General features: G+C 44.6%; 59 protein-coding genes (1 of these 59 running past the window's edge). 14 read left to right on the top strand and 45 right to left on the bottom strand.

All coding sequences use genetic code 11. From position 1 onward, the window contains the following. Positions 1 to 523: 523 nt before the first annotated feature. The 17 genes from der to G511_RS0112340 all read right to left on the bottom strand — a co-directional run bounded on the left by der (position 524) and on the right by G511_RS0112340 (position 15,059). The gene (gene der / locus G511_RS0112420) at positions 524 to 1,930 is read right to left on the bottom strand and encodes a ribosome biogenesis GTPase Der (RefSeq protein WP_028469917.1); all 1,407 of its coding nucleotides are present in this window, start codon (positions 1,928 to 1,930) and stop codon (positions 524 to 526) included. Positions 1,931 to 2,001: 71 nt separating this feature from the next. Further along, complete coding sequence (gene bamB, locus G511_RS0112415; RefSeq protein ID WP_028469916.1) at positions 2,002 to 3,141, bottom strand: outer membrane protein assembly factor BamB; 1,140 nt, start codon at positions 3,139 to 3,141, stop codon at positions 2,002 to 2,004. A 3-nt stretch (positions 3,142 to 3,144) separates the two neighbouring features. Then, a complete protein-coding gene (locus G511_RS0112410) occupies positions 3,145 to 3,795 on the bottom strand; it encodes a YfgM family protein (protein ID WP_036551984.1) in 651 nt (216 codons plus the stop codon). Between the two features lie 37 nt (positions 3,796 to 3,832). Next, positions 3,833 to 5,083 carry a histidine--tRNA ligase gene (hisS, locus tag G511_RS0112405; protein WP_036551982.1) on the bottom strand — a complete coding sequence of 417 codons (1,251 nt, stop codon included), beginning with the start codon at positions 5,081 to 5,083 and terminating at the stop codon, positions 3,833 to 3,835. A 52-nt stretch (positions 5,084 to 5,135) separates the two neighbouring features. After that, positions 5,136 to 6,104 carry a RodZ domain-containing protein gene (locus tag G511_RS0112400; RefSeq protein WP_051221994.1) on the bottom strand — a complete coding sequence of 323 codons (969 nt, stop codon included), beginning with the start codon at positions 6,102 to 6,104 and terminating at the stop codon, positions 5,136 to 5,138. Next, entirely contained in the window at positions 6,101 to 6,886 is a 786-nt protein-coding gene (gene pilW / locus G511_RS0112395) for a type IV pilus biogenesis/stability protein PilW (protein ID WP_036551970.1), read from the bottom strand. Before pilW ends, G511_RS0112400 begins: the two co-directional genes overlap by 4 nt. Before the next feature lie 34 nt (positions 6,887 to 6,920). Beyond that, positions 6,921 to 8,036: a dual-specificity RNA methyltransferase RlmN gene (gene rlmN, locus G511_RS0112390; protein WP_028469911.1), complete on the bottom strand. Its 1,116-nt coding sequence runs from the start codon at positions 8,034 to 8,036 to the stop codon at positions 6,921 to 6,923. A gap of 61 nt (positions 8,037 to 8,097) precedes the next feature. Then, positions 8,098 to 8,505: a nucleoside-diphosphate kinase gene (ndk, locus tag G511_RS0112385; RefSeq protein ID WP_028469910.1), complete on the bottom strand. Its 408-nt coding sequence runs from the start codon at positions 8,503 to 8,505 to the stop codon at positions 8,098 to 8,100. A gap of 114 nt (positions 8,506 to 8,619) precedes the next feature. Then, a complete protein-coding gene (iscX, locus tag G511_RS0112380) occupies positions 8,620 to 8,820 on the bottom strand; it encodes a Fe-S cluster assembly protein IscX (RefSeq protein WP_028469909.1) in 201 nt (66 codons plus the stop codon). A 12-nt stretch (positions 8,821 to 8,832) separates the two neighbouring features. Then, positions 8,833 to 9,171: an ISC system 2Fe-2S type ferredoxin gene (gene fdx, locus G511_RS0112375; RefSeq protein ID WP_028469908.1), complete on the bottom strand. Its 339-nt coding sequence runs from the start codon at positions 9,169 to 9,171 to the stop codon at positions 8,833 to 8,835. Then, the gene (gene hscA, locus G511_RS0112370; protein ID WP_028469907.1) at positions 9,172 to 11,052 is read right to left on the bottom strand and encodes a Fe-S protein assembly chaperone HscA; all 1,881 of its coding nucleotides are present in this window, start codon (positions 11,050 to 11,052) and stop codon (positions 9,172 to 9,174) included. 17 nt (positions 11,053 to 11,069) lie between these two features. After that, a complete protein-coding gene (gene hscB / locus G511_RS0112365; RefSeq protein WP_028469906.1) occupies positions 11,070 to 11,603 on the bottom strand; it encodes a Fe-S protein assembly co-chaperone HscB in 534 nt (177 codons plus the stop codon). Positions 11,604 to 11,623: 20 nt separating this feature from the next. After that, positions 11,624 to 11,950, bottom strand: a complete 327-nt coding sequence (gene iscA / locus G511_RS0112360; protein ID WP_028469905.1) for an iron-sulfur cluster assembly protein IscA — start codon at positions 11,948 to 11,950, stop codon at positions 11,624 to 11,626. Positions 11,951 to 12,001: 51 nt separating this feature from the next. Next, positions 12,002 to 12,385, bottom strand: a complete 384-nt coding sequence (gene iscU, locus G511_RS0112355; RefSeq protein WP_028469904.1) for a Fe-S cluster assembly scaffold IscU — start codon at positions 12,383 to 12,385, stop codon at positions 12,002 to 12,004. A 27-nt stretch (positions 12,386 to 12,412) separates the two neighbouring features. Continuing rightward, a complete protein-coding gene (locus G511_RS0112350) occupies positions 12,413 to 13,627 on the bottom strand; it encodes an IscS subfamily cysteine desulfurase (protein ID WP_028469903.1) in 1,215 nt (404 codons plus the stop codon). 19 nt (positions 13,628 to 13,646) lie between these two features. Further along, complete coding sequence (gene iscR, locus G511_RS0112345) at positions 13,647 to 14,144, bottom strand: Fe-S cluster assembly transcriptional regulator IscR (protein ID WP_028469902.1); 498 nt, start codon at positions 14,142 to 14,144, stop codon at positions 13,647 to 13,649. Between the two features lie 168 nt (positions 14,145 to 14,312). Next, the gene (locus tag G511_RS0112340; RefSeq protein WP_028469901.1) at positions 14,313 to 15,059 is read right to left on the bottom strand and encodes an RNA methyltransferase; all 747 of its coding nucleotides are present in this window, start codon (positions 15,057 to 15,059) and stop codon (positions 14,313 to 14,315) included. A 116-nt stretch (positions 15,060 to 15,175) separates the two neighbouring features. Between G511_RS0112340 and G511_RS0112335 the strand changes: the two genes are divergently transcribed. Beyond that, the gene (locus G511_RS0112335; protein WP_028469900.1) at positions 15,176 to 15,979 is read left to right on the top strand and encodes an inositol monophosphatase family protein; all 804 of its coding nucleotides are present in this window, start codon (positions 15,176 to 15,178) and stop codon (positions 15,977 to 15,979) included. Positions 15,980 to 16,037: 58 nt separating this feature from the next. On the opposite strand, the gene G511_RS0112330 is transcribed toward G511_RS0112335, so the two are convergent. The 12 genes from G511_RS0112330 to G511_RS0112275 all read right to left on the bottom strand — a co-directional run bounded on the left by G511_RS0112330 (position 16,038) and on the right by G511_RS0112275 (position 28,864). Further along, the gene (locus tag G511_RS0112330; RefSeq protein WP_028469899.1) at positions 16,038 to 17,333 is read right to left on the bottom strand and encodes an adenylosuccinate synthase; all 1,296 of its coding nucleotides are present in this window, start codon (positions 17,331 to 17,333) and stop codon (positions 16,038 to 16,040) included. Positions 17,334 to 17,369: 36 nt separating this feature from the next. Beyond that, the gene (locus G511_RS0112325; RefSeq protein WP_028469898.1) at positions 17,370 to 18,554 is read right to left on the bottom strand and encodes an ATP phosphoribosyltransferase regulatory subunit; all 1,185 of its coding nucleotides are present in this window, start codon (positions 18,552 to 18,554) and stop codon (positions 17,370 to 17,372) included. A gap of 21 nt (positions 18,555 to 18,575) precedes the next feature. After that, entirely contained in the window at positions 18,576 to 18,773 is a 198-nt protein-coding gene (locus G511_RS0112320) for a DUF2065 domain-containing protein (protein WP_028469897.1), read from the bottom strand. A 115-nt stretch (positions 18,774 to 18,888) separates the two neighbouring features. Then, entirely contained in the window at positions 18,889 to 19,767 is an 879-nt protein-coding gene (gene hflC / locus G511_RS0112315; protein WP_028469896.1) for a protease modulator HflC, read from the bottom strand. Then, positions 19,764 to 20,969 carry an FtsH protease activity modulator HflK gene (gene hflK, locus G511_RS0112310; RefSeq protein ID WP_028469895.1) on the bottom strand — a complete coding sequence of 402 codons (1,206 nt, stop codon included), beginning with the start codon at positions 20,967 to 20,969 and terminating at the stop codon, positions 19,764 to 19,766. Before hflK ends, hflC begins: the two co-directional genes overlap by 4 nt. A gap of 49 nt (positions 20,970 to 21,018) precedes the next feature. After that, positions 21,019 to 22,317, bottom strand: a complete 1,299-nt coding sequence (gene hflX, locus G511_RS0112305) for a ribosome rescue GTPase HflX (RefSeq protein ID WP_028469894.1) — start codon at positions 22,315 to 22,317, stop codon at positions 21,019 to 21,021. Between the two features lie 12 nt (positions 22,318 to 22,329). After that, positions 22,330 to 22,569 (bottom strand): RNA chaperone Hfq, encoded by a 240-nt coding sequence (gene hfq / locus G511_RS0112300; RefSeq protein ID WP_028469893.1) that lies wholly within the window; start codon positions 22,567 to 22,569, stop codon positions 22,330 to 22,332. Between the two features lie 107 nt (positions 22,570 to 22,676). Continuing rightward, positions 22,677 to 23,618: a tRNA (adenosine(37)-N6)-dimethylallyltransferase MiaA gene (gene miaA / locus G511_RS0112295; RefSeq protein WP_036551968.1), complete on the bottom strand. Its 942-nt coding sequence runs from the start codon at positions 23,616 to 23,618 to the stop codon at positions 22,677 to 22,679. Then, complete coding sequence (gene mutL / locus G511_RS0112290) at positions 23,618 to 25,447, bottom strand: DNA mismatch repair endonuclease MutL (protein WP_028469891.1); 1,830 nt, start codon at positions 25,445 to 25,447, stop codon at positions 23,618 to 23,620. Before mutL ends, miaA begins: the two co-directional genes overlap by 1 nt. A gap of 38 nt (positions 25,448 to 25,485) precedes the next feature. Further along, a complete protein-coding gene (locus G511_RS0112285) occupies positions 25,486 to 26,829 on the bottom strand; it encodes an N-acetylmuramoyl-L-alanine amidase (protein ID WP_169565769.1) in 1,344 nt (447 codons plus the stop codon). 41 nt (positions 26,830 to 26,870) lie between these two features. Then, positions 26,871 to 27,353: a tRNA (adenosine(37)-N6)-threonylcarbamoyltransferase complex ATPase subunit type 1 TsaE gene (tsaE, locus tag G511_RS0112280; RefSeq protein WP_028469889.1), complete on the bottom strand. Its 483-nt coding sequence runs from the start codon at positions 27,351 to 27,353 to the stop codon at positions 26,871 to 26,873. A 5-nt stretch (positions 27,354 to 27,358) separates the two neighbouring features. Next, positions 27,359 to 28,864, bottom strand: coding sequence for a bifunctional ADP-dependent NAD(P)H-hydrate dehydratase/NAD(P)H-hydrate epimerase (locus G511_RS0112275; protein ID WP_028469888.1), 1,506 nt, complete (start codon positions 28,862 to 28,864; stop codon positions 27,359 to 27,361). 75 nt (positions 28,865 to 28,939) lie between these two features. Between G511_RS0112275 and queG the strand changes: the two genes are divergently transcribed. Continuing rightward, complete coding sequence (gene queG / locus G511_RS0112270) at positions 28,940 to 30,085, top strand: tRNA epoxyqueuosine(34) reductase QueG (RefSeq protein ID WP_051221991.1); 1,146 nt, start codon at positions 28,940 to 28,942, stop codon at positions 30,083 to 30,085. 30 nt (positions 30,086 to 30,115) lie between these two features. Here queG and G511_RS0112265 read toward each other — a convergent pair whose 3' ends face one another. The 5 genes from G511_RS0112265 to G511_RS0112245 all read right to left on the bottom strand — a co-directional run bounded on the left by G511_RS0112265 (position 30,116) and on the right by G511_RS0112245 (position 35,933). Next, positions 30,116 to 31,957 (bottom strand): nitric oxide reductase activation protein NorD, encoded by a 1,842-nt coding sequence (locus G511_RS0112265; RefSeq protein WP_028469886.1) that lies wholly within the window; start codon positions 31,955 to 31,957, stop codon positions 30,116 to 30,118. A gap of 87 nt (positions 31,958 to 32,044) precedes the next feature. Beyond that, positions 32,045 to 32,863, bottom strand: coding sequence for a CbbQ/NirQ/NorQ/GpvN family protein (locus G511_RS0112260; protein ID WP_051221989.1), 819 nt, complete (start codon positions 32,861 to 32,863; stop codon positions 32,045 to 32,047). A gap of 67 nt (positions 32,864 to 32,930) precedes the next feature. Continuing rightward, the gene (locus G511_RS22755; protein WP_084629098.1) at positions 32,931 to 34,379 is read right to left on the bottom strand and encodes a cbb3-type cytochrome c oxidase subunit I; all 1,449 of its coding nucleotides are present in this window, start codon (positions 34,377 to 34,379) and stop codon (positions 32,931 to 32,933) included. A gap of 17 nt (positions 34,380 to 34,396) precedes the next feature. After that, positions 34,397 to 34,831 carry a c-type cytochrome gene (locus G511_RS0112250; RefSeq protein ID WP_028469884.1) on the bottom strand — a complete coding sequence of 145 codons (435 nt, stop codon included), beginning with the start codon at positions 34,829 to 34,831 and terminating at the stop codon, positions 34,397 to 34,399. A 184-nt stretch (positions 34,832 to 35,015) separates the two neighbouring features. Further along, positions 35,016 to 35,933, bottom strand: a complete 918-nt coding sequence (locus tag G511_RS0112245; protein ID WP_028469883.1) for a LysR family transcriptional regulator — start codon at positions 35,931 to 35,933, stop codon at positions 35,016 to 35,018. Between the two features lie 74 nt (positions 35,934 to 36,007). Here G511_RS0112245 and G511_RS0112240 point away from each other — a divergent pair, with 74 nt between their 5' ends. Continuing rightward, positions 36,008 to 36,919 carry a DMT family transporter gene (locus G511_RS0112240; protein ID WP_028469882.1) on the top strand — a complete coding sequence of 304 codons (912 nt, stop codon included), beginning with the start codon at positions 36,008 to 36,010 and terminating at the stop codon, positions 36,917 to 36,919. 35 nt (positions 36,920 to 36,954) lie between these two features. Here G511_RS0112240 and G511_RS0112235 read toward each other — a convergent pair whose 3' ends face one another. Genes G511_RS0112235 through orn form a run of 3 tightly spaced genes read right to left on the bottom strand, consistent with a single transcriptional unit; the run spans position 36,955 to position 38,347 of the window. Beyond that, positions 36,955 to 37,194 (bottom strand): cytochrome C oxidase subunit IV family protein, encoded by a 240-nt coding sequence (locus G511_RS0112235; RefSeq protein ID WP_028469881.1) that lies wholly within the window; start codon positions 37,192 to 37,194, stop codon positions 36,955 to 36,957. Further along, positions 37,194 to 37,805, bottom strand: a complete 612-nt coding sequence (locus tag G511_RS0112230; protein ID WP_211224902.1) for a cytochrome c oxidase subunit 3 family protein — start codon at positions 37,803 to 37,805, stop codon at positions 37,194 to 37,196. The genes G511_RS0112235 and G511_RS0112230 overlap by 1 nt, the downstream gene beginning before the upstream one ends. Continuing rightward, positions 37,805 to 38,347 carry an oligoribonuclease gene (gene orn, locus G511_RS0112225; protein ID WP_028469879.1) on the bottom strand — a complete coding sequence of 181 codons (543 nt, stop codon included), beginning with the start codon at positions 38,345 to 38,347 and terminating at the stop codon, positions 37,805 to 37,807. Before orn ends, G511_RS0112230 begins: the two co-directional genes overlap by 1 nt. 107 nt (positions 38,348 to 38,454) lie before the next feature. Between orn and rsgA the strand changes: the two genes are divergently transcribed. From rsgA to ygfZ, 5 genes are all read left to right on the top strand, one after another. Beyond that, entirely contained in the window at positions 38,455 to 39,480 is a 1,026-nt protein-coding gene (rsgA, locus tag G511_RS0112220) for a small ribosomal subunit biogenesis GTPase RsgA (protein ID WP_028469878.1), read from the top strand. Positions 39,481 to 39,547: 67 nt separating this feature from the next. Next, a complete protein-coding gene (locus G511_RS0112215) occupies positions 39,548 to 41,200 on the top strand; it encodes an HDOD domain-containing protein (RefSeq protein ID WP_051221987.1) in 1,653 nt (550 codons plus the stop codon). Positions 41,201 to 41,274: 74 nt separating this feature from the next. Next, entirely contained in the window at positions 41,275 to 42,087 is an 813-nt protein-coding gene (locus tag G511_RS0112210; RefSeq protein ID WP_028469876.1) for a sulfurtransferase, read from the top strand. A gap of 32 nt (positions 42,088 to 42,119) precedes the next feature. Beyond that, complete coding sequence (gene asd / locus G511_RS0112205; protein ID WP_028469875.1) at positions 42,120 to 42,977, top strand: archaetidylserine decarboxylase; 858 nt, start codon at positions 42,120 to 42,122, stop codon at positions 42,975 to 42,977. A 27-nt stretch (positions 42,978 to 43,004) separates the two neighbouring features. Next, a complete protein-coding gene (ygfZ, locus tag G511_RS0112200) occupies positions 43,005 to 44,036 on the top strand; it encodes a CAF17-like 4Fe-4S cluster assembly/insertion protein YgfZ (protein ID WP_051221985.1) in 1,032 nt (343 codons plus the stop codon). A 47-nt stretch (positions 44,037 to 44,083) separates the two neighbouring features. Here the strand turns inward: ygfZ and ung are convergent, their stop codons facing one another. The 4 genes from ung to prfB form a co-directional block, all read right to left on the bottom strand. Then, positions 44,084 to 44,806, bottom strand: coding sequence for a uracil-DNA glycosylase (gene ung, locus G511_RS0112195; protein WP_028469873.1), 723 nt, complete (start codon positions 44,804 to 44,806; stop codon positions 44,084 to 44,086). Positions 44,807 to 44,821: 15 nt separating this feature from the next. Next, positions 44,822 to 45,256, bottom strand: coding sequence for a hypothetical protein (locus G511_RS22750; protein ID WP_051221983.1), 435 nt, complete (start codon positions 45,254 to 45,256; stop codon positions 44,822 to 44,824). Positions 45,257 to 45,353: 97 nt separating this feature from the next. Further along, positions 45,354 to 46,868: a lysine--tRNA ligase gene (lysS, locus tag G511_RS0112185; RefSeq protein WP_028469872.1), complete on the bottom strand. Its 1,515-nt coding sequence runs from the start codon at positions 46,866 to 46,868 to the stop codon at positions 45,354 to 45,356. Positions 46,869 to 46,898: 30 nt separating this feature from the next. Then, positions 46,899 to 47,993, bottom strand: coding sequence for a peptide chain release factor 2 (gene prfB, locus G511_RS0112180; RefSeq protein ID WP_036551965.1), 1,095 nt, complete (start codon positions 47,991 to 47,993; stop codon positions 46,899 to 46,901). Positions 47,994 to 48,143: 150 nt separating this feature from the next. Here prfB and nhaD point away from each other — a divergent pair, with 150 nt between their 5' ends. Further along, complete coding sequence (gene nhaD / locus G511_RS0112175) at positions 48,144 to 49,634, top strand: sodium:proton antiporter NhaD (RefSeq protein ID WP_245574003.1); 1,491 nt, start codon at positions 48,144 to 48,146, stop codon at positions 49,632 to 49,634. Between the two features lie 26 nt (positions 49,635 to 49,660). Next, positions 49,661 to 50,332, top strand: coding sequence for a cytochrome b/b6 domain-containing protein (locus G511_RS0112170; RefSeq protein WP_028469869.1), 672 nt, complete (start codon positions 49,661 to 49,663; stop codon positions 50,330 to 50,332). A gap of 8 nt (positions 50,333 to 50,340) precedes the next feature. On the opposite strand, the gene G511_RS0112165 is transcribed toward G511_RS0112170, so the two are convergent. The 4 genes from G511_RS0112165 to G511_RS0112150 form a co-directional block, all read right to left on the bottom strand. After that, positions 50,341 to 50,829, bottom strand: a complete 489-nt coding sequence (locus G511_RS0112165; RefSeq protein WP_028469868.1) for an HD domain-containing protein — start codon at positions 50,827 to 50,829, stop codon at positions 50,341 to 50,343. 145 nt (positions 50,830 to 50,974) lie between these two features. After that, positions 50,975 to 51,424 (bottom strand): c-type cytochrome, encoded by a 450-nt coding sequence (locus tag G511_RS0112160; RefSeq protein ID WP_028469867.1) that lies wholly within the window; start codon positions 51,422 to 51,424, stop codon positions 50,975 to 50,977. A gap of 63 nt (positions 51,425 to 51,487) precedes the next feature. After that, complete coding sequence (fldB, locus tag G511_RS0112155) at positions 51,488 to 52,003, bottom strand: flavodoxin FldB (RefSeq protein WP_028469866.1); 516 nt, start codon at positions 52,001 to 52,003, stop codon at positions 51,488 to 51,490. A gap of 104 nt (positions 52,004 to 52,107) precedes the next feature. Next, positions 52,108 to 52,434: a phasin family protein gene (locus G511_RS0112150; RefSeq protein WP_028469865.1), complete on the bottom strand. Its 327-nt coding sequence runs from the start codon at positions 52,432 to 52,434 to the stop codon at positions 52,108 to 52,110. A 127-nt stretch (positions 52,435 to 52,561) separates the two neighbouring features. On the opposite strand from G511_RS0112150, the gene gloA reads away from it, so the two are divergent. From gloA to G511_RS0112130, 4 genes are all read left to right on the top strand, one after another. Beyond that, complete coding sequence (gloA, locus tag G511_RS0112145) at positions 52,562 to 52,960, top strand: lactoylglutathione lyase (RefSeq protein WP_028469864.1); 399 nt, start codon at positions 52,562 to 52,564, stop codon at positions 52,958 to 52,960. A gap of 221 nt (positions 52,961 to 53,181) precedes the next feature. Beyond that, on the top strand, positions 53,182 to 53,991 hold the full coding sequence (locus G511_RS0112140; protein WP_028469863.1) for a tetratricopeptide repeat protein: 810 nt from the start codon (positions 53,182 to 53,184) through the stop codon (positions 53,989 to 53,991). Positions 53,992 to 54,149: 158 nt separating this feature from the next. Continuing rightward, positions 54,150 to 55,397, top strand: coding sequence for a YeeE/YedE family protein (locus tag G511_RS0112135; RefSeq protein ID WP_051221979.1), 1,248 nt, complete (start codon positions 54,150 to 54,152; stop codon positions 55,395 to 55,397). A gap of 23 nt (positions 55,398 to 55,420) precedes the next feature. Beyond that, positions 55,421 to 55,723, top strand: partial view of an RDD family protein gene (locus G511_RS0112130; protein ID WP_028469861.1) — the 5' portion only. The gene runs 153 nt beyond the window's last position; 303 of the gene's 456 nt are visible here — the first part of the coding sequence; it begins with the start codon at positions 55,421 to 55,423; its stop codon lies off the right edge, out of view.

Raw genomic sequence — 55,723 nt, 5'->3', positions numbered from 1 at the left:
CTTTATAAAACGTATGTTTCATTCTGTTCGCTAGGTTGCTTATCCTGATAAAGCTTTTGTAGCTTCGTCCTGACAAGCGCCCACACGAATTATCTGACCAATCTGTTAAAGAGCGCTTGAACGTGTCGTTCAAGTGAGGCGCATATTCTACCGAACGCCTCGCTGGTGTCAACCTTTATTTTGCAACTTTCTGAAACTCATTTGGCTGCAAAACCAGACACCAACTACTAATCTAAAAAACTTGAAAAGATGTTAATTATCAAGAACTTAAAAACCAGCACCTTCTCATCTAAGCCACCCTTTTGAGGGGCTTCCTTGGGAAGAGGTGCGCATTCTACAGACACCCCCAAAGGAGTCAACACCCCAGCCTAAAAAAAGTCACTTTTAAGGCAAATAAACCCAAAAACAACAAAGGCGCCACGAGGGCACCTTTAATTGATAGTTTAAGCTAGTAATTATGAAGCCTCGACCAATAAGTTTTTTACTTATAAACCGCAACCCAATCCACATCAGGACTAATAAGCTATTTATTACGCCCTTTTTTAATCTCTTTAACATGCTTTTGAAAGCGTACTTTTTTTCTTTGCTGCCTTGGCGTTAACTTATTGCGCTTCCCTGCAAATGGGTTTTCACCTGTCTTAAACTCGAACCTAACGGGTGTCCCATGTATCCTAAGCACTTTTATAAACTTATTTTTCAAATAACGCTTATAAGACTCAGGCAGATGCTCTGTGCGATTACCGTGTACAACAATAATTGGCGGGTTTGAGCCACCTTGGTGAGCATAACGCAACTTAATACGACGACCAGCAACCTGAGGAGGCTGGTGATCCGCAACAATATCCTCAAGCAAAAGAGTTAAGCGATGCGTCGCCCATTTAGCCATTGCACTTTCATATGCTTCGTTAATAGATGCATACATCTCCCCTACACCACTGCCGTATAATGCTGAAATGAAATGAAAACGAGCAAACTCGGCAAAACCAAGCCGACGATGAATCTGTTCTTTTACTTCTTTTTTATCTTCATCAGTCATACCATCCCATTTATTGAGAGCTATCACTAAAGCGCGCCCTGTCTCCAGAACAAAACCAAGCATGTGCAAGTCCTGATCACTTAACCCTTGGCGTGCATCAATTACCAAGACAACTACATTGGCATCTTTTATAGCCTGCAATGTTTTAATGATCGAGAATTTTTCTACTACTTCTTTAATATTTTTTCTACGCCTTACGCCTGCCGTATCAATCAGCGTATAAGCCTGACCATCACGCTCATAAGGAATATAAATACTGTCACGTGTCGTTCCAGCCTCATCGAAAACAATAACACGATCTTCTCCCAACAAGCGGTTAACCAATGTAGACTTGCCCACATTAGGTCTACCCACAATGGCTATACGCACACTATCGTCACGACCATCGAATGGCATATCGACATCTTCAAAACTCGACAGGCACTCTTCAGTTAATACTGTTACCCCACGGTTATGCGCTGCCGCAATAGGTATAGGCTCTCCCATACCGACGGTATGAAAATCAGACATAGCAATATCAGGATCAAGCCCATCTGTTTTATTAACAACCAGATAAACTTTCTTTTCAGTTCTTCGCAAATGTTCAGCAATCATTGAGTCTGCCGGCATCAACCCAGCTCGACCATCAACCATAAAGAAAATTACGTCAGCTTCTTCAATAGCCTGCAAAGATTGCTGTGCCATTTCATGGTCAATACCTTGCTCATCGCCGGTAATACCCCCGGTATCGATAACAATATATGCCTGCTCACCGATCTGCCCCTCACCGTATTTGCGATCACGGGTTACACCAGGCATATCTGCCACAAGCGCATCCCGACTCTTAGTCATTCGGTTAAATAAAGTAGACTTTCCAACGTTGGGACGACCAACCAGTGCAATAACAGGTAGCATTAAGTATTACCAAAAAATTAAATAGCAGCTACCTTGAATCCCAAAGCAACTGTTTGAATTAAAACGGCTGATCAATTCAGTGTCAGCGCTAATAAACGACCCGCATCTGTGAGTGCATAGAGCGTATCTCCTTTGACCTTCATATCTCCCACTAAGCGAGAGCCTGTATCGTAACGCGCAACAAAGTGACCATCGATTTGAGATATAAAATGCACATACCCCTCAACATCACCCACCGCAACTGCATTTCCAATAACAGCGGGCGCTGTAATTTGACGATTTTCTAACTGATCTTGCTTCCATACACTCGCCGCACTACGTGCATCTAGAGCCTGGACATGATCGCCCGATTCACTCACATAAATATTACCAAATCCCGCAGCAAGACTATGGTAGCTCGACATCTTTTTAGCCCACAGTGTTTGCGCATTAAAAGGGTTAATAGCGACGACATTACCTTGAAAACCTGGGATATAAACAACATTCTCGAACAATAATGGACGACCATCAACATCGGTCATTCTTTCTAGCTCAGAACGCCCCTGCGCCAAAGATACAGTTTGCTCCCACAAAACCGCACCAGTCTCATTGTCTAAGGCAATAAATTTACCGTTATCCAACCCTGCCAATGTGACATCTGATGCAACCAAAGGAGAGCTAGTACCTCGCAGCGTCAACCGCGGAGCAAGACTATCGTAGGTCCAGCTTTCACTCCCTTCTAACGCATTAAGTGCAACGATTTTACCGTTAATTAACTGAACAACAACGAGACTTTTATTGAGTTGGGGTTCTGCAACAACCTCAGCCGAAAGCTGCTTTCGCCATAACTCAGCACCCGTTTTAGCATTTAAACAAATCACTTCAGCTGATTCGGTAACAACAACAAGCTTATCACCGCCAGCGCCAATACCCGCAAGCAGGGGAACATCCAGATCAACAAACCACTGTCGCGCTCCGGTTTCGACGTTAAAGGAAGATACCCCCCCTTCAACTGAAGAAGTATAAATGTAATCTCCGCTAATCGCCGGGACTATTTGATGAAACTTATCACCAAGATCTCCACCAATATCTGCAGACCAGCGCACAACTACTTTCTTTTCTGCAGTAAAATCTACGAGCTTATTCGGCTCAACTTCGTCCGAACCGCCCCATAGCCCACAGCCAGACAACACAAGAGAAACCAACGATACAAAAGCGACCCGACGAAACATGTTTTATCCCTCTTCCGATACAGCCAAATCTTCAAGCTTCATATTAAGCAGAGGATTGCTCCCCGCATTCTCTGATGCTTTTAACGCTTGCTGGTATGCATCACGCGCACTAGAACTTTGCCCACTGGCAAGCAATAAGTCTCCTTTCAACTCATAAACACTAGCTCTAAACTCTTTAGAATCCAGCCCTTTTATCGTGACCAATCCCTTATCAAACTCACCCATTGCTTGATAAATCCGCGCTTTACGTAGCAGCGTTATATTGCGCATTTCTGGACCTGGCTCATGCACCAATACCCACTCAAGCTCATCAAGTGCTTTCGAATAGTCTTTTTGATCAACAGCAACCTTAGCAACTAATAAAGCAGCAAATCTCGCGTATTCAGTTTTTTCGTAGTCCGCCTTAAGCTGTTGAGCAAGATGCTGACTAGTAGCAATTTGCCCCTCATCTTTAGAGCCAACCGCCCCAGAAACAGCATCTAAAAGATTCTGATACGTTATAGAAGCATTTTCAGCATCAGTAAGTTGCTTCTGCTGCCATGTTTTCCAAGCAAAAACAGCACTCAAGGAAAGAGCAATCATGAACAGAAGTGATTTACCGTTTTCTTTCCACCACCCCTTTAGCGCTTCTACTTGCTCTTCTTCTGTCCGCATCTCAGCCACAACAAATCTCCAAATCAATAATCAAGGTTTAGCTCTGCTTAACAATTGCCCACTGCTGAGCCACTACCGCTAGTAATTCTTTTAAAGGAATTTGAGCACTAGACTCCGCTCCATTCCACAACACGCCAACAACACCGGACTCGCTCTGCTGTATCAACAAAATTAATCGAGCACCTGTTTGTCGAGCTTTATTATTTATATTTTTCAGGCCTGCACAATGCGTTCTAATGCGCAAATTAGGAATACCATCACGCAACACTTCACCGCAGCGAATAACATCGCCTTGTACTTCTTTTGATTGCGCAGCAATATACAAATCGAACGAATCTTTTTCTGAGTCAGGAACCGCATCTAACGTTTCCAGCAACAAAACCAAGCGCTCAACCCCCATTGCAAAGCCAACAGCAGGCGTCGCTTTACCGCCCAACTGCTGCACCAAGCCGTCGTAGCGACCGCCAGCACATACAGTTCCTTGGGCTCCTAGCTTATCAGTCACCCACTCAAAGACAGTTTTACAGTAATAATCTAAACCGCGCACAAGACGAGTATTTATTTCATATTTTATACCCGCTTGATCTAACAACTCAGTCAGACGTGAAAAATGCTCCTTTGAATCATCGTCTAGATAATCAGACAGCACCGGGGCATCCGCCAAAATCACCTGTGTAGACTCGCTCTTACTATCAAGAATACGTAAAGGGTTACTCTTGAGTCGGCGCTGGCTATCTTCATCAAGTTGTTCAAAATACTTATTCAAGTAGGTAACAAGGTCTTCTTTGTATTGCTGCCGGCTTTCATTACTACCTAGAGAGTTCAGCTGTAAAGTAACATCATCTAGGATTCCTAGATTTTTCCATAAGCGAGCACTCAACATGATAACTTCAGCATCTATATCTGCCGAAGACATTCCAAATGTCTCAACGCCTATTTGATGAAATTGGCGATAGCGACCCTTTTGAGGTTTTTCGTAGCGAAACATTGCGCCTTGATACCATAAGCGCTGAGTCTGATTAAACAATAACCCATGCTCTTCACCTGCACGTACACACCCCGCAGTCCCCTCTGGACGCAAGGTTAAACTTTCGCCATTACGATCATCAAAGGTGTACATCTCTTTTTCTACAATATCGGTCACTTCACCAATCGAGCGCTTAAAGAGTTCCGTTTGCTCAACAATAGGCATACGGATCTCGTCATATCCATAGCTGGATAAGACGGCTTTAACTTGGCGTTCCAAATACTGCCAAACAGGCGTTGCATCTGGAAGAATATCGTTCATCCCACGGATGGCTTTAACTTTTGCCAAACTATGCACTCTCTTTCTTAAAACTTTAATTCAATGGAAGCGTAAACTTCGCCACATTTTTACTACTAAAAGGCTTCAGATCAATAACAGCCTTATTGTAAATCACCTGATCGATAGCAGAAACTCGCCCAATAAGTACTCTTAAAGGCTCTTTACCTGACAGCTTTAAAGACTGTCCTTTTTTACGCAAATTATTAAATATTGTCTTACCATCAGCATCCTTTACAGTAAGCCAACAGTCCGCTGTAAAAGTTATCTGCAACTTATCAAGTACAAGCGGTGGCGCAATAGTACTTTCTAAAGGCAACTTTTCTACAACTTCAGCAGTTGCTGTTACAACGCTGACTTCAGGCGAAACACCACCCCCCGAGTCAAGTTCACTTTGAAGCTTTGAAATATCTGCAGCAGATAAGTTCACAGGCTCTTCAGCAGCAACCGGCTCCACAACCGTTGATCCAACAGCAGCCAGCTCTTCTGAGACAGCTACATCATCTAATTTCGGCAGTTTCAGCGTATTATCGCCCGTTGTTTCTGTTACAACCGAAACAACGGGAGCCAACCCATCAACGGGCGCCAAACTATATTGGGTTTTCCACCACCAACCGACAGCTGCCACGATCATCAATAAAAAAAGCCAACCAGACCAGCGCATGACCGGGTCTCCCAGCTTCACTTGCTGCTGAACTTTAGATACCGAGCGAATAGGATCTTTTTTGGCAGCTCCGCCCTCTGCCTGATCAAACATTTCAATCAACGCTGTTCCGTCGACACCAACTATTTTTGCATAAGCGCGAATATATCCTCGAGCAAAAACAAGACTCGGAAGTTTTTCATAAGCACTTTCTTCAATCCACTGTATATAACGTACAGGCAGATGCAGCTCATCAGCTATTGCTTGCTGGCTATAACCTTGCGATTCTCTCGCTACTAGCAAACTTTCACCAGGAAGCTGAATACCGTTTTCTGCCATACTTTCATCTGGAACACTGCTCACCTAGCTGACTCCTTATATTTTTTATATTCGTCAGATTCTGGATAAAGATTCTTCAACAAAAGAGTATAAGTCGTCGCTAGAGATACCTTACCGTTCTCTCGCGCCAACCGAATCCCGACCCACAAACTTTTCGCAGAGTGATTTACCTTCTTAGCGTTAATCAGCCCCGTAAACTGCGAGTAATACTTCTCTGCATCAGGGATATTTTGGTTCATTAAGTAAAGATCTGCCAACTCAACCAATGCTAATGGTCGTATACCGCCAGTTTTAAGAGACCTTTCAAATGAATGTATGGCGACATCAGTTCGCCCAATTTCCAAATAACAACGACCTAAATTTTCAAACGTTTGCGGTCTATTATTATAAAAAGGATCTTCTGTCGCTTTAGATAATTCAACACATGCTTCTTGATAACGCTTTTCAGAAAATAAAAATGCGCCATAGTTATTATGAAACATTGCACTATCAGGCTCTAAAGAAATTGCTTTCTTATAATATTGCTCCGCTAGAGCAATCTCGTCTTCCACCTGAAAAATCAAACCCAAGGCATTGTATGAAGGTGCGTAATCTGAATTAATATCCAGCGCTTTTTGTACTGCAGACTTTGCATTGACAGAATCGCCAGATTGAAGGTACTGCAAACCCAGTGTTGTATAAGCCTGCAATGCCCCTTCAGACGAAACAGTATTTTTGTTAATAGCAACAGACTCTGACTGCAGCCCCGTACACCCCGATAGCAGCGCCCCTATAAGCACAGCCACCAACACACGAGCTTTCTTCACGTACGGCAACTCCTTTCACATCATCAATAAATGGCTAAACAGTACTTTCTTGAACAATCGGTATGTATTTCTGACTACGGCGAGTTCTGTCTTCCACCTGACCTACTAGCTGCCCACACGCCGCATCAATCTCAGCACCTCGTGTGCGCCGAACTGTGGTCATAATACCCGCTTTTAGCATTACTTGTTTAAATGCCGCGATAGCGTCTTCCGAAGGTCTATCGTATCCTGAATTAGGGAACGGATTAAAAGGTATCAGATTTAGCTTGCAAGGCAAGCGCTTAAGTAAACGCCCGAGCTCTCTTGCCTGCACTGGCTGATCATTAATGCCAGCCATTAATGTATATTCTACTGTTATCACCCGCCTATCGTTCAGTCTTTCAAGATAACGGTTACACGCAGCAATTAACTCTTCAATTGGATACCGTTTATTAATAGGCACCAACTGGTTTCTCAATTCATCATTAGGCGCATGTAAAGAAATCGCCAAAGAGACATCGGTTTCTTCTATTAACTTGTCAATGCCCGGAACTACACCAGCCGTACTTAACGTCACACGGCGCTTAGATAGACCGTAAGCATTATCTTCCATCATTAATTTTATAGCGCTGACAACATTCTCAAAATTCATCAACGGCTCACCCATACCCATAAATACAACGTTCGTCACACGCCTAGGTTGAGCTGGATCCATAGGACCAAAAGACTTAATAGCAATACGTACTTGCCCGATGATTTCGGATGCAGTCAGGTTTCGATTAAACCCCTGCTTACCCGTTGAACAAAAGCTACAATCAAGAGCGCAGCCGACCTGAGACGAGATACACAGTGTTGCTCTATCTCCCTCAGGAATCAAGACACTCTCGACACAAGAACCACCATCAACACGAATAACCCATTTACGCGTGCCATCCTTAGATACATCGTGCATAACAACTTCGGGTTCGCGAATTTCGGCAACCTGATTCAGTTTCACGCGTAACGATTTACTGATATTTGTCATATCATCAAATGTTTCAGCGCCAAGCTGATGCATCCATTTTAGTACCTGAGTTGCACGAAAACGTTTTTCACCCAGTTCAGCGAAGAAAGCTTCCAGCTTTTCAGGAGACATCCCTAATAGATTAGTTTTGGGAATGGATTCAGTCATTATTACACCTATAAATTTAAACACATGCAGAAGAGAGCTCCCCTCTGCATGCTAGCAATAATTACTTACCGAAGAAGTAAGCAATTTCGCGTGCTGCAGAAGCAGCAGAATCAGAACCGTGTACAGCATTCGCATCGATAGACTCTGCGAAATCAGCACGAATAGTTCCTGCAGCTGCTTCTTTAGGATTAGTAGCACCCATCAGATCACGATTTGTCAAAATTGCATTTTCACCTTCCAGCGCCTGAACAACAACAGGGCCAGAAATCATGAAGCTCACCAAGTCACCAAAGAAAGGACGCTCTTTATGCTCAGCATAAAAACCTTCTGCTTCTTCTTTGCTTAATTGCTTAAGCTGCATTTCTACAATTTTAAGACCCGCATTTTCAAAACGAGATTCAATTTGACCAATTACATTTTTAGCCACGGCATCAGGCTTGATAATTGATAGTGTGCGTTCGATAGCCATTTGTACTTTCCCCTAAAGAGATTTCTGAAAAACGCGCCATTATACGCGAAGCTGACGACAAGCCACAACAGACTACAAAAGAAACAGCCCGGTATAAACCGGGCTGTTTTAAAATTAATCCTGCTCTTCTATCCAGGCCATCTGTATCGCTTCTAGGATTTTTTCCCCGCAGCGATCAGGATCATCATCAAATTCATCGAGATCCATTACCTTTTGATAAAGATCCGGAAAGCTAATTTTCAACGGATCGACATCTGAATGTTTCTCTACCAATTCAATTGCAATATCGAGTACATCAACCCACTTAAGACTCATACGTCCTCTCTTTTAATGGCGCTCGGATACCTGATTAATTGTATAACGAGGAATCTCCACCACTAAATCCTTATCCCCAACATTTGCCTGGCAACTTAAGCGTGATTCAGGTTCCAACCCCCAAGCCTTATCAAGCATATCGTCTTCAAGCTCATCAGACTCTTCAAGAGAGCCAAAACCCTCTCTAATCACGACATGACATGTCGTGCAAGCACAAGATTTTTCGCACGCATGCTCAATCTCAATACCATTTGCCAATGCCGCATCGCAAACCGTCACACCGGGTTCTACATCAATTACTTTACCATCGGGACACAAATCTTCATGGGGTAGAAAAATTATTTGCGGCACTTATGTAATCTCCTCAATTTCCTGAATACTATGCCCCTGCAACGCACGCTGAATATTCAAATCCATTCTGCGTGATGCAAATTCATCACTCGCTTTAGCTAGGTGCTCAACACCTAGCTCAATCTCGCGGGCGTCCGAACCATCGCGAACACCTTTTAACACAAGAATTTCAGCCTCTAAGCCTTTACGCTCATCATCCGTCAACAAAGCCTGCCCATCAATTTTTATTGCTTGTTCAAGTGCAGATACCAATCTATCCGCATCTACTTTTTGTTCACGTAGCAAACGTTTTTGCTTATCTGCTTCAGCTGATGAATAAGACGCTTTTAACATATCAGCAATCTGCATATCGCTTAAGCCGTATGAAGGCTTAACTTGAATACTACTTTCAACACCGGTAGATAGCTCTTTAGCTTCAACACTTAACAGACCATCAGCATCCACCTGGAACGTCACCCTGATTTTGGCAGCACCAGCCACCATCGCAGGGATGCCTTGCAACACAAAACGAGCTAGTGATCGGCAGTCTTCAACCAATTCACGCTCACCCTGCAAAATATGAACAGCCATAGCTGTTTGACCGTCTTGGTAGGTCGTAAACTCTTGAGCTCTTGCAACGGGAATCGCGGTATTTCGGTGAATCACCTTCTCAACCAAGCCACCCATGGTTTCTAGCCCGAGAGAAAGTGGAATAACGTCCAGCAATAACATTTCTGAATCAGGCTTATTACCTGCTAAAACATCGGCTTGAATAGCTGCACCAATGGCAACCACTCTATCAGGATCGATAGCAACATGTAGCGAACGCCCAAATAATGAAGCCACACGCTCGCGCACTAGAGGCACACGAGTTGAACCACCCACCATGACAATGTCATTCACATCATCTAAAGCGATACCAGCATCTCTTACTACACGCTTACAAGCGCGCACTGTTTTATCAACAAGTTTGGAAATCAACTCCTCAAACTGTAACCGAGAAATAGTCACAGAGACTTCTTTTCCAGCAATTTGCAAATTCACCCAAGCCTGATCATTTAACGTAAGCTGCTCTTTAGCTTCACGCGCCTGCTCCATGAGCTGACGGGAAAGACTCGCCGTCATTGTCATTGTCACATCTGCTTGAATCGCTAGCCACTCTGCTAAAGCTCTATCTAAGTCATCGCCACCTAAAGCACTATCGCCTCCAGTAGCTAACACTTCGAAGACACCTTTATTTAAACGAAGAACAGATACATCAAAGGTGCCACCACCTAAGTCATAAACAAGAATGACACCTTCATCTTTTTGGTCAAGGCCATAGGCAACGGCAGCAGCTGTAGGCTCGCTTAACAAGCGCAACACTTTAATATTAGCTAAGGTTGCCGCATCTTTCGTTGCTTGGCGCTGAGCATCATCAAAATAAGCCGGCACTGTAATCACGGCACCCGTTAATTCACCCTGAAGTGTTTCTTCAGCACGCTTAACCAACACTCGCAGAATATCTGCGGATACCTCAACAGGGCTTTTAGATCCAGCCACCGTTTTAATAAACGGCATACCACCTTGATCTTCCTCAAACTCGTAAGGAAGCACTTCACCAAAGGCAGCAACGTCTTTAATTCCACGCCCCATTAAACGCTTTACTGACACTATTGTGTTGTAAGCGTCTGAGGAAGCAAACTCTCTTGCACTAGAACCAACGACGGCCTCACCAGACTCCAAGTAACGGACAACAGAAGGTAAGAGGTGCCCACCGTCATGATCAGGCAATGTTGTAGACTCGCCGCTACGTACAGAAGCGACTAATGAATTGGTCGTGCCCAAATCTATACCTACAGCCAATCGATGCTGATGCGGCAGAGAACTCTGACCAGGCTCGGCTATTTGTAATAGTGCCATAATTTATTTATCACCTGTTAATCGAGCTCACTTTCAACCAGCTCGATCTCTTTCTGCAATTTAACCATGAACTGCATTTTACGAACGACGGCCGCCGCTCGCTCGAGCGACTCTGAGTCGCCTACAGCATAACATTCAGCAAATGTCCTTTGATATTCAGACAACTGCTGAGCAACGCCATCCATAAACTTATCAAGCGCAGCTTCAGGAGATGACATTACTTTAATGTCTTCTAGATCATCTCTAAGCGCCATTTGTTCAAACAAAAAAGCGGGCTCTAGCTGGACAGAAGCCTCACTGATTGTATCAATACCCTGTAGATGCAACAGATATTGTGCACGCCCCAGCGGGAATTTTAGCGTAGCGACCGCCTCATTCAGGTAAGCCGTATATTGAACCGACAACCTCTTTTCACGCTCAGATAGATGAGCAAAGCGATCTGGATGTAGTGTTTTTTGCAGCTCATGAGAACGCGCCGCAAGCGCTTTAAGATCAACATCATAGCTTTCTGGCAAGCCAAGAAAAGCAAAATAATTTTGTTGGATATCCATGATATTTAAAATATAGGTATCTAAACGTTAAAACTTTCACCGCAGCCACATTCACTACGAACATTGGGATTATTAAATGCAAAGCCTTCGTTCAGGCCCTCTTTAACAAAATCAAGCTCAGTACCATCAAGATAGGCCAAGCTTTTTGGGTCAATCACAATATTAACGCCAGCATCCATTTCAAAAACCTGGTCGTCAGAGTCCTGATGATCAACAAACTCAAGTACATAAGCCATACCTGAGCATCCCGATGTTCTCACACCAACACGAATACCAAAACCGCCACCACGTTTTTCTAGGTAGCCAGCCACATGTTTAATTGCCGCCGCTGTCATTGTAATTGCCATAATACCTTCCTACTGGTTATACCCATGTATAACCAGTTAATTCAACAGATCTTAAACAGACTGTTTTTTCTTATAGTCCTCAACTGCCGCTTTAATGGCATCTTCAGCCAATACTGAGCAGTGAATTTTCACAGGAGGCAGAGCTAGCTGATCTGCAATTTGCGTATTTTTTAGCTCAGCAGCTTGCTCAAGAGTCATCCCCTTAACCCACTCAGTAACAAGTGAACTGGAAGCAATTGCCGACCCGCAACCATAAGTCTTGAATTTAGCATCTTCGATAACGCCTTCATCATTAACTTTGATTTGCAAACGCATCACATCACCACAAGCTGGCGCACCCACCATACCTGTACCTACATGACTATCACTGTCATCCATTTTACCGACGTTACGCGGATTCTCGTAATGTTCGAGTACTTCTTCACTATAAGCCATATCAACCTCCAATTAGCGCAACAATTCTTAGTGGTGAACCCACTCAACTTTGCTTAAGTCCACACCGTCTTTAAACATATCCCACAGAGGCGACAGCTCACGAAGCTTACCTACTGCGGTTTTGAGCTGCCCAATCGCATGATCGATCTCTTCATTGGTAGTAAAACGACCGAATGAGAAACGAATAGAACTGTGCGCCAACTCATCGCTCAAGCCAAGTGCACGCAATACGTACGAAGGCTCAAGACTCGCCGATGTACAAGCAGAACCTGAAGAGACCGCTAAATCTTTTAGCGACATCAACAAAGATTCACCTTCCACAAAGGCAAAACTAATATTTAAGTTCGCAGGAACGCGCTGAGAAAAGGATCCATTGATATGAACTTCTTCCATATCTTTCAAACCTTCCCACAAACGGTCTCGCAGTGCCAACATATGAGCATTATCAGCCGCTAACTCTTCTTTAGCTAAACGAAATGCTTCACCCATGCCTACAATCTGATGTGTTGGTAATGTTCCTGAACGCATTCCTCGCTCATGACCACCGCCGTGCATAATCGCTTCAAGACGGATACGCGGTTTACGGCGCACATATAGAGCACCAATACCTTTAGGACCATAAATCTTATGCGCACTAAAAGACATAAGATCAACTTTCAGCTTTGTTAAATCAATTTCTACTTTACCGGCACTCTGAGCGGCATCTACATGAAAAATTATGCCTTTTTCACGTGTGATTTCACCAATAGCTGCGATATCAGTAATGGTGCCAATTTCGTTATTAACGTGCATCAAAGAAACGAGAATAGTGTCTTCACGTATAGCAGCAGACACCGTTTCAGGATGAATCAAGCCATCAGAGTCAGGATCAAGGTAAGTAACTTCAAAACCTTCTCTTTCTAACTGGCGACAAGTATCTAGAACCGCCTTATGCTCGATTCGAGATGTAATAATGTGCTTACCTTTCTTATGATAGAAGTGAGCAACACCCTTAATAGCCAAATTATCTGACTCAGTAGCTCCTGAAGTCCAAACAATCTCACGAGGATCCGCACTCAAAAGGTCAGCAACTTGCTTACGCGCTGTTTCTACCGCGTCTTCTGCTTTCCACCCAAATAAATGAGAACGGGAAGCAGGATTACCAAAATTACCGTCCAGCGTGAGGCATGCAACCATTTTTTCTGCCACACGAGGATCAACAGGTGTTGTTGCCGAATAATCAAAATAGATAGGAAACTTCATTCTTTAGCTCCAGCGCATTTTATACAGTGGCTTTATCAGCCAGTAAAGAGTCAGTGGCAGTCAGAAAAACCTGACTACTGTGGCGGCGATCTTGCCTATCAGCCACATCTTTTACATCTTTTCTTACCACCAGATCCGCCAATGAAATACCATTTAGAAAAGAGTGAATCTGGTTACTTAAATCACACCATAAGTGATGTGTCAGACACGTTTCCCCGTTCTGACAATCACCTTGACGGCCGCAGCCGGTTGCTTCTACAGACTCATTAACGGCATCAACCACTTGCGCAACGCTTATTGCCTGCTTCTCATGATTTAGCTGATAACCTCCGCCCGGACCTCTCACGCTTTTTACCAGACTATTTCTGCGTAATTTTGCAAAGAGTTGCTCTAAATAAGACAAAGAAATACCCTGCCTTTCAGAGATATCCGCCAAACTGATAGGCCCCTGCCCTTCATGCAGCGCTAAATCAAGCATTGCGGTAACAGCATATCGCCCTTTTGTTGTTAGTCGCATAAACAACCGCCCTTCATTCTTAATCTTGGGTAGCAGTATGTTTTAACCTACAAAAATAGTCAAGTATTAGTCCGAGCATTTAAGTAGGTTATTACTAATTCCGGCGCTACAATTTACCACTTTTAAAGACAGATGTCCGTAACGATAAAATCACATGCAGCTTCGAGGTCAATTAAGGTCATTTTTTTTCTGAATATGGCTCAACATGCCACGCAGAATATTGACCTCAACCTTATCTGGCACTGCTCTTTGAAATAAACGCCTCAAGCGCGGCATTAGGTGTCGAGGACTCTCAGGATCAAGAAAATCAACATCAATTAACACTTTTTCCAAATGATCAAATAGCAATTCAAGTTCGCGATGCTCTGCAAGCTCAACATCCCAGTCTGTCCCCCACTTAGGCGCCTGCAACTGTCCTTGCGACTCTTTCAGCTGAACCATACGCAACTCATATGCAATAACTTGCACTGCTGCTGCAAGGTTCAAAGAACTAAAACCTTCTACAGAAGGAATGTGCACATGAAGATGACAAAGCTGTAGTTCCTCATTTGTTAGGCCGCGATCTTCTCGACCAAAAACGATGGCTATTTTCTGCTCTTCTTGCAATGAAATAGCTACGCCAGCCAATTCATGAGGATCCATAACTGGCCAAGGGATATTCCTACCACGAGCACTAGCCCCCACCACTACATGCGCATCAGCAACAGCCTCCTCTAAAGAGTCAACTACCGAGGCAGTTTTCAAGATATCTGATGCACCTGCGGCGCGTGCATCAGCATCTCCAGAAGGGAAAACGCGAGGCACAACGAGAGAAAGATCGACAAGCCCCATATTTTTCATGGCACGTGCCACACCCCCAATATTGCCAGGATGCGTTGTATTTACGAGAACAATACGAATATTTTCTAATTTCATAACCAACTTCACATAAAAATCGACTAATAGTTTAACAGAATGTCACTCAGGTGTTCTGTCCTGGCCCTAGCTTTTGTATAATCATGCTTTGCTATCCAAACTGAGCACCAATACTAATGCAACCCATGCTAAACATTGCCCTTCGAGCGGCACGCATCGCTGGCGAACAGATTGCTCGCTCTGCCGAGCGAATTGACCTGATAAAATCAGAACAATCCAGCATCAGCGATTTCCTAAACGAAACTGCCACCAAAGCAGAGCAAACGATCGCTTACTCTATTCAGAAGGCTTACCCAAGCCACGCAATAGTGGGTGAATTCTCTGGTGTACACAAATCACTAGAAGAAAACACTGACGTCACTTGGCACATCAACCCTATCGATAGCATTTCCAATTTTACCAATGGGTTGCCTGTATTTGCTATTTGCATGTCAGCAGAGCTTAAAGGCCGCACAGAACACGCCCTTATCCTCAACCCAATCACTGGCGAAGAGTTTACCGCCAGCCGCGGTAACGGTGCTCACTTAAACGGCAAACGACTTCGCGTTAGCAACAAGCGCACACTAGAGCAAACCATTATTGGCTCTAGCTTTTTGAACAGCGCCGCAGAAAAAGCACAATTTGATACCTTTAAACAGATTTCATGCCAACTTCAGAGCGCTGACGCTATCCTTCACAACACCGGATCCGCGGCACTAAACATGGCGTATATGGCTGCAGGGCGTTTAGACGGTTTTATTCAGATAAAACTAAACCAAGGCACATTAACTACTGGCGCATTGATCATTCAGGAAGCCGGCGGCTTGCTAGGCGATTTAAAAGGCGGCAATGACTTCCGCAAGAATGGCAACACTGTATCTGCCAACCCTAAACTATTCAAAGCACTATTAAAGGCTATCCGCCCAGCAATAGAAGCATAAGCGTAGTTCTAGATATAAAAAAACCGGCTCTCGCCGGTTTTTTTATACGTACTACCTTTTAAACCGCAAAGGGATCACGCAAGACAATCGTTTCGACACGATCTGGACCTGTAGAAATAATATCTACCGGCGTTTCCAGCAACTCTTCTAAACGAGTGATATAACTCTTCGCAGCAGCAGGCAGCTCAGCTAAAGTCTGAGCACCTACGGTCGAGTCAGTCCAACCTGGCAACTCTTCATAAATCGGCTCAACTGCATCGTAGTCTTCACTACCTGTCAGCGTCTCAACCAAATTACCTTCAGCGTCACGGTAACCAACACAAACCTTAATTACCTCAAGCCCATCCAGCACATCTAATTTAGTCAGACAGATACCAGATACTGAGTTGACCTGAATTGCATGCTTAAGCGCTACAGCATCAAACCAACCACAACGACGCTCACGACCTGTAGTAGCACCAAACTCATGACCTCTTTCACCCAAGTACTGGCCGACCTCACAGTCAAGCTCAGTAGGGAATGGCCCACTACCGACTCTTGTAGTGTAAGCTTTGGTAATACCTAGAATGTAATCCAGATACAAAGGGCCAAAACCAGAACCCGTAGAGGCGCCACCAGCTGTCGTGTTAGATGAGGTTACGAATGGATAGGTACCATGATCAATATCCAACAATGATCCCTGCGCACCTTCAAACATGATGCTCTCATCATTTTTACGCATCTTATGAAGTATTGCCGTGACATCAGCCACCATAGGGCGCAACTGCTCAGCCATCTCAAGCGCTTCTGCCAACATACTATCGACATCAACTTCTTCAGCCTGATAATAGTTTTTCAGAACAAAGTTATGATACTTCATAACTTCGCGAAGCTTAGTTTCAAAGCGCTCAGCATTCATCAAATCAGATAGACGCAAACCTCGGCGCGCCACTTTATCTTCATAAGCAGGACCAATACCTCGACCCGTAGTACCGATTTTAGCTTCGCCTCGAGCCGCCTCACGCGCCTGATCTAATGCCACATGGTATGGCAAAATCAGCGGACAGGCAGGACTCAACCTTAAACGCTCACGTACTGGTACGCCAGCCTCTTCCAAGCCGCGCATCTCTTTCAATAAAGCTTCAGGAGAAAGCACTACGCCATTACCAATTAGACAGAGAACTTTTTCGCGCAAAATACCCGACGGTATTAAATGCAAAACAGTTTTCTTACCATCGATAACCAATGTATGCCCAGCATTATGGCCACCCTGAAAACGAGCAACCGCTGATACCTGCTCAGTTAGCAAATCGACAATTTTACCCTTGCCTTCATCGCCCCACTGAGTGCCTAAAACAACTACGTTCTTACCCATTGTTGTCTCTAGTTTATTTACGTTAATCGTATGTGATTACAGAGCCGCTAAGACCCACTCTTCACCCTGCTTAACCAATTTCTGGCTAAAAACCGCTGCATCAGTAGCCGTATCTCCAGGCAACTGTTGCATTACTCTAATTCCTTGAGATCGCAAATCAGCAATTTTTTGCATCAGATGAGTGTCACCACTCTCCGGTGCCAAAACGCCTCTTACAATATTTTCATCCACACTAGCAGCAAGGTCTGCTAATGTTTTCAGATCAGCACTAAAGCCCGTAGCCGGACGTGCTCTACCAAAATCTTTACCGATCGCATCATAGCGACCGCCTTTTGCTATTGCCTGACCAAAAACAGGTGTTAATGCAGAAAAAACCACACCCGTATGATAGTTATATCCGCGCAACTCACCTAGGTCAAAATACAAGTCTACCCCAGGGTAACGCTGCTGAATAATACTGGAAAGGCGCTCTAAATATGCAACAGCCTCCAAAATAGAAGCGTTAGTATCTGCAAATATATCTTTAGCTTTTGCCAGCACTTCTAAGCCACCATTCAACTTAGGCAACTCTGCCAACATAGCTATATAACTGGCATCAATATCCAGTGATTCCAAAAATTCCGACAGCTCAGGCAAAGCCTTACGCTGTAACAACTCCATATACTGAACTACGATAGAGGCATCTAAATTGGCTTCAACAACCAACCCCTGAAAGATCCCTACATGTCCAAGGTCCAAACTTAACTCGTCTTGCAGGCCTGAAGCATAGAGCGTCTCAAGCATCAAAGAAATTACTTCTATATCACTTTCTATTCCAGCATGCCCGTACAGCTCGGCACCTATCTGCAAAGGATTACGAGACGCCAACATATTGGCAGAATGCGTATGCAATACAGAACCACAATAACAAAGTCGATTTGCACCTTCTACATGCATTCGATGAGCATCAATTCTGGCTACCTGTGGCGTAATATCTGCACGAACACCCAACGTCTGACCTGTCAATTGATCAACCAATTTAAAGGTATTTAGCTCAAGATCTTTACCGGCACCCGTCAAAAGCGAGTCAAAATGCTCCATCAAAGGCGGCATCACTAAGTCATAGCCCCAGCTATCATAAAGATCGAGCATCTTACGGCGTAATACTTCAACCTGACGCGCATTTGGCGGCAGCATTTCTTTAACGCCATCAGGAAGCAACCAGCGATCAGCCAATGCCATGTATAACTCCAAAACCTATTATCAATGAATCAGATAAAGACCCAGCACACCCGCAAGCATGCTAAGCAAACCAATAATTCGCAGTGTGCGATCATCTATATTAGCTAGCTGCTCCACCATTCCCCGCCAACGATGTGGATAAAGAAAAGGTAAAACACCTTCCAGAATCATCACCAGACAAAAAGCTATTGCTATTTCATACCAAAACTCTGATGACATTCACTACCAGCCGCACTTTACATAAAAAAACCGGGACTAGGCCCGGTTTTGACGATTTTAACATGGAATCACTAACAAAGTGCAGTCGATTCCTACTTTCTCTTACGACTTTATACTATTTTTCAGCACCAGCTGAATTCGATAAGTATTTAAAGAACTCACTATCAGGCTTAAGCAACATGACATCGCCATTACCTGAAAAGGCCTCTGTATAAGCTTTTAAGCTACGCGTAAAAGAGTAAAACTCAGAATCTTTACTGTATGCATTCGCATAAATAGCAGCAGCCGACGCATCACCTTCACCTCGCAAGCCTTCTGATTCACGGTAAGCTTCAGCAACCAACACTGTTTTCTGGCGGTCTGCATCAGCTCGAATCCCCTCTGCCAACTCAAAACCACGTGAACGCAACTCACGCGCTTCACGCTCACGTTCAGTACGCATACGCTCATAAACAGAGTTTGATACTTCTGGTGGCAGCTCTACACGCTTAACACGCACATCAATGATGCTAACACCCAACTCTTTAGAAGCCACCTCATTCAAGCGTCGAATAACTTCCGTCATTACTTCATCACGCTCCCCTGACACCACTTCGTTCAGAGTACGCGCACCAAACTGGTTACGCAGCTCATTCTCTACACGAGCAGAAAGCAGATCAGCAGCCCTGAACTCATCACCAGACGTTGCCGTATAGTAAGTTTCAACGCTGTTAATTTTCCACTTCAAAAAAGCATCAACAATTAGACGCTTCTTCTCGATAGTTAAGAACGCTTGCGGACGACTATCCAGCGTCAAAACACGACCATCGAATTTGCGAATGGTATTAACGAACGGAATCTTAAAACTCAGCCCCGGTTTAATATCCGGCTCAACAATCTCACCAAACTGCAATTTAACTGCACGTTCCGTTTCTTTAATAATATAAACAGACTTAGATGCAACTAGTATAATTACGCCCGCAAGGATGATTGAAAATAGTGCTTTCGTACTCATTGTCTACCCTCCCTACGAGTTGTCGCTTGGCTTTGTCTAATCTGATCCACTACTTGATTAGTCACACTTCTTAAAGACTGGTCATCTAAACGCAGGTTACCTGAAGTAACAGCAGGCTGACGACTACCATTGTTCTGGATAAGTTTATCCACAGGCAGATACATCATATTATTACCGCCTTCTACATCAATCAGCACTTTAGCGTTCTTAGCCAAGACTTCTTGCATCGCATCAAGATAGAGACGCTCACGCGTAACACCAGGCGCTTTTTCATACTCAGTTAACAGAGCTGTAAAACGTTTCGATTCACCCTCCGCCTTAGAAACAACCTGCTCACGATAAGCACTTGCCTCTTCCAACATACGCTGTGCTTTACCACGCGCCTCAGGAACAACACCGTTAGCATAAGATTGCGCTTCGTTTTTAACTCGCTGCTCATCTTCACGCGCTTTGATTACATCATCGAATGCATCTTGCACTTGGCTAGGCGCCTGGGCATTTTTGATGTTCACCTGAGTAATGGAGATACCCGTGTTGTAGTCTGACATATAGCGCTGCAAACGTTCCTGCACCTGAATAGCCAGCGTTTCACGACCTTCCGTCAGGATTGAATGCATTTCAGATGAACCAACCACATGGCGCAAAGCCGACTCAGCCGCATTAGAAAGACTACCATCCGGATCACGTACACTTAGCTCATAAGCTTTAGGGTCAGCAACAACATACTGAGCGGTCATGGCAACATCCACGATGTTTTCATCTTCGGTCAGCATCAACGCCTGATGATCATGGCTACGAACACGCGTAGTATTTACGATACTTACTTCATCAATAAGCGGTGGATTCCACTGCAAACCAGGATTAACCGTTTCGCTATACTTACCTAAAGTAAGCACGACACCACGCTCCTGCTGATCGACGGTGTAAAAACCCATACCGCCCCATGCAAGAACTGCAACAGCAAGTACAACCCAAATAAAAGCACTGTTACTGCCTGCGGGAGAACTACCACCGCCTCCACCACCGCTTTTTTTGCCCGATCCACCAAAAAGATCGTTCAGTCGGTCTTGCAGCTTACGTAGCGCCTCATCTAAATCTGGTGGGCCTTGATCATTACCACGGTTGCCCTTGTCGTTGCGCTTATCACCGCCACCCCAAGGATCCTGGCCATTACCATTGCCGCCAGGCTCGTTCCAAGCCATATAGTTCTCCGTTAAAAATCAAAATTTAATAAATTCAGTGAAGAAGATGTTAATAGACCTCTTCTACACGATATTGTTCAGTTGCCATACCCAAGCGACTTAGCATTTGTAATAAGTCTTTGCGCTGCAAACGAATCTCCAGCTGCATATCACCGTGCTCGTCAATAACTTCATTCAAGACGGCACTTTGGGCATAAAGGTGAGCACGTAACTGCCCATCTTTTGGCTTTAAACTGATTGTATCGTGAAATACATCATCAGACAGCCGCTCATTGACAGCACTCAATAATAAATCAATGCCATCGCCCGATACTGCTGATAGCCAAACGCGCACTGGCTCACCATCACTATTTCTATCAATACGTGCTTTCTGGCCAGGCATCAAATCAATTTTATTGTAGACCTGAAGCAATGGCACATCATCAGCACCAATCTCTTTAAGTACACGTTCCACTTCATCAATATGGCCTTGCCGCTCATCGTCACACGCATCAATTAGATGCAACAACAAAGTCGCATCTGTTGTTTCTTGAAGTGTCGCACGAAAAGATTCAACCAATTTGTGTGGCAAGTGACGGATAAATCCAACCGTGTCCGCAAGAATTGCGGGACCAACATCGTCCAACTCTATTTTACGTAACGTCGGATCTAGCGTGGCGAACAACTGATCAGCCACATACACCTCTGCGTCAGTCATTTTATTAAATAATGACGACTTACCCGCATTGGTGTAGCCCACTAACGAAATAGTTGGCACTTCAGCACGCTGCCTTGAGCGGCGACCTTGCTCTCGCTGCTTCTGAACTTTATCCAGGCGGGCAAGAATAGTTTGAATTCGCGCTCGTAACAATCGTCTATCTGTCTCAAGCTGACTCTCACCCGGACCACGTAGACCGATACCACCTTTTTGGCGCTCAAGGTGAGTCCAGCCTCGTACTAAGCGAGTAGACATATGCTCCAATTGAGCAAGCTCTACTTGCAACTTACCCTCATGGGTTCTGGCACGTTGCGCAAAAATATCTAATATAAGCCCTGTACGATCCAATACACGACACTGGATCACACGCTCAATATTTCGTTCTTGAGCAGGAGACAAAGCATGATTAAAAATAACCAATTCAGCTTCATGTAACTGGGTAAGCTGTCTTAATTCTTCAAGTTTTCCAGTACCAATAAAGAACTTTGCAGTAGGCCTTTGACGGCTGCCCGTTAGTATTTCAACAGGATCAGCCCCGGCAGACAGTGCGAGCTCTTCGAGCTCGCGCGGGGATTCTTGGATAGCCTTAGCAGACATCTCCATATGAACGAGTATGGCTTTTTCGCCTGACTCAGGACGTTCAAAAAACAATCAGTTTATACCTCAGTCGGGTTGTACTTCATCAGGCTGTGGCAGTTTCACCGGGCGTGATGGGACAACCGTAGAAATGGCGTGTTTATACACCATCTGGCTTACCGTATTCTTAAGCAAAATAACAAATTGATCGAAAGATTCAATCTGCCCCTGCAGCTTAATACCGTTTACCAAGAAAATTGAAACGGGAACACGTTCCTTGCGTAGAACGTTCAGATAAGGGTCTTGTAGAGACTGCCCTTTTGACATTGGAAACTCCTTCCTGATGAATACTTCATTTATTATGTTAGGTCATTTATCTAAAAATGATAATAAAACCTTTTTGTGCACAGCACCAAAACCATATAACTACAGCATTATATAATGGCTGTATCAAACAATTTCAAGCTGTGATTGAGAATATCTTTATCTTCGCTCTTCAACCAGTGTAAGTTTTCCCAGCTTCTGAGCCATGTTATCTGCCTTTTAGCCAGCTGGCGCGTCGCAATAATACCTTTTTCGACCATAGTGTCATAATCCCATTCGCCATCAAGGTATGACCATACTTGTCGATAACCAACACAGCGCACAGATGGCATTTGCGTATGTAGATCACCACGTTGATGCAGCGCCTTAACCTCATCAACAAAGCCTTCCTCTAACATTATTTTATAACGCAGTGCAATCCGCTCATGTAAGGTTTTGCGCTCTTCAGGCATTACAGCTAAATTAAGAACGTTGTATCCAAAACTCTGGCTTTCTTGTTCAGCCCACAACTGCGTTAACGTGCGCCCTGTCAGCTCATAGACTTCTAAGGCGCGCTGCAAGCGCTGGGAATCATTCGGCGCTAAACGCTTTGCTGATTCAGGATCAATAATAGATAACTGCGCATGCAATGCAGGCCACCCCTCACGCTCTCCTTGTTCCAACAAGCGCTGACGTACTTCTGGATCAGCCTCAGGCAAAGGCGCCAACCCTTTTATTAGGGCGTTATAATACATCATAGTGCCCCCTACCAAGAGCGGAATACGACCTTTTGCGGTTATTTCAGCCATCTCTCTTAAGGCATCTGCCCTAAACTCTGCAGCAGAGTAACTTTGTGAAGGATCGATAATATCGACTAAGCGGTGCGGGTATTTTTTTAACATCCCCACGTCGGGTTTAGCTGTACCGATATCCATACCTTTATAAACCAGGGCAGAATCAACACTGATGATGTCACAAGGCAGCTCTTCAGTAAGACGCATCGCTAAATCAGTTTTACCTGCAGCGGTAGGCCCCATTAAAAAAATTGCTGGAGGCAACTTAATAGCAACCATCACTGCCCCCTCATAAATAATTTATCAAGTTCACCCATACTTAGCTGGGTCCAGGTTGGACGGCCATGATTGCATTGGCCACTACGCTCAGTTGCCTCCATATCTCGTAATAGGCTATTCATTTCAGGAAGTGTCAACTGGCGGTTAGCACGAACAGCGCCATGACATGCCATCGTGGCTAATAGCTCATTCATATGCTCTTCTAAACGACGACTACTGCCAAACATCATCATATCAGACAACACATCACGCAGTAGTTGCTCTACATTAGCTTTGGCAAGTGTTACGGGTACTTGGCGAATCACTATCGTCTCTTCGCCCATTCGCGCTAGTTCAAACCCTAGCTTTTCAAACAGCTCATCGAACTCTTCTGCTGCATCGGCTTCCCGTACACTTAGCGCCACACTAACAGGCACTAGTAGAGGCTGACTTCTAACACCTTCGGCCTCACAAGCCAACTTTAAGCGCTCATAGACAATGCGTTCGTGGGCTGCATGCATATCCACCAGCACCAAGCCTTCCTTATTTTGAGACAGAACGTAGATCCCATGCAGCTGCGCTACGGCATACCCCAACGGTGGAACCTCAGCCATTTCATCAGACTCAAACGACACCACAGGTGGACTCGCAGAAAAACCACTCGATGAAGGCTGTGAAAAGCTACGATTTTGGTGCAGCTGCCCGTATGGAGCTATCTGCTCATTAACACCGGATATTTCACGCGGCTGATGCAGCGGCATATATTGCTGATCAAACTTTTGTTCAGTGGTTGCCTCTACTGCTGTTAATTCCTGTAGAGCGGGTACATTCGAAGCATCGGGACGAATTTCGCCAATCACTCGATGGATAGACCTGAAAATAAAATCATGGACCAACCGGCCTTCACGAAAGCGAACCTCGTGCTTCGTTGGATGCACATTTACATCCACCAAGGCGGGATCTAGCTCCAAATACAGTACATAAGCAGGATGTCGTCCATGAAAAAGCACATCGGCATAGGCCTGTCGCACGGCGTGTGTAACCAACTTATCTCTAATCATCCGCCCATTAACAAAGAAGTACTGTAAATCAGCCTGACTACGAGAAAATGTCGGCAGCCCGATCCAACCTCTAAGGCTTAAACCAGAAGCTTCTGCGTTCATATCAACGTGTAACGACTGATCAACAAATGCAGGTCCACAGACAGCTGCAACACGGCGTTCTTGCTCTGCTTTAACACTGGCAGGCTTTAATTGATGGATAACACGCCCATTGTGCTTCAATTGAAAAGCAACATCAAAGCGGCTCAACGCTAAGCGCTTCACCACCTCTTCAAGATGTTTAAATTCGGTGTTTTCAGTTTTTAAAAATTTACGGCGCGCCGGCGTATTAAAGAACAGATCGCGCATTTCAACCGTAGTACCCTGCGGGTGTGCTGCGGGTGACAATTGCGCCGACATATCTCGTCCCTCAGTCTGCACCTGCCAAGCATGCTCACTGCAGATACGCCGCGAGGTTAGCGTCAAGCGCGACACGGAGCTGATACTCGCTAGCGCCTCTCCCCGAAAGCCTAAACTGGCTACCGCTTCCAAATCTTCAAGTTCATAAATTTTAGAGGTTGCATGGCGACTCAATGCTAACGGCAGGTCATCTTTTTCAATACCATCGCCATCATCACGGATACGAATTAATTTAATTCCCGCCTGTTCAACATCAACTTCCAGACGAGTAGCACCGGCATCCAGACTGTTTTCCAGTAATTCTTTTACGACAGACGCAGGCCGTTCGACCACCTCTCCTGCTGCTATTTGGTTGGCCAGACGAGGAGACAATAAATGAATTTGTGACATGAAAACTCTAATTAATACCTGATTTAAAACTAAAAAAACTAACTAGTGGGAATACGTAAAACCTGACCAATACGGATTTTGTCGCCTTTAATGTCATTTGTTTTACGTAAAACATTCAACTTAACACCATGACGCGATGCAATCACTGATAGTGTATCACCGCTGACCACTTGATAACGACGCTGTCCAGACTGTTTATAGCCGCCATTCTTTTTATAAGCAATGTAAGTGTAAGCGGGAGGTTTATTCCAAAAGTGGGACTTAATGCCAGCATAAATTGCCTTAGCCATTTTACGCTGATAGGCTTTTGTTTTCAGTAACCTAGCCTCTCCTGGGTTTGAAATAAAACCGGTCTCCACCAAAATTGACGGGATATCAGGTGATTTCAGCACCATAAAGCCTGCACTTTCTACTCGAGACTTATGCATTTTAGCAAATTTACCGACATTCCCATGAATTTTACTGGCGATTTGCAGGCTATCTGAACGGCTTGCCGTCATCGACATATCTAACAAAACACCCGCTAGCACATCATCTTTATCTTCAAGGCTGACACTACCAACACCCCCAATCAGATCGGCACTGTTCTCTTTTCGTGCCAACCAGCGCCCCACTTCACTGGTTGCCCCTCTACTGGACAATACCCACACTGAAGCACCGCGCGCTCTAGAATCTTTAAACGCATCAGCATGAATAGAAACAAATAAGTCTGCGTTTTTATTACGTGCTTTTTTTGTACGTCCACGCAAACTGATATAATAGTCCCCCGAACGTATCAGCTCTGCTTTAAAACCTTTTTCTTTATCAATCAGACGCTTAACTTCTTTTGATATACCTAAAACCACATCTTTTTCACGTACTCGACCAGCGCCAATTGCCCCAGGATCTTCACCACCGTGCCCCGCATCTATCGCAATAACGATATCTCGCAACTTACCCTTTGTGTCACTAGGGGTCGCCGTCTTAACAACCGTCTCTTTTGCCGTGTTAAAAAGATCAAGAACCAAACGATACCCATATTGGTCATTGGGTTTTAAATCAAAACTTCTAGGGCGAATACTTTTATTAAGATCCAACACCACGCGTAAGTTCTTGCCCTTCGTGCTGGTACGCACTTGCTTGATAGGGCTTCCTTTAAGGTTCAACTTAGAAAGGCGGGTTTTGACAGCGGCGTTGTTAATATCTAACACCAAGCGATCAGGCTTATTCAACGTGAAGATCTTGTGTGTTACAGGACCACTGAGGTCGAACACAAGACGAGTATTATCGGGTGCCAACCACATACGGACATTTTTGATGTCTGCAGCATATACAAAGCCTACCGACAGTACGCAACTTATTAGTATTGAAATGCGTACTATGTATTTAATCAAACAAGTCATCATGTCAGGTTAGTCGACGCTCTCTGTTATTAGTTCAGTGATTAGTTTAATGCTTCATTATCAAGCTGTTGAGATAAGTTATCGGCCGCAGCCTTACCTTTTTGAGTCTTAGCTTTCCAGCTAATAGAACGCCCCTCTCCTGAGACATCCAAAAACACCTCTAAATCAGCTTCAGGCAATAAACCTTCACCTTTATCTGGCCACTCAATCAAGCATAACGACGTATCAGTAAAATAGTCCCGAATGCCCATATATTCCAACTCTTCAGGGTCCATCAAGCGATACAAGTCAAAATGATAAATAGTGCCGTCATCCTGCTCATAAGGCTCTACAAGCGTATAAGTTGGACTTTTAACCGTACCTTGATGGCCTGCGGCTCGAATAACCCCGCGGCTTAATGTTGTTTTGCCCATACCTAGATCGCCAACTAGGTTAACGACGCCCTGATGCTGCATTGCACGCAGTAACTCAGCACCAAACTGCTCCATGGCAGCTTCATCTTTTGCAAAAAATTCTTGTTGCATTTAACTTACACTTTTTCGTTTAAAATCAATCTAACATAAGGGAAAAGATCTGTCGCTTTCAAGCCCCGCTCCCCACTTTGCTGCACACATAAATCTGCAGCCGCCGAGTGAGCATATACGCCAACTCTAGCCGCATCAACTGGGCTTAGCTTTTGCGCTAATAAGCCACCGATAATGCCTGACAATACATCTCCCATACCACCCGATGCCATACCTGGATTTCCGGCACTGCACAAATGTACTACATCACCATCTGTAATCAGCGATCCAGCGCCCTTTAGTACAACAGTACCACCCGCCACACCTTGCAGCTCCATCACACTAGCAATGCGATCTTTTTGCAGTAAATCAATCTCGCTCCTCAACAAACGAGCGGCCTCACCAGGATGAGGTGTTAAGATCCAATTTTTACGTGATAACTGATTAAACTTACCTTTCTTCAATAAAATATTTAAGCCATCAGCATCAATGACCGCAGGCAGATTGCTTTTCCATACCGTTTGAAGCATCTGATCTGCCCATGCCTGCTGTCCTAATCCGGGGCCAAACACTATAACATCAGCCTGTTCAAGCAAAGGTAATAGCTCAAGCCCAGACTCAACAGCACGCACCATTACCTCTGGGCATCGGCATAATGCCGCTGTTATATGCTCAGCTCTTGTTGCTAAGGTGACTTTTCCCGCGCCGCTATAAAGCGCCGCTTCAGCTGCCATAATAGCAGCGCCGCCCATTCCTTGATCACCGCCAATAACGAGCACGTGACCAAAAGAGCCCTTATGGGCCGACCTTGAACGTACAGGTAAGCACTCAACTACATCATCAGCGCCTAAGCGAAAAGCGCTGACAGAAACCTGTTCATATACTGATTCAGGTATATGCAAACCATCAAACAATAGCTCGCCTATATGCTCAACAGCTTGGTGCATGAAAAGCCCGAGCTTTAGACCTATAAAAGTAACAGTAACATCGGCTTTAACAGCACAACCTAAAACTCGCCCAGTATCTGCGCATAGCCCTGAAGGAATATCAACAGAGATCACAGGACGTGGCCGTCGATTCAGCTTATTGATCGCTAATTGGAATGGCCCACGAATATTACCGGTCAAGCCAGTCCCTAATAGAGCATCAACGATCACATCACCTTCAAACGGTTGGTCATCTTGGAAGACATCGAACTTAACACCTTCACCGCTTGCCCATAGCCACGCTTCTCTGGCCTCTCCTCTAAGCTCGCTAGCAAAATCATCACTACCCACGAAGAGCGCTTGCACTGATAAGCCTTTTTGTCGCGCCAATGCAGCAACAACAAAACCATCACCGCCATTATTTCCGCCCCCACATAGCACCGTAAGGTTTTTAATATCTGGCCAACGTTTTTGAATTTCTAAGAAAACAGCACGCCCTGCTCGCTTCATTAATGTAAAGCCAGGTATACCGGCTTCATCAATAGCGGTTTTATCCAGCAAACGAGTTTGCTCAGCTGTGTATAATGTACCGGGTAGCTCTTTCATAACCTTACGCTTCCAAACACTGTGTGACTCTATTCATTATAGTTGAAGCGATAGCTTAACAGGCAAGTATTGATCGTGACTGATTCTGTTTTATCGACACCTATTCAACCAGTACAGCTATCTGCTCCAGAGCTGTCTGATGAAAAATTGACGGCATTAGCGGCACAAGTCCATCTTTGGGCAGCAGAAGCTGGCTTTCAAGAATGCGGCATTGTTGATCCGGACCTTGAAGAAGACGCCAATCAATTACACAAATGGCTAGAAAAACAGTATCACGGGGAGATGAACTACCTTGCAACAAATACTGACAAGCGCCGTGATCCTTACTTACTGGTCCCTGGAAGCTGTCGTATTATCAGCGTCAGAATGGATTATACACCGCCTGCTTTTTCTTCTTTGAAGGTGCTTAATTCCCCAGAAAAAGCCTATATCGCACGCTATACGCTAGGTCGGGATTATCACAAAATGATGCGCAAACGCCTAACACAGTTAGGAAAGCGCATCGCAGAAGCCGCCGGAAATATGGGCTATCGCGCCTTTGTCGATAGCGCCCCTGTCATGGAGCGCCCTATTGCACAACAAGCCGGTATTGGCTGGACTGGAAAACATACCCTCATTCTGAACCGACATGCAGGCTCGTGGTTTTTTCTGGGTGAGCTATTTATCGATTTACCACTGCCGACAGACCCTCCTATAGAGAAACAACATTGCGGCTCTTGTACTGCCTGCCTTGATATCTGCCCAACCAAGGCTTTTACCGGACCCTATGAGTTAGATGCTACACGTTGCATCTCTTATCTAACGATCGAGAAAAAAGGCGCCATTCCAGAAGAGCTACGGCCACTGATGGGAAATCGAATCTTTGGCTGCGATGATTGCCAATTGGTATGCCCATGGAATCGCTTTGCCAAACATACGGCAGAATCAGACTTTCATCCGCGCCACCAGCTGGATGACGTCTCTTTGATTGACCTATTCAACTGGAATGAAGCGGCATTTTTAAAACGTACAGAAGGCTCCGCTATTCGTCGCACAGGATACGAAGGCTGGTTACGCAACATCGCCGTTGCTTTGGGCAATAGCGGTGGTGGAAAAGAAGTAATCGACGCCTTAAAAGCCAAACGCCCGCACTGCTCAGAGATGGTAACTGAGCACATTGATTGGGCTATAAAGCGATTATCAAACGGCCAAACGCTACTATCGCCTATTCAGCTAAAATGACTTGGAATAACCCGGCCAGCCAAAGCCTTTTTAAGAAGTGAGGCGCGCATAGAGCTGCGGTAGCTTAGCGGGCAACTCAGCGGCTCGTCTAATTAAAGTGTAATGGCCGCGCCCAAATAGATAAGGCAAATAGTCTTCTGCTTCTTCATCGATAGTGATACAAAAAGGAATGAGGCCAGCTTTACGGGCTTCGATAATGGCCATACGCGTATCTTCAATACCGTAGCGGCCTTCATAATAGTCTAAATCATTTGGCTTACCGTCAGTCAAAATTAACAGAAGCTTTTGCTTTTGAGGCTGCAAATTTAACAATTCAGTAGAACGACGAATGGCAGCCCCCATACGCGTGTAATAACCAGGCTTAATCGCTTCAATTTGCTGGCGCGCCTGGCGGCCATAAGCTTGATTAAAACCTTTAAGCATATGAAAACGTACATGGTTACGGTAGCGCGAAGAGAAGCCACATATTGAGAACTGATCACCGGTTTGCTGTAACGCTTCACTAAACAGGTACAAGCTATCCCGGATAATATCGATGACTCTTGCCTGATCACCCACCCAAGCATCGGTAGATAGTGACAAATCGGCCAATAACAAACACGCCAGATCTCTCTCTTTTTTCTCTAAGGCAGAATATAAACGCGGCTCTTCAACCTGTTGTCCAGCAGCACGTTGGCCTCGAAACTTAAGATACGCCTCAAGATCAAGCTCACTGCCCTCTTCCTGATGCTTAACCCAAGTAGACTGGGGACGTAATGCCATAAATTGACGACGTAAACGCCGCGCGGCAGGCCTGAGCCTTTCTGGCAGCTCTCCCGCATCTGTTACCGCTGCTTTAATGGTCAAAAGACTGCAGTGATCTTTCACTAATATCTGTTTTCTAAAGTCCCACTCGGGTAACAAATGCCCTTCACCTAGAATAACTTCCTCCTCTTCAGCTGAAGGAAGATCTAAATCAAAGCGAACCCTCTTAGCCGTCGTATTGTTATCACGGGTGATGGTAAGTTCATCCATCTCATTAGCATTGTTTTCCGCGTCTTGCAGGTCATCGTCTTCATCTTCAGAACGATCAAGATTGGCCACTTCAGCCACACTAAAAAGACTAGTCTCATGACGTAACGTTAGCAAACCACCTTTGTTATTATCCGCTTTTTTACGCTTAGCTTTTCGCTTACGCTGCTGTTCAGACTGTTTAGTCTCTCCTTGTGAGGAGGGCTCTTGCTGGCTAGCCGAATGACAAACTTCACTGGCAATAGCGCTTTGAGGAGGTGACGGATGTAACCACAAGAGCACTGGCAACGGATCACGCGAGCATTCACTTAACGACTCAACTGCACCTGGGGAGTACAAAGCTTTTTGAATATCTCGTTCTTGAGCGCTTTCTTCTGCATTCAACTTATCCACATTAGGGCGCAAGCTGATAGCCGCTGTCACCAAACGATGATAACGATCAACCAGACCTGGGTAGCGCTGTAGAATAAACAGCACTTGTTTCTGGCTACGGGCAATCCAACCAAGGTCATCAAAAGCGGGGGCCGTCGCCATGGCAGCTAACCAGTAATACAGTTCTCGATTGAGATCTGCCTTAGGAAATAAATTAATACAATCTGGAAGGTGTAGCGTCTCAGCGCTACGCCACGCAAGTGAGATGCGTTTACCGCTACCCGCCACTCGTTGTAGCCAGTGACGCCGCTGTGAGGATTCTGTCTGCACAGAAGCACGAATGCTCAACCTTCCATCACCACCTAAAGTACGAAAAAAAATGGAGAGAGGCTTGCGAACGCTATCTAGGGTCACGGCTTCATGTTCCCAGGCAGGGTCAGCCATTCGCCTAATCAACCGATCCCAATACTTACCTACCTGCTCTTCCATCGGATGACCTCATTAATAATACTCACAGCACAATAGAAGACACTGCTATAAGAAGTGACTGCCAAAAGAGTTACTGCCAACAAATGATTAAAAGTTAGCTCTTACCACTTCCATCAACGCAGTAATGGTATCTTCATCATCAGTGAGCGATTCAACCAAACCCGCTCTGCACGCTTCAACAGGATCAAACCCTGCTTTTATCAAGGTAGCGGCATATACCAGAAGACGTGTGCTTGCACCCTCTTCTAAATCCATATCTTTTAAGCCACGCAAACCAATAGCTAGATTAATAAGCCGTTGTGCATTGGCTGAATCTAATCCCGTTTCTGCTTCAATAACACGCTTCTCTTCTTCGGGCTTTAAGTAGTTAAAACTCATTGAAATAAAGCGCTGTCGCGTACTAGGTTTAAGTCCTTTCATCAGGTTTTGATAACCCGGATTATAAGAGACCACCAGCATGAAATTTTTAGGCGCATGCAGCAGCTCATTGGTACGGTCGATCGGTAAAATGCGACGATCATCGGTCAACGGGTGAATAACCACGGTAGTGTCTTTACGTGCTTCAACTACTTCATCCAGATAACAGATACCGCCCTCACGAACAGCCCGCGTTAAAGGGCCATCATGCCACTGAGTCATACCATCGCCGATCAGGTAACGGCCCACTAGATCAGAAGCAGTTAAGTCGTCATGACAAGAAACTGTATGCAAAGGCAGTCCCAAACGCTCGGCCATATGACTAATGAAACGCGTTTTACCACAGCCAGTTGGGCCTTTAATCAAGACTGGCAACTGGTTCTCATAAGCATGCGTAAACAGCTCTACTTCGTTATGTTGTGGCAGGTAAAAAGGCGCGGCTTCATTGTCGGCACCAAGATTCAGCTCAACTGTGTTAGCAGAAGACATAAGAAGCTCCGTAAGAATTTGAAAAAAAGAAGCGCTTTGGCTTTATCAACCAAAGCGCCGTATGAGCTTACGCTCGAGCGGTTTCTTGAGTACTTTCGTCAGTCGCTTTTGTGTTTACTTTTGCTAATACTTTTGCATTATCACGCGCGGCTTCTGCATCAGTTCCAATAAAGAAACTCCACAGATACACACCTAACCCACCCAGGAAGAACACCCCGGCCAATTCACGTAACCAAAAGAAGATAGCAATTTTGTCTTGGACAACCATAAATGGCAGCGGTGTTTCGGTATAGCGCTGTAGCCACACTTGAACAACACCGGCAGCGGTCAAGAACAAGGTGATAAACACCATGGATACCGTCATCAACCAGAAGCCCCACATTTCAGCGACCTGAGAGCGGTTACTGTTAGCAATACGACCACGCATTAACGGCATTGCATAAGAAATAATACACATGACCACCATTGCATAAGCTCCATAGAAAGCCATATGACCATGCGCAGCAGTCAACTGTGTACCGTGTGTATAGTAATTAACCGGTGCCAATGTGTGTAGGAAGCCCCATACACCTGCACCCAAGAAAGCCATTACACCCGTACCCATAGCCCAGAGAATAGCAGCTCTATTAGGATGCTCACGACGACGTTTATTCACCATATTGAAAGCAAACAATGTCATCATAAAGAATGGAATTGGCTCCATCGCAGAGAATACAGAACCCAACCACTGCCAGTACTCAGGCGCACCAATCCAGAAGTAATGATGCCCTGTACCCAATATTCCAGTAATCAGCGCCATAGCAACGATCATGTAAAGCCATTTTTCAATCACTTCACGGTCAACACCGGTGACTTTAATCAACACGAATGCCAACAATGAACCAAGAATCAATTCCCACACACCTTCAACCCAAAGATGGACAACCCACCACCAGTAGAACTTGTCACGTACCAAGTTTTCAGGATTGTAGAAAGAAAAGAGGAACATCACAGCCAAACCAATCAAGCCAATCATCAAGATGCTGCTGATAACAGTTTTACGGCCACGTAGTACTGTCATTCCTACATTGAATACAAAACCCAATGCAACAATCACAATACCGATTTTAGTAAGCAGTGGTTGCTCTAGAAACTCACGTCCCATGGTTGGCAAAATATCATTCCCGGTCATCTCAGCCAAGCGCGCATACGGCACTAGCAGATAGCCAAGAATTGTTAGTGCGCCTGCAACCAAAAAGACCCAGAAAAGCACGATGGCCAGTTTAGGGCTCCACAACTCTGTTTCTGATTCTTCTGGAATCATGAAATAAGCGGCACCCATAAAACCAAACAACAGCCAAACGATTAAGAGATTAGTATGCACCATGCGTGCAACGTTAAATGGAATCGCCGGAAACATGAAGTCCCCGATAACGTACTGCAGCCCCATGATCAGGCCAAACAAGATTTGCCCCAGAAAGAGGCCTAATGCAGCGATAAAATACAGTCGCGCAACCTTTTGAGATTCATACTTCATATTGATGCTCCTTCGCCTCAACCCTGAATATTAGGTGGCCAGTTACTGGTGTTAATTTCTGAAGTCCATTTGAGGAATTCAGCCAGTGCTTCCAACTCTTCATCTGAAAGGTTGAACTGTGGCATGCTACGGCGTCCTTCAACACCCTCTACTGGGCGATATTTGATAAATGCCATAATCGCCTCTTTGCTGCCGCCAAAGCGTGTATAGACATTACCTAGCTCCGGTGCGAAATAAGCACCTTCACCCAATAAGGTATGGCAACCGATACAGTTGTTTTCTTCCCAGACCTTTTTGCCTAGAACAACTTCTTCGGTAATATTTTCGCGATGATCCCGCTCGGGAAGCACCTTTTCAGTGTGATAAGTCAAGCCAAGAAATACCAATATGAAGAACAGACTTCCTCCATAAAAAATATTTCTTGCCATGGCTTTTGTGAATGTTTCATTCATATAAAGCTCCGTCACCCAAGAGAGGGCCAGATTGCACAGTTAAGATTCAGGTGGGGCTATTATGAAAAGTTGTGGGCAGGAAACAATTGACCAATATCAAGTAAAACCAAATAATATATTAAAAATACATCTTATTGATTAAAGCACCTCATATTCTCACTTAAATAGCCACTTAACGTGAAAGCTACTTCTGTAATAGAAGCTTGCTTAGATCCATTTTCTTAGCAATTTTAATAAATGCCAATGCCGCAGGGGAAGCTCTCTTTTTACTATGAATAGCTAACCCTATATGTCTAAAAACAGGTGGGGATAATGGTTTTACTAGATATGCTTGCTCGGTCTGTAATTGCCCCGTCTCTAATTGCTTAATGCCGGGCAAAGCAAGTTCGGCTAATATAGTGACGCCCTCATCTCTGGCCACCAACGCGAGAGTACTTATTACTTGGGCACTGCGAAAATGTACATTGGGAATGAGGTTTTCGGTATGAAACAAGGATGTGACAATTTTTGCTGAACCAGCCTCTGTCATAATAAACGGATCGTTACATAACTCATCTAAGCGAACGCTCGCTTGTGTGGCTAACGAATGGTTTGGAGGCAGCAATGCTACCATCTGATCTTTAACAAGCTCGTGTGTTTCAAAGCGCTCTTCAGGCAAGACAACAAAACCTACGTCAATACGTCTATCAAGAATCCATTGCTTTACGTCCTGATCAGGCCCTTCATCAATATGAACCTCTATCATTGGGTATTGGCGACGATACTCATGAAGTAACGCGGGTAGCAACCTTAAAGAGGAACTCGGCCCAAAGGAGCCAATGCGCAACGTTCCCGTTTTTAAACCCTGTGCATCTGCAGCCTCTTGGCGGATAGTTTCGTATAAACCCATCATTTCTCGCGCACGTAGTAATAATCGAGCGCCTACTTCAGTCAACTCAGCATCCGCTTTTAAACGTATGAATAGCTGCACATCTAACTCTTTTTCAAGCGAGCGAATCGCATGTGACACAGCAGACTGGCTAATACCCAGATGCAATGCAGCCGCTGTAAAGCTGCGATAATCAGCAACCATCACAAACGCTTCTAACTGATTATTTGTCATGAGTAATCGCTCATTTTACTATGAAGTTACATGAAGTAGATTATGTAGCTTATTTCATCTCTGGATACTTTTCCATGACAGCACCTGTATCAACAGCACCATTAATAGGCATTTATCTGAAGCTAATAGTAGTAGCTTTTGTCTGGGGAGGTACATTTATCGCTGGGCACTCTTTGATGGAAACACTACCGCCTATGGCCGCTGCTACTGGAAGGTTTTTTGTAGCCGTCATATTACTTATCGCTTGGGCTTACAAAACTGAAGACGGACTACCCAAGCTAACCGTACAACAACTATTAGTCACTTTCTGCTTAGGTGCTACCGGCGTATTTCTCTACAACTTATGCTTTTTTGCGGCACTATCAACGCTTCCAGCAGGGAGAACAGCCTTACTTGTTTCACTAAACCCAATTACCACCGCATTAATTCTCGGCCTCCTATTTGGTGAACGCCTAGGAATGACTCGTTGGCTGGGAATCGCACTGGCTTTCATCGGAGCCGCTATTATTGTCACTCGAGGAGATCTGTCAGGCGCAGCACACAACTTGTCTAACGCGTTTGGCCAAGGGGAGATTTATATGTTGTGTGCTGTCATGAGTTGGGCGACATATACCATTATTGGGCGTTATGCGCTCAAAGGCCTTAGTGCTCTCGCAGCGACGACTTATGCCGCATTATGGGGGTTGCTTCTGCTAACGGTGGCGATGCTATTAAACCCTCCTCCGATAGATTTCAATCAACTCTCTTGGCTGTCTGTTGGAGCGATCATCTATTTGGGAGCATTTGGCACAGTCATCTGCTTTGTATGGTATTACCAAGGCGTCAAAGCAATTGGCGCCTCAAGAACAGTGGTTTTTACCAATCTAGTACCTGTTTTCGGTGTATTACTGGCCATGTTGTTATTAGGGGAGCCAATATTAATATCTATGTTACTAGGAGGTGCGCTGGTGATTGGTGGCGTTACGCTAACCAATAGATCATCATAAATTGATTATATGCTTACCAAGAACACTCAATACTTTTATAGCAATAAAAGCGCTATCAGAAGAACAAGTACAGGTGAATACAGCATCAAACCTCGCTGAATCAGATGCTTCACACCGGCTAATTCCATGAATCCTGCGACAATCAGTACGCCTTTTATGGCTGATATCATTAATACCAGCATGATAACTTCTGAGCTCGGCTGCACTTCACCTAACATAAACATGGTTAAGGTTAAGAGAATTAATATCAGCCAAATAGTGAAAGGATGCTTCATCAGTGAATCACATAAATCAGAGGAAAAAGGATAACCCAAACCAGATCGACCATGTGCCAATAACATGCGCCACTTTCCAAACCACTCATTTGCGCTGGTGAATATGCGCCGCGCCATAAACGTACTGACATAAATACCAAAATCACGATACCCAACACAACATGCAATAAGTGGAAACCTGTTAACAAAAAGTACCCTGTATAAAAATGGTTTGTATCAAGGTCATAACCTTGCTGAGCTAACTGCTGGTACTCCCATAATTTAACAACAATATAAATAGCGCCTACGGGAATACTTAGTAATAACCACCACAGCGCACTAGCGTGACGCTGGCGAATGGCATGCACAGCCTGAGCAACACATGCGCTCGATGTGAGTAGCGCTAGCGTATTCAGCAAGCCGGCTTGAGGGTGCAGTGTTTGTTGGCCTGCTAGAAAAAGATCCGCATTACTGCTTCGCATATAACTAAACAATAGAAACAGCAATGCAAATACAGAGAGCTCAGCAATGATAAAAATCCACATCGCTAGGTCGCCGGGCATTAACGGACCGCGAACGTTATCTAGCGGCACGCTCACTGACACAGCAGAATCTGAAGGAAGTAAGGACATTATTCTTTAAAAAAATTCGCTCGATAGTGTTGTAATTCGGCAATTGAGTCACGGATATCATCCATGGCCAAATGCGACCCTTGCTTAGTGAAATGGCTTAATAGTTCAGGCTTCCAACGACGTGCCAACTCTTTTATGGTGCTTACGTCTAAATTACGATAATGAAAGTAGTTTTCCAGTTCTGGCATATAACGATTTAAGAAGCGCCTGTCTTGACCAATGCTGTTACCACAAATCGGAGATGCGCCTTTATCCACATACTCAGCAATAAAAGCGATGGTTTGTTGCTCAGCTTCACGCTCGCTAACATTGCTTTCGTGTACCCGCTGAGTCAGACCAGACTTGCCATGTTGCTTAACGCACCACTCATTCATATTATCCATAACCGCTTCGGGTTGATGAATAACCAATGAAGGCCCTTCTGCCAGAACGTTTAGATTAGCATCCGTCACAATCGTTGCTATCTCGATAATATAATCAGTATCAGGATCCAAACCGGTCATTTCCAGATCGATCCAGATGAGATTATCTTTACGCGACATATATATTCCTCTTAATTAAATTGATAGCACTCTATAATGATTCACAATTCAGAATACCTTACCACGAAGCACGATATTTCGGTGAGATGACTAGGTAGTTATTTTTAATGGCAAAACGTAAAGTTAATCGCCGTCAGGCATGGCGTATAGAAAAAGTACAACAAGAACGTGCCGACCGTGCGGCACGTAAAGACAGCAAGGTAGAGAAACAGCTAGAAGGAGGGGACCTTGGCCCAGAAGAAGAAGGGCTGATTATTTCCCACTTTGGCAAACAGGTTGATGTAGAAGCACGCGATGGAGAGAAAGCCGGCCAGATCTTTCGCTGCCACCTGCGTACTCACTTAGGCCAACTCGTCACAGGTGATAGAGTTGTCTGGAGGGCAGGACTTGAGCACGGTGTTGTGGTTGCCTCCCTGCCCCGTACCAGTGAGTTAATTCGCCCAACCAACCACGGAGAACTTAAACCTGTAGCGGCTAATATTGACCGACTTATTATCACTTTTGCGGTGGAACCAACCCCCTTCGCTAACTTGATCGACCGCTACTTAGTTGCCGCAGAGCTCAGTGAAATAGAACCTGTTTTGTTATTAAACAAAGCTGATTTAATTACTGATGATAATCGACAGGAAATGGATGATCTCTTAGCTAGGTATCGTAAGATTGGCTACCGGGTACTCATGGCATCTACAACGCTTGAACAAGGACTCGATCCTTTACTCGCCGAACTGGATGGAAAAATTAGCGTATTTGTTGGTCAATCGGGTGTAGGCAAATCATCTTTAATTAATGTATTGCTGCCAGGTGTCGACATAAAGGTAGGTGAATTGTCAGAACTGTCCCGTAAAGGAAAGCATACGACGACGACAGCACGCTTATTCCATTTCCCTAAAGGAGGAGACCTTATCGACTCCCCAGGAATAAGAGAGTTTGCACTGTGGCACATTAAGCCCGAAAAATTGCTCGATGGCTTCGTAGAGTTTCGTCCTTTTATCGGGCACTGCAAATTCAGAGACTGCAAACATGACCAAGAGCCGGGGTGCGCTATACTGGGAGCTATCGAGAACGGTGACGTCAGTGCTAGCCGCATGGAAAGTTACCAGCGTATTTTAGGATCGCTGTTGGAGCAGGGATAAATACCACCGGGTTTTGCTACATTGTTTTAGGTAACACTACATTTAAGTACCAACAAAGAGAGTTGTGATGGAAGAGCAGGCACAGATTCAGGAAGCTGAAGAAGGGAGCAAGATCCTCTATGGCGTTGATGCCTGGGTGGATTACCTCAAAGACAAATCTTTCCCTGTGCGTGCCAGCAGCCTCAAGCGTTTAAAAATACTGCTTAGCAAAGACTCAACCATGATCAGCCATTTAACGGCACTGGTTCGATCTGACCCAGTATTATGTCTACATGTGGTAAGGGCTGCTGAAAAAAAACATGCAAAAAAAGGCTCCCACGTAACCAGTATTGAGCATGCCGTTTCCTCTCTAGGAATAGACCCATTAATTCAGCTGTCCAAAACACTTCAGCCGGTTAAGCTTAACCCATCGAGTGTGCAGCAAAAGCAATACTTACGTACCGTAGCTAATAGCCACCACGCAGCAATACAAGCGCGTACTTGGCAACAGATGAAGCGCCTTCCATTTACCGAAGAGGTCTATCTAGCGTCTCTTTTTTACAGCATAGGCTTATGGGCATTATGGCTAAATGCGCCCTTGCACATGCACAAAGTACGTATAAAAATATGGGAAGAGAATATTGATCCAACCTTAGCCGAGCACGATATCCTGGGTTGCACCATGCAACAGATATCCATGGGCTTATCTGAGCACTGGGGATTTTCTGAACTTACATTACAAGCACAAGACCCAGATACATCACCCTCTAAAGGCCTGCTGAATAAGCTACATCAAAGAGCCTTAAGTGACCCGCGCCTAAGTGCGGAAGAGCTACGTGAGCTTAACCATTTGACGCAAGAACGTCACTTTCCAATAAAACTCGCTAACTGGCTTTCCTTGATCGTTAGTCGTGGCTGGCGCACGACTCGTAATATCAAAACAACGGATATCATCAGCGATTACCTTGGCTTAGATACCGATAAAACGTTGGCACTGCTACATACTTTGTGTGCAGAAGCATCTAGAGAGTACCACGCACCAGGAACTCTCGCCCCTGCCGCTGAAATGCTGATGATTTCATCGTCATACCCAAATAACTATAAACTGGGTAAACGTGAGCTTGAACTTCTCACACCTAAGTACCCAATACCTGAAAAGCCAAAACCTAAAAAGAAAAAAACGCCAACCAAAGTAAAACCTAAAGAACAAGTACTCACACACACTCCTGAAACATTGCTGGATGAAGTTATCTACAAACAAATCGTTGAACGCTTTGTGAAGGACTACCACTTGTATACAAAGCCTGCGCATATTCTTCAGGGGCTGATGCAAGGTCTAGTGCAAGGTTTAGGCTTACAACGCATCGCACTAAACTTAGTGAATACTAAAAGCCATAAAATGAAAACTGCACAAGTTGTCGGCATAGATAAAGAGCACCCTTTTGCTAGCTACCAAATAGATTTACAAATCCCGAGTATCTTTAAAAAGCTATGCGACAAACCTGCATGCATCTGGATTACAAACGAAAATAAGCAACAATATACAAAGCTAATGCCTGATGCCTATAGCAGCCAACTTCCTGAAAGTGACTGTCTAATGATGTCAGTTTTCCGTGGCAAGGTACCCGTCGCCATTATATATGCGGACGCAGGTGAAACTGGCTTACCCTTCACCGCATTTCATCATCAGCGCTTTCGCTATCTCTGTTCTGCGGCAACACTGGCACTAAAACGTATGTAAAAGAAGTTTTTCAGATTGAGCCATCACTCACAAATCGTTATGATCGATTTCCGGCATTTATGCGAGAGACAAATATGCTTCTCCCTCTGGTTATTGATCCAACCCAACTTTTTTCCGTTATCAACGAAGAAAACCTTATTATTCTTGATCTTTCTTCACACGATAACTATATGCAACAACACATCCCAGGCGCCATCTGGGCTGATGCTAGCCGCTTGTTATGTGGTACAGCCCCCATCGCCAACAAACTGCCTAATAACCAGCAGCTATCTCAACTATTTTCTGATATCGGCATTACTCACAACAGTCACGTCGTCGTATATGATGATCAAAATGGCCCGTTAGCTGGGCGCTTTATCTGGACAATGCACTGTGCAGGGCTAAAAAATGCGTCATTTCTCAATGGCCAGCTGTCTGCATGGAGTTCTGCGGGTTACTCCACAGAACAAACCAACAATGAAGCAACACCCTCTACGCTAACAGTATCCGCTTCTAGCGAGCTTATCGCAGATAAAGACTATTTATTAGCGCACATACAGACTAACGACATCTCTATTTGGGATGCACGCTCACATGCAGAATATACAGGCCAACGAGTTGTTAATGCTGTAAAAGGGGGGCATATCCCTGGCGCTCACTGGTTAGAGTGGACTGATACATTAGCGCAGCAGCACCCGCCTTTATTAGCTTCTCCTGAAGCACTGATGAAAATGATCACTTCCGCAGGTATTGATCCTGACAAAACAGTTATCACTCACTGCCAAACCCACCGTCGTTCAGGCCTCACTTATATTGCCGCACTCCATGCGGGTCTAAGTAAGGTAAAATGCTATGACGGCTCTTGGTTCGAATGGGGAAATGCACAAGACACCCCCGTCGAAATATAAACACATACTTTCGTTACTTTTTGGAGTTTTTGGTGAAGCAGCAACTTTTTATTCTTTTTCAACATGTGGTTCCTCAACACTTGCTATCTCGTTTGGCTGGCCGTCTTGCAGACTGCACAAACCCTTGGGTTAAAAATCGTTTTATAAGCTGGTTTGCGAAAAAGTACCGTATCAATATGGCAGAAGCCTTAGTAGAAGAGCCAACAGCATACCCCTCTTTTAATGCCTTCTTCACCCGCGAGCTAAAACCAGGGATCCGCGAGATCGATCAAGCTGCTACTGCTATAGTATCTCCGGCAGATGGTGCTATCAGCCAAATGGGCGCCATTGAACACGGTAGAATCTTCCAAGCAAAAGGGCGAGGTTATGGCCTAACAACATTGCTAGGTGGCTATGAAGAACTCGCTCCCCCCTTTAAAAACGGTTATTTTGCCACCATATACTTATCACCAAGAGACTACCACCGTGTACATATGCCATTTAAAGGCACACTACGTGAAACCGTTTATGTACCGGGTGACCTATTCTCAGTAAACCAAACGACCGCAGAAAATGTAGATCAGTTGTTCGCCCGTAATGAACGCCTAGTAGCTATATTTGATACAGAGGCCGGACCAATGGCGATGATATTAGTCGGCGCAATGATCGTCGCGGGTATCGAAACAGTATGGGATGGACAAGTAGCACCCGTGTTAAAACAAACAGTGCGAACCCCCTACTCCCCTGAGCCTCAAGCCCCTATCACATTAGAAAAAGGCGAAGAGATGGGACGTTTCAAACTCGGTTCTACTGTTGTTTTATTATTTGGCCCGAATGCCATTGAATGGATAGATACATTAAAAGCTGAGTCTGCAGTAAAACTTGGCGAAAAGATGGCGACTCACCAATAGCGCACCCGATTACACAGGATAGATACAATGAGCCAATGGCAAACACTATTGCACACATATCAAGCCACACTTTCTGAGCAGGGCGACGAAGTAATCACGGTTGCAGAGCATGATAGTCAAACATGTATAGTCCCACTTGTTCATAACAAAGCCATCAGTATTTTAGGCCCTGAAGCAGAAAAATTCCTCCAAGGCCAACTCAGCTGCGACATGAGCGATGTCAGTGATTTAGGCAGCCGTTTAGGCGCCCACTGTAATATTAAAGGCGGCATGTTAGCGCTGTACCGTGTTATTTCTACAGAAGGTGGTTTCTGGCTACGTACGCATCAAGATATGCTAGAAGGCGGTCTGAAAAATCTTAAAAAATACATCATGTTCTCTAAGGCTGAAGCCGAAGATCAAAGCGATAATATCATTGGATTTGGGCTTATAGGGCCAGGCGCTAGCACGTTAGTTGAGAAGTTATTTGATAAAGTGCCCTCTGAAACCGACAAAGCCATTCACGCCGGTAATAAGATCGCCATCAAGGTGCCTGGCGACCGTTACGAACTTTGGCTACCAGTAGCAGAGGCAGAAGAGGCATTAACACAGCTCACACGACTCGCTCCTCTAGGCACAACTCAAGAATGGGTTCTTGCAGAGATTCAGGCGGGCATTCCTGACTTGCGCAGCGCTACGCTAGAAACTTTCATCCCACAGATGACTAATTTGCAGGCACTGAAAGGAGTTAGCTTTACAAAAGGATGCTACACCGGTCAGGAGATAGTTACGCGCCTACAACATCGCGGTAAACTGACAAAGCCCATGTACCTCGCACAGGTAAAAACAGACAAACTACCCAACGCGGGTGATCAACTGCATAGCATTAATAAGAATAATGTTGGGCAGGTCGTTTTAGCCAGTTGGTCTGATGAAGGCGAAGCAATCTTATTGGCAGTCATCAATAAAGCGCAAGCTGACGAACACGCTATTCACCTAACCGATACTCTAGGTCCTGAATTGCAGCTGCAACCCCTGCCTTATGAGCTAGACCCTGAGTTGTTTCTCAGTAAAAGATAAAGCGCATCAGAACAGAGTCGCCTCGTGCGGCTCTGTTAATCACCACATTAAGACCACAACTCTCCCTGAGAATGCGAAGGCTCTGTAATCACTTCATTTTCTAGCTGCCAATGTATTGGTTCTAGCCCTTGCTGCTTCAAATAAATATTGGTTTGGCTGAAGTGATGACAGCCAAAGAACCCTCTATGAGCCGCTAACGGCGAAGGATGCGGAGCCTTGAGTACTAAATGGCGCTCCTCATTAATCACTGCTCCTTTTTTCTGCGCATAACTACCCCAAAGTAGAAATACAACGTGCTCGCACTCTTGATTGACCACCTCAATCACTTTGTCAGTAAACTGCTCCCAACCTTTCTTTTGATGAGAAGCAGCACTAGAATCCTCGACGGTTAGCACCGCATTGAGCAACAGAACACCTTGTTGTGCCCAGTTTTCTAAACAGCCATGGTTAGCCCGAGGAATCGCTAGATCACTCTCTAGCTCTTTGTAAATATTGAGCAACGAAGGCGGTATTTTGCCCCCCCCCTTCACCGAAAAACTAAGGCCATGCGCCTGCCCCGGCTGATGATATGGATCTTGCCCCAGAATCACCACTTTGACTTTATCCAAAGGTGTCGCTTGTAACGCTTGAAACCAGTGCTCTTCTGGCGGAAAAATGTCTTTGCGGTTGCTCTGTTCTTGCTTCAAAAACAGCTGTAATGCTTTCATATACGGCGCTTCGAATTCACCAGCCAAATGCGGTTTCCAACTTTTTGCAGCGTCTAACACCATACCATTCCCACCTGTTTACTTATCACTATTATCGATATCAGCATTCACTAGCGTCTCATGCGTTATAACACCACGGTGCCAAAGCGAATAATAGCGCAACTTACCTGGCGCATGCGCAATGATGCCAGAGACCACTATAATGATGATAAAAATTAACGGATCTACCTTTGGAGAAAAAACTGCCGCCAAACCGAATAGTGCGACTTTTAATAAAATAACTTGCCCACGTAACTGCAACAACCAGATGGTATCAAGGTAAATCTCTTTCAACACCATCAAACCGCCACTCACCAGCGTTATCAACAGGTAGCCATGCCACTCAGCCTGCGGCAAAGAGAATAGATAAGCACCTGATAGGCCGCAAATGCCCACCAAGTGCATACACCTAAGCCCAATACTTAACCAACGTTTAGCAGGAATACTGCGCTGTTGAATGAAAAAACTATGCATGGATATTCCCGAATAGCTGATACCGCACAATAACATCTTTCTAAATAGCGCTCATAAAAAAAGCTGCCAAAGCAGCTTTTTTTAAGATCAACGATTCCTAAGCACGCGGACGCATAGCTGGGAAGAAAATAACATCTCGGATAGAAGGCGAGTCAGTAAACAGCATTACCAAACGGTCAATACCAATACCTTCACCGGCTGTTGGTGGCAAGCCATACTCTAGCGCGTTGATGTAGTCTGCATCGTAATGCATTGCTTCATCATCACCCGCTTCCATCTCTGCAACCTGCGCTTTGAAACGTTCAGCCTGGTCTTCAGAGTCATTTAACTCCGAGAAGCCATTTGCTAGCTCACGCCCTGCTACGAAGAATTCAAAACGATCGGTCACGAATGGGTCATTGTCACTACGACGTGCCAACGGAGAAACTTCTGTTGGGTATTCCGTGATAAATGTTGGCTGTTGCAACAAATGCTCAACCGTTTTCTCAAAGATTTCGATCTGTACTTTACCTAAGCCCCAACCATCTTTGACATCAATATCCAGACGCTGTGCAATCTGACGTGCCGCATGATCATCTGCCAATGCTTCAGCAGTAATATCTGGGTTGTACTGTAGAATTGAATCAAAGACGCTCAAACGAGTAAAGGGTTGTGATAAGTCATACTCGAAAGTCTCAAGCACTTCGCCGTCGTCATTGCGCACAGTGTTTACGATGGTCGTTGTACCCAACACATCTTGAGCCACTTGGCGCAACATATTTTCAGTCAAATCCATCAGGTCTTTGTAGTCAGCATACGCCTGATAAAACTCAATCATGGTAAATTCAGGGTTATGGCGCGTTGAAAGACCTTCATTACGAAAGCTACGGTTAATTTCGAAAACACTCTCAAAACCACCCACAACTAAACGCTTTAAATACAGCTCAGGAGCGATACGCAGATACATGTCACGATCCAGCGCATTATGATGTGTTATAAACGGACGTGCCGTCGCACCACCCGGAATAACCTGTAGCATAGGTGTTTCAACTTCGATAAAGCGACGTTCAGTCAGGAATTTACGAATACCTGACACAATTTTAGAACGTGCTTCGAAAACTTTACGAGACTGCTCATTAGTGATCAGGTCGACATAACGCTGACGGTAACGCATCTCAGTATCCTGCAAGCCTTTGTGCTTATCAGGTAATGGGCGCAAATTTTTTGTCAGTAGTTGATACTCACCCAAGTCCACATACAAGTCGCCCTTGCCTGACTTGTGAAGAATACCCGTTACACCAATGATGTCGCCTAGATCCAAACTTTTGGCAAACGGGCGTGCGTCTTTATTCACGTAAAACTGAATACGTCCACTCACATCCTGAATAACACCAAACGCTCCACGGTTAAGCACAACACGCCCCGCAATACTGACGGTATGACCTGCTGCTTCTAGCTCTTCCTTGGTCTGTTCGCCATACTGCTCTTGCAAGTCTTGTGCATAGCTGTCTCGACGAAAGCTATTAGGAAAAGCATTTCCCGCTTCACGCAAAGCATTCAGTTTTTCCCGACGCTCTGCAACCAGTCGGTTTTCATCTTGTTTCTGATCTTGCTTCTGATTGTTGTCAGACATGGGTGTGGTGAACCTTTAAGTTAATAGTTTTTACAAACCAGCTTTCAAGCTAGCTTCAATAAATAGATCGAGATCGCCGTCCAGTACTTTGTCACAGTTGGAAGACTGCACATTGGTACGTAAATCTTTAATACGCTGATCATCCAAAACGTAAGAGCGAATTTGACTTCCCCAGCCGATATCCGCTTTGGAGTCTTCCAGCTCTTGTGCAGCTTCGCTACGCTTAAGCATTTCCATCTCATACAACTTAGCGCGCAACTGTTTCATACAGGTGTCTTTGTTTTGGTGCTGTGACCGCTGACTTTGACTCTGCACCACAATCCCGGAAGGTCCGTGAGTAATACGTACGGCGGACTCAGTACGGTTAACGTGCTGACCACCCGCACCCGAAGCACGGTAAACATCAACGCGCAAATCTGCAGGGTTAATGTCGACTTCAATATTGTCGTCAATCTCAGGCGAAACAAATACCGAGCAAAATGAGGTATGGCGACGACCACCTGAATCAAAGGGTGATTTACGAACAAGGCGATGCACGCCAGTTTCAGTGCGTAACCAACCAAAGGCATACTCACCTTCAAAGCGAATAGTCGCTGATTTAATACCGGCAACATCACCATCAGAGGCTTCAACAAGTTCTGTTTTAAAGCCCTTATCTTCTCCCCAGCGCAGATACATGCGCAGCACCATATTGGCCCAATCTTGCGCTTCTGTACCGCCAGAGCCTGACTGGATATCCAAAAAGGCATTATTCGGGTCAACTTCACCCGAAAACATACGGCGAAACTCAAGCGTTTCAAGCTTCGCCATTAAACCACTGACCTCAGCGATGACCTCTTCGACGGTTTCTTCGTCATCTTCTTCAACAGCCATATCCAACAACTCGCGAGTATCGGTCGCGCCATGCTTTAGCGCATCCAATGTACTGACGATGGCATCTAATGCCGAACGCTCTTTACCTAGCTTCTGAGCATTGTCAGGATCATTCCAGACCGCTGGGTCTTCAAGCTCTCGTTCTACTTCTTCCAGGCGCTCTTTGGTGCCTGGATAATCCAGATAGCTATAAAGCGATGCCGTTCGCTCACCGATATCCTTCAAGTCATTTATGATCGGATTGACTTCCATCGTTAATGCCCAACACTCGCAAATTCAAAAGGGGAAGTATTTTAACCGATACGCGCCCGGCTTTAAATCTTTGTAACAGTTATCTGTTAATTGTATTTTTTTTGCAGCGCACAATTCGACTTTTCAACTGAGATATATGAAAATAATTTCATGAAAAAACTCCTAACCCAACATAACTACATCTCTCTACTCGTAGTTGCTCTCATGCTAGTTCTGTTGGCATCAATGTTGTACACGCCAGCATGGGCTTTTACCGTCAATAAAGAGCAGCAGGATATAGACCTTACTGGCTCAATATTTGGATATTTATCACTACTTATTTTTTTCGTAGGTTATCTGTTTGTATTAGGTGAAGAGTTTACGCGCTTGCGTAAATCAAAACCGATCATCATTGCGGCTGGCTTCATATGGCTTATTGTAGGCATTGGCTATGCGGTGCATGGCGACACCGAAACAGCAGGCATTGCGGTTCGACACAACATTCTTGAATACGCTGAACTATTTTTATTTTTGCTCGCAGCGATGACTTTTATCAACATGATGGAAGAGCGCAATGTTTTTGCTGCCTTACGTAGCTGGCTGGTGCTTAAAAACTTCTCTATTTTGCAAATTTACTGGATTACCGGCACGCTGGCGTTTTTTATCTCGCCACTAGCGGACAACCTATCCACAGCCTTATTAATGGGCGCTGTCGTTTTAGCGGTAGGCAACAACTACACTAAATTTGTGACCGTCGGTTGTATTAATGTTGTCGTAGCCGCTAATGCAGGCGGGGCATTTAGCCCTTTTGGCGACATCACCACATTGATGGTCTGGCAAAAAGGCATCGTGCAATTTGAGGAGTTTTTTAACTTATTTATCCCTTCACTGGTCAACTGGCTTGTACCTGCACTCATTATGTCATTTGTAGTTGAGAAAGCGCCTCCGGCACTTAGTAAAGAACAACAACAAAATATGAAACGCGGCGGCAACACTGTTATTTTACTATTTCTTATGACAATAGCAGTTTCGGTGAGCGCGCATAGCATCTTAAACTTACCGCCAGTGCTGGGCATGATGACGGGGTTAGGCATACTAAAACTCTATGGATATTATCTATGCCAGCATGAACCCTCTGTGATTGACCATGGCCACATTCATCACCATCACAAAGACAATATCCAAGACATGCGCAACGTACGTGGTGACCATACCGACGTTATACGCCGTTTTGATATTTTTAATGTCGTAGAACGAGCCTCATGGGATACCTTGATGTTTTTCTATGGTGTGGTTCTATGTGTTGGCGGGCTATCGACACTAGGGTATCTTGCCCTGTTATCTGACAAGCTATACGGGTCACTGGGTACAATTTGGGCCAATTCCTTGATTGGTGTTCTCTCTGCTGTTATCGACAATATACCCGTGATGTTTGCCGTACTTACCATGAACCCTGTGATGAACACTAATGAGTGGCTTTTGGTAACCCTCACCGCTGGTGTGGGTGGATCACTACTTTCAGTTGGTTCGGCAGCGGGAATCGCCTTAATGGGCCAAGCCCAAGGAACTTATACCTTTATAAGCCATCTGAAATGGAGTTGGGCCATCGCCTTAGGTTACGTACTCAGCATCTTCACTCATTTATGGATAAATGGAACATAATCATGCCCGACCTTCTCAGAGCCCACATGAGCACCACCAAAAAATACGCCATTAAAGTATGGGATATTTCCATTCGTATCTTTCACTGGTCTTTGGTCGCTGGTATTGGCTTTTTATGGTTTTCAGGGGAAGAAGGCGGCAATATCATGACCTGGCATGTTTATATTGGCTGCGCCATGTTGGGGCTAATTGTATATCGGATTTTTTGGGGGATTATCGGTAGCCCTTATGCACGTTTCTCAGAATTTTTTAAAAGGCCTTCTCATACCTTCACTTACCTAAAAAACATCCTAAAAGGCGAAAAAACAGATTACCTAGGGCACAACCCGCTCGGTGGCTGGATGGTCATCATACTTATGATTTTGATATTTACTCAAGCGTTTAGCGGGCTATTCAGCAGTGATGATATTTTTACAGAGGGGCCTTTTTACTCTCTCATTAGCAGTAAAACCAGTGAGCTATTTACATCTATTCATCATCTTAATTTCAATGTCCTTCTTGCGGCGATCGCTCTACACATTGGCGCTGTTGCTTACCATGTACTCATCAAGAAAGAAGCATTAATAAAAAGTATGCTAACAGGGGAAAAGCAGTCTCCTCGGCCTAGTCGTATAAACACACGCCCTAACTACTTTTTTATGCTGCTATCCGCCAGTGTTGCGGCAACGGTTGTTTACCTTCTGATCAGCCAGGCCTAATTTTCCCACTAGCTATCATGTATTTTTTGCAACTCTAACCAGATATCTTCACACATATTCTCACGATAAGCTGACTGCTTAAAAACAGGAAATTCTGACTTATATATACCCATCAAGCGATGGTTATCCCCCGCGACGCATGATCTCACATTTGCTAAACGATCTGCGGCCTTAACCAGTAAAGCAAGTTCCTCTGCTCCGTGGACATGAGCCATCTTTTCATATGTTTTAGCTTTTCGCTCTTTTCTTGTTTTGCCAGGCTCGTCCGTCACAATTGCTACGCATTCAGAGACAAAAGCACCGAATTCATTAGTAATGATATCTAATGCAACATCGGTATCTTCAACAACATCGTGTAAGTAAGCGATAACTTCAGCGGTTTCCCCGTGCGGCTTTACCAAGGATGCAACAGCATCAAGATGCACTGAATACGGCTTCTCACCATACATTTGTGAACCATGCGCATTAATCGCAAAATTACGTGCTTTCTCTTTCATACCACCACCTGACAAACATATATAACCATGACAGTTCATCACAAGCCTTAGTACGATAATACTCCTGAGGGTATATCTAAGCAAAAAGTGTCAACCCATAAAAAAACGAAGCTAAGCGCTTCGTTTTTTTGTATCAAGATTTACGTTACTCTTTCTCGCGAAAATCATCATGACACCCTTTACAGGTTTTACCTAGCTGACCAAATGCAGGCTTGATAACACTCATATCACCTGATTGTGCTGCTACGGCCAGCGCTGCAGCATTTTCTGCTAAAGCATCCATCCCTTTATCAAACTCAGCTTTATTTTCCCAGATTTCAGATTTAGCATCAGTATCACCCATATCTGAACCATCAATAAAGCCTTCTCCTGGCATTTTTGCCAAAACAGCCACTAAGTCAGCTCGTCGGGAAAATTCAGTTGCATCAAAGTCAATCTTTCCTTTGACCATGCCAGCCATCGGCCCAAAGTTCCACTTTATCGTTTTGAAAACACCTTGACGGTATTCAATAGCATCTTCCACTTTGTCGGCCAAAGCGAGGTTACTTCCCGTTAAGACTGTTACGGCCAAACCAATTGCATAAATCTTTTTCATCACGATCTTCCTTTGACTGCTCGGCAACATTAGTTACAACTAATTTATACTATCAGCAAATTTTTACAATTCAAACACCGGTTTTAACTGCTCCAACCATATACTAATGCGCTCGTCTGACTCTGCAAATTGGCAATCATCATCCAGTGCTAGACCTACAAAAAACTGCCCATCTTCAGTTAATGCTTTAGAGGCCTCAAACCTATACCCTTCTATTGACCACTGCCCATATACTTTGGCACCTGCTTGTTGCAAGAGGTCATGAAGTAACCCCATCGCATCCAGAAACCATTCTCCATAACCAATTTGGTCCCCCAAACCAAACAAGGCGCACGGTTTTCCTTGCAGGTTTACGTTAGAAAATTCATCCCAGACATCTTGCCAATCTTCCTGTAACTCACCAAAATCCCATGTAGGTATGCCAAAAATACAAATATCATAATCAGCAATACCTTCCAGGCCTACGTCTACAATGTTGTGTAATACAGCCTGCTGCCCTAGCTGCTCAACCATTAGCTCCGCCGCACGCTCAGTATTACCTGTTGTCGATCCATAAATAACGCCGACCTGCTTTCTCATAACTACCCCACATTCAACACAGGTTCCCATTATAAGGATGATCACAGTTTTATATAGGCATTAAAAAAGCAGCCAAAGCTGCTTTTATCTATAAAACCAAAAAACTATTCAGAAGCAAAAGCGTTAAATGCATCTTTAGTTATCTTCTCTATCTCATCGCGGGCATCATGCAGTGATTTTAGATTTTCATCACTGGCTTCTTTCAATGTATCTTCTAACTCTTGGGCATAAGACTGCTGCAGAACCAATAAGTCATTAGCTGATTTGCACTGTTGGAGTTGTTTAGTTTGCGCAAGCGTCGCATTGATACAGGACTTAGTACACTCCATTTGTTGGCGGGTAAGGTCTTCGAGCATACGTGTTTGAATATTGACTAACTCTTTAAAAGGCTCAATAGATTCATTCATTTTTTTTGTCATATCTTGAAACATTGTTATGTCCTTCCGTAAACCGCACGACATTAATAACTGTGCATAGGATATACTTACATTCTAAAAGGCTTTCAGCAACTTTGTTAGGTCCAGTTTCTAAGATTTAATGACCACCCAGGAGAGGTTTATGCGCCTGTTACATACCATGTTACGTGTCACTGATTTAAGTAAATCTGTCGAGTTTTATACAAAGACACTAGAGATGAAGCTATTACGCCAACAAGACTACCCACAAGGGCGTTTCACATTGGCATTTCTTGGTTACGGCGATGAATCCCAGCACACTGCACTTGAACTAACTCATAACTGGGATACTGACCACTACGAATTAGGTGATGCTTATGGTCATATTGCCATTGAAGTAGAAGACGTTTATCAGGCATGCGCTGCAATCAAAGCAAAAGGTGGTGAGGTTGTACGTGAAGCTGGGCCAATGAAAAACAGCACTTCCGGTACTATTTTAGCCTTCGTAAAAGATCCCGATGGTTATATGATTGAACTTCTCAGCCCAAAACGTTCAGACTAGAAACTATTTGCCTTCTTCAGAAAATTAACCGATATCAAGATTTCAGCGGTTTTTTGCTGCAGTACAGCATATGATCCGTTAAAATAACGAACATTAGAAAGCTCTAATCCATTATCGATCTTATTCTAAGTGCTAATGGATTAGCAATTTCATATAGAGACCGTGCATCTGTATAATGATGCCACTTTTAATCCCATAAAACCGTTGGGGCATGACCAGATATGAGCAAGAAAATGTTATTGGCCGCTGCAGGCCTTATCTTTGGGCTGCAATCTATGAGTGTTATGGCAGCCAGTATGTCAGCTGCTAATGAAGCTATTCAAAAGCAGGACTATGCAACTGCACTGGATAACCTTGAAGACTTAGCAAAAGAAGGTAACGCTGATGCTACCAACCTCTTAGGCCAGCTCTATGAAAATGGTTGGGGTGTCGACCTGGACATCAAAAAAGCACAATCACTTTATGACCAAGGCGCCCGACAGGGGAACCTCAATAGCGTTAATAGTCTTAGAAAACTAAAGAATAAAGAATATAAAGTCGAGTTAGACGCACTATTACCAAAAGCCAAAGCAGGTGATGCCTCTGCACAAAACCGTGCTGGAGAGATGTATGAGTTTGGTTATGGTGCAGAACGCAATGGTAGTTTGGCTTTTGAACTATACCAACAAGCCGCTGACCAAGGCTTAGTTGCAGCTCAACATAATGTCGGCCGTAGCTATAATTTTGGTACTGGTGTTGAACAAAACTTTGAAGAAGCCGAGCGCTGGTATCGTATGGCAGCCAAGCAAGGTTATACCAATTCCATGTTTTTCTTAGGCACCTTGTACTCAAACGGTTATGGCCAAGATAATAGCCATCCAGCTGATGTCATCGCTTATGCATGGATGCATAATGCCGCTGCTCTAGGTAACGGTACTGCCTCATCTATTGAAAGCCGTCTTCTAATGAAACTTCAAGACAATCAAATGAAAGAAGCCAAATCACTGGCCTCAGATTATGAAGAAAACTATGTAAAGCCTTTCAAAAACTAATCAGTCTAATGAAAGCAATATAATAGTCTGGCGCACTGTCGTCAGACTATTTTCCTATCGTCTGCTCCCCTCCTTACGCAGTTATCACTTAACGAAGTCATCAACTGGTGATATATTAGCCAACTTTTTTAGTTCCTGCATTTATCTGGCTTCCTATTATGTCCACCAATATCCGCCATAACACTGACACTAGCATTGCCACTTCAAAACTGACTGCACGTTATATTATTCCCCTGACTGCAACGATATTGCTTTTCGTTACCGGTGTTTTTTGGCTTGCTAATATTGAGTCATGGCATGAAGCCAACTTATTAATACTAGGCGCAGCTCTTGGTCTTGCGCTTTATCATGCTGCTTTTGGTTTCACGACCGCATGGCGAACTTTTATTACACATGGGCATGGTAAAGGCCTTAGAGCACAAATGCTGATGCTCGCTGTAGCTGTGTGCTTATTTTTTCCTGCATTAGCGTCTGGAGAACTCTTTGGCTCTCAGGTTTCAGGCTTTGTCCGACCACTAGGTTGGTCCATCGTAGTGGGTGCTTTTATCTTTGGTATAGGTATGCAGCTAGGCAATGGCTGTGCCTCGGGTAACCTGTACCATGCGGGGGGTGGACAGTTCCGCGCGATCCCAAGCATGATTGGTTTTACTGTCGGCGCACTCTGGGCAACAAAAGACTACGAATGGTGGACTACACTTCCTCAGCTAGCCCCCTACTCTTTCATTGAAGAGTTTGGCGTCATGCCAGCCTTGATGATTAATTTAGCAGTATTTGCATTCATTACTTTAGCTACATTGATTATAGAAAAGCGTCGACACGGCTTTATTGATAAAGACACTCACAATACATCTCTGCCACTTTATCAACAGCTGATATCAGGTCCTTGGCCGTTTATCTGGGGGGCCATGGCTTTAGCAATACTTAACTTTACTACTCTCGCCATGCTTGGCCGCCCATGGGCAGTCGCCGTTGCCTACCCTTTATGGGGAGCCAAAGCCGCTGAATGGTTGAACATTGATCTTGAGTTAGATTTTTGGACATACTGGATGCAGCCAGGACGTGAATCCGCATTAATGGAGCCACTCACATCTGACGCTGGCACACTGATGAACGTAGGTATTATCATGGGTGCTTTACTAGCCGCAACAATTGCGGGCAAACTCACCATACAATGGCGTATGCCATGGCAACACTGGGTAGCGGCTATTATTGGTGGTCTAATGCTAGGATACGGCGCGACTATCGCTTTCGGCTGCAATATCGGTGCTTATTTTAGCGGTATAGCATCAGGTAGCTTGCACGGCTGGTTATGGTTAGTTGCTGCTTTTATAGGCACTATAATCGGTACATCGATCCGACCACTATTCAAACTGAGCAACCTAACTGCCACCAATACTCGCTGTTAAGATTTTTAAAACAAAGGACCACCATGCCAAAAGTTTATGACCAAACTAAAGTTCTACAAACCTCATTATTACGCAGGCTTGCAGCACTGGTTTATGACGTACTCATTGTGATTGCTATTTTATTTATAGTGAGCGGAATAGGTGTCGCTATTAATGACGGAGAACCTGTATCCGGCCCCCTCTACAAGTCACTTTTGTTGGTTGCTATGTTTCTATTTTTTGGATATTTCTGGACACGCTCAGGCCAAACAATTGGCATGATGGCATGGAGAATTAGAGTACAAACGGCGGAGGGATACAGCCTGAGCTGGGTTCACTCATTAATC

The sequence above is a fragment of the Neptunomonas japonica DSM 18939 genome (assembly GCF_000422765.1).
In the GTDB taxonomy this organism is placed as follows: domain Bacteria; phylum Pseudomonadota; class Gammaproteobacteria; order Pseudomonadales; family Balneatricaceae; genus Neptunomonas; species Neptunomonas japonica.
The sequence above is the reverse complement of the archived record's forward strand: the minus strand, read 5'-3'. Positions and strand labels throughout refer to the sequence as shown.

Coding starts and splice junctions, on each gene's coding strand:
- hscA (WP_028469907.1), bottom strand. CDS start 11,052: ATGGCACTATTACAAATAGCCGAGCCTGGTCAGAGTTCTCTGCCGCAT.
- iscX (WP_028469909.1), bottom strand. CDS start 8,820: ATGAGTCTTAAGTGGGTTGATGTACTCGATATTGCAATTGAATTGGTA.
- hfq (WP_028469893.1), bottom strand. CDS start 22,569: ATGTCAAAAGGGCAGTCTCTACAAGACCCTTATCTGAACGTTCTACGC.
- bamB (WP_028469916.1), bottom strand. CDS start 3,141: ATGTTTCGTCGGGTCGCTTTTGTATCGTTGGTTTCTCTTGTGTTGTCT.
- miaA (WP_036551968.1), bottom strand. CDS start 23,618: ATGGTTGCTATTAAGTTGCCTCCAGCAATTTTTTTAATGGGGCCTACC.
- G511_RS0112245 (WP_028469883.1), bottom strand. CDS start 35,933: ATGACAAATAATCAGTTAGAAGCGTTTGTGATGGTTGCTGATTATCGC.
- hscB (WP_028469906.1), bottom strand. CDS start 11,603: ATGGATATCCAACAAAATTATTTTGCTTTTCTTGGCTTGCCAGAAAGC.
- G511_RS0112260 (WP_051221989.1), bottom strand. CDS start 32,863: ATGTCTTCTGCTAACACAGTTGAGCTGAATCTTGGTGCCGACAATGAA.
- nhaD (WP_245574003.1), top strand. CDS start 48,144: ATGAAAAAACTCCTAACCCAACATAACTACATCTCTCTACTCGTAGTT.
- G511_RS0112350 (WP_028469903.1), bottom strand. CDS start 13,627: ATGAAGTTTCCTATCTATTTTGATTATTCGGCAACAACACCTGTTGAT.
- rsgA (WP_028469878.1), top strand. CDS start 38,455: ATGGCAAAACGTAAAGTTAATCGCCGTCAGGCATGGCGTATAGAAAAA.
- der (WP_028469917.1), bottom strand. CDS start 1,930: ATGCTACCTGTTATTGCACTGGTTGGTCGTCCCAACGTTGGAAAGTCT.
- G511_RS0112240 (WP_028469882.1), top strand. CDS start 36,008: ATGACAGCACCTGTATCAACAGCACCATTAATAGGCATTTATCTGAAG.
- G511_RS0112230 (WP_211224902.1), bottom strand. CDS start 37,805: ATGTCCTTACTTCCTTCAGATTCTGCTGTGTCAGTGAGCGTGCCGCTA.
- G511_RS0112170 (WP_028469869.1), top strand. CDS start 49,661: ATGAGCACCACCAAAAAATACGCCATTAAAGTATGGGATATTTCCATT.
- G511_RS0112340 (WP_028469901.1), bottom strand. CDS start 15,059: ATGAAATTAGAAAATATTCGTATTGTTCTCGTAAATACAACGCATCCT.
- G511_RS0112135 (WP_051221979.1), top strand. CDS start 54,150: ATGTCCACCAATATCCGCCATAACACTGACACTAGCATTGCCACTTCA.
- G511_RS0112325 (WP_028469898.1), bottom strand. CDS start 18,554: ATGGCATTGGCTGATCGCTGGTTGCTTCCTGATGGCGTTAAAGAAATG.
- mutL (WP_028469891.1), bottom strand. CDS start 25,447: ATGTCACAAATTCATTTATTGTCTCCTCGTCTGGCCAACCAAATAGCA.
- G511_RS0112150 (WP_028469865.1), bottom strand. CDS start 52,434: ATGTTTCAAGATATGACAAAAAAAATGAATGAATCTATTGAGCCTTTT.
- hisS (WP_036551982.1), bottom strand. CDS start 5,083: ATGAACGATATTCTTCCAGATGCAACGCCTGTTTGGCAGTATTTGGAA.
- ung (WP_028469873.1), bottom strand. CDS start 44,806: ATGGTGTTAGACGCTGCAAAAAGTTGGAAACCGCATTTGGCTGGTGAA.
- G511_RS0112320 (WP_028469897.1), bottom strand. CDS start 18,773: ATGTCATCAGAGTTTTGGTATGAAATAGCAATAGCTTTTTGTCTGGTG.
- iscU (WP_028469904.1), bottom strand. CDS start 12,385: ATGGCTTATAGTGAAGAAGTACTCGAACATTACGAGAATCCGCGTAAC.
- ndk (WP_028469910.1), bottom strand. CDS start 8,505: ATGGCTATCGAACGCACACTATCAATTATCAAGCCTGATGCCGTGGCT.
- iscR (WP_028469902.1), bottom strand. CDS start 14,144: ATGCGACTAACAACAAAAGGGCGATATGCTGTTACCGCAATGCTTGAT.
- hflK (WP_028469895.1), bottom strand. CDS start 20,969: ATGGCTTGGAACGAGCCTGGCGGCAATGGTAATGGCCAGGATCCTTGG.
- G511_RS0112235 (WP_028469881.1), bottom strand. CDS start 37,194: ATGAAGCATCCTTTCACTATTTGGCTGATATTAATTCTCTTAACCTTA.
- G511_RS0112285 (WP_169565769.1), bottom strand. CDS start 26,829: ATGACTTGTTTGATTAAATACATAGTACGCATTTCAATACTAATAAGT.
- G511_RS0112160 (WP_028469867.1), bottom strand. CDS start 51,424: ATGAAAAAGATTTATGCAATTGGTTTGGCCGTAACAGTCTTAACGGGA.
- G511_RS0112275 (WP_028469888.1), bottom strand. CDS start 28,864: ATGAAAGAGCTACCCGGTACATTATACACAGCTGAGCAAACTCGTTTG.
- orn (WP_028469879.1), bottom strand. CDS start 38,347: ATGTCGCGTAAAGATAATCTCATCTGGATCGATCTGGAAATGACCGGT.
- prfB (WP_036551965.1), bottom strand. CDS start 47,993: ATGGAAGTCAATCCGATCATAAATGACTTGAAGGATATCGGTGAGCGA.
- hflC (WP_028469896.1), bottom strand. CDS start 19,767: ATGAGTACGAAAGCACTATTTTCAATCATCCTTGCGGGCGTAATTATA.
- fldB (WP_028469866.1), bottom strand. CDS start 52,003: ATGAGAAAGCAGGTCGGCGTTATTTATGGATCGACAACAGGTAATACT.
- G511_RS0112330 (WP_028469899.1), bottom strand. CDS start 17,333: ATGGGTAAGAACGTAGTTGTTTTAGGCACTCAGTGGGGCGATGAAGGC.
- G511_RS0112250 (WP_028469884.1), bottom strand. CDS start 34,831: ATGAATGAAACATTCACAAAAGCCATGGCAAGAAATATTTTTTATGGA.
- lysS (WP_028469872.1), bottom strand. CDS start 46,868: ATGTCTGACAACAATCAGAAGCAAGATCAGAAACAAGATGAAAACCGA.
- G511_RS0112140 (WP_028469863.1), top strand. CDS start 53,182: ATGAGCAAGAAAATGTTATTGGCCGCTGCAGGCCTTATCTTTGGGCTG.
- G511_RS0112215 (WP_051221987.1), top strand. CDS start 39,548: ATGGAAGAGCAGGCACAGATTCAGGAAGCTGAAGAAGGGAGCAAGATC.
- G511_RS0112335 (WP_028469900.1), top strand. CDS start 15,176: ATGCAACCCATGCTAAACATTGCCCTTCGAGCGGCACGCATCGCTGGC.
- G511_RS0112210 (WP_028469876.1), top strand. CDS start 41,275: ATGCTTCTCCCTCTGGTTATTGATCCAACCCAACTTTTTTCCGTTATC.
- iscA (WP_028469905.1), bottom strand. CDS start 11,950: ATGGCAATTACAATGACAGCGGCGGCAATTAAACATGTGGCTGGCTAC.
- G511_RS22755 (WP_084629098.1), bottom strand. CDS start 34,379: ATGAAGTATGAATCTCAAAAGGTTGCGCGACTGTATTTTATCGCTGCA.
- gloA (WP_028469864.1), top strand. CDS start 52,562: ATGCGCCTGTTACATACCATGTTACGTGTCACTGATTTAAGTAAATCT.
- G511_RS0112410 (WP_036551984.1), bottom strand. CDS start 3,795: ATGCGGACAGAAGAAGAGCAAGTAGAAGCGCTAAAGGGGTGGTGGAAA.
- tsaE (WP_028469889.1), bottom strand. CDS start 27,353: ATGCAACAAGAATTTTTTGCAAAAGATGAAGCTGCCATGGAGCAGTTT.
- rlmN (WP_028469911.1), bottom strand. CDS start 8,036: ATGACTGAATCCATTCCCAAAACTAATCTATTAGGGATGTCTCCTGAA.
- ygfZ (WP_051221985.1), top strand. CDS start 43,005: ATGAGCCAATGGCAAACACTATTGCACACATATCAAGCCACACTTTCT.
- G511_RS22750 (WP_051221983.1), bottom strand. CDS start 45,256: ATGCATAGTTTTTTCATTCAACAGCGCAGTATTCCTGCTAAACGTTGG.
- G511_RS0112165 (WP_028469868.1), bottom strand. CDS start 50,829: ATGAAAGAGAAAGCACGTAATTTTGCGATTAATGCGCATGGTTCACAA.
- G511_RS0112265 (WP_028469886.1), bottom strand. CDS start 31,957: ATGGAAGAGCAGGTAGGTAAGTATTGGGATCGGTTGATTAGGCGAATG.